This is a genomic window from Rhizobium sp. H4 (assembly GCF_003013335.1).
Lineage (GTDB): Bacteria > Pseudomonadota > Alphaproteobacteria > Rhizobiales > Rhizobiaceae > Rhizobium > Rhizobium sophoriradicis.
Genome location: NZ_PSOW01000029.1, coordinates 1 through 51453, shown reverse-complemented (window position 1 = coordinate 51453; position 51453 = coordinate 1). Strand labels below are relative to the sequence as shown.

Annotated in this window: 38 protein-coding genes and 14 pseudogenes; 28 read left to right on the top strand and 24 right to left on the bottom strand. The window is 58.3% G+C overall.

Features of this window, described 5'->3' with window-relative positions:
* Positions 1-275: pseudogene (locus C4N04_RS30230) on the bottom strand (DDE-type integrase/transposase/recombinase); the annotation flags it as partial.
* A gap of 31 nt (positions 276-306) precedes the next feature.
* A pseudogene (locus C4N04_RS30225) lies at positions 307-995 on the bottom strand (transposase).
* Between the two features lie 1462 nt (positions 996-2457).
* Between C4N04_RS30225 and C4N04_RS32390 the strand changes: the two are divergent.
* Positions 2458-2889, top strand: coding sequence for a hypothetical protein (locus tag C4N04_RS32390; RefSeq protein WP_245423971.1), 432 nt, complete (start codon positions 2458-2460; stop codon positions 2887-2889).
* 31 nt (positions 2890-2920) lie between these two features.
* On the opposite strand, the pseudogene C4N04_RS30215 reads toward C4N04_RS32390, so the two are convergent.
* Positions 2921-4099 (bottom strand): annotated as a pseudogene (locus C4N04_RS30215) (IS256 family transposase).
* 114 nt (positions 4100-4213) lie between these two features.
* Here C4N04_RS30215 and speD point away from each other — a divergent pair.
* From speD to C4N04_RS30205, 3 genes and pseudogenes are all read left to right on the top strand, one after another.
* Entirely contained in the window at positions 4214-4639 is a 426-nt protein-coding gene (gene speD / locus C4N04_RS30210; protein ID WP_097603409.1) for an adenosylmethionine decarboxylase, read from the top strand.
* Between the two features lie 31 nt (positions 4640-4670).
* Positions 4671-4937 (top strand): hypothetical protein, encoded by a 267-nt coding sequence (locus tag C4N04_RS31980; RefSeq protein ID WP_164736476.1) that lies wholly within the window; start codon positions 4671-4673, stop codon positions 4935-4937.
* A gap of 111 nt (positions 4938-5048) precedes the next feature.
* Positions 5049-5330, top strand: a pseudogene (locus tag C4N04_RS30205) (reverse transcriptase domain-containing protein); the annotation flags it as partial.
* Between the two features lie 160 nt (positions 5331-5490).
* Here C4N04_RS30205 and C4N04_RS30200 read toward each other — a convergent pair.
* The 3 genes from C4N04_RS30200 to C4N04_RS30190 all read right to left on the bottom strand — a co-directional run bounded on the left by C4N04_RS30200 (position 5491) and on the right by C4N04_RS30190 (position 7702).
* Entirely contained in the window at positions 5491-6081 is a 591-nt protein-coding gene (locus tag C4N04_RS30200; RefSeq protein ID WP_011053426.1) for a nuclear transport factor 2 family protein, read from the bottom strand.
* A 167-nt stretch (positions 6082-6248) separates the two neighbouring features.
* Positions 6249-6503, bottom strand: coding sequence for a ferredoxin (locus C4N04_RS30195; protein WP_004678571.1), 255 nt, complete (start codon positions 6501-6503; stop codon positions 6249-6251).
* Between the two features lie 20 nt (positions 6504-6523).
* On the bottom strand, positions 6524-7702 hold the full coding sequence (locus C4N04_RS30190) for a cytochrome P450 (RefSeq protein WP_042120111.1): 1179 nt from the start codon (positions 7700-7702) through the stop codon (positions 6524-6526).
* Between the two features lie 306 nt (positions 7703-8008).
* Here C4N04_RS30190 and C4N04_RS31680 point away from each other — a divergent pair, with 306 nt between their 5' ends.
* Together C4N04_RS31680 and C4N04_RS30185 are read left to right on the top strand one after the other, a co-directional pair.
* Positions 8009-8182, top strand: coding sequence for a hypothetical protein (locus tag C4N04_RS31680; protein ID WP_010009909.1), 174 nt, complete (start codon positions 8009-8011; stop codon positions 8180-8182).
* Positions 8183-8778: 596 nt separating this feature from the next.
* The gene (locus C4N04_RS30185) at positions 8779-9495 is read left to right on the top strand and encodes a Crp/Fnr family transcriptional regulator (RefSeq protein ID WP_097667774.1); all 717 of its coding nucleotides are present in this window, start codon (positions 8779-8781) and stop codon (positions 9493-9495) included.
* Here the strand turns inward: C4N04_RS30185 and C4N04_RS31675 are convergent.
* A pseudogene (locus C4N04_RS31675) lies at positions 9485-9574 on the bottom strand (L,D-transpeptidase); the annotation flags it as partial. The gene C4N04_RS30185 and the pseudogene C4N04_RS31675 overlap by 11 nt on opposite strands.
* Positions 9575-9631: 57 nt before the next feature.
* Positions 9632-9850, bottom strand: a pseudogene (locus tag C4N04_RS32385) (cobyrinic acid a,c-diamide synthase); the annotation flags it as partial.
* A gap of 527 nt (positions 9851-10377) precedes the next feature.
* Here C4N04_RS32385 and C4N04_RS30180 point away from each other — a divergent pair.
* The 15 genes from C4N04_RS30180 to C4N04_RS30105 all read left to right on the top strand — a co-directional run bounded on the left by C4N04_RS30180 (position 10378) and on the right by C4N04_RS30105 (position 25368).
* Positions 10378-10917, top strand: coding sequence for a peroxiredoxin (locus C4N04_RS30180; protein ID WP_004678566.1), 540 nt, complete (start codon positions 10378-10380; stop codon positions 10915-10917).
* Between the two features lie 75 nt (positions 10918-10992).
* The gene (gene rpoN / locus C4N04_RS30175) at positions 10993-12444 is read left to right on the top strand and encodes an RNA polymerase factor sigma-54 (protein WP_011053429.1); all 1452 of its coding nucleotides are present in this window, start codon (positions 10993-10995) and stop codon (positions 12442-12444) included.
* Between the two features lie 528 nt (positions 12445-12972).
* Positions 12973-13290 carry an iron-sulfur cluster assembly accessory protein gene (locus C4N04_RS30170; protein ID WP_004678546.1) on the top strand — a complete coding sequence of 106 codons (318 nt, stop codon included), beginning with the start codon at positions 12973-12975 and terminating at the stop codon, positions 13288-13290.
* A 969-nt stretch (positions 13291-14259) separates the two neighbouring features.
* Complete coding sequence (gene nifS, locus C4N04_RS30160) at positions 14260-15456, top strand: cysteine desulfurase NifS (protein ID WP_106797715.1); 1197 nt, start codon at positions 14260-14262, stop codon at positions 15454-15456.
* A 339-nt stretch (positions 15457-15795) separates the two neighbouring features.
* A complete protein-coding gene (gene nifW, locus C4N04_RS30155) occupies positions 15796-16179 on the top strand; it encodes a nitrogenase stabilizing/protective protein NifW (protein ID WP_004678534.1) in 384 nt (127 codons plus the stop codon).
* 176 nt (positions 16180-16355) lie between these two features.
* Entirely contained in the window at positions 16356-17204 is an 849-nt protein-coding gene (locus C4N04_RS30150) for an electron transfer flavoprotein subunit beta/FixA family protein (protein WP_004678528.1), read from the top strand.
* A 15-nt stretch (positions 17205-17219) separates the two neighbouring features.
* Positions 17220-18329 carry an electron transfer flavoprotein subunit alpha/FixB family protein gene (locus tag C4N04_RS30145; protein ID WP_008536549.1) on the top strand — a complete coding sequence of 370 codons (1110 nt, stop codon included), beginning with the start codon at positions 17220-17222 and terminating at the stop codon, positions 18327-18329.
* A gap of 9 nt (positions 18330-18338) precedes the next feature.
* Positions 18339-19646: an FAD-binding protein gene (locus tag C4N04_RS30140; RefSeq protein ID WP_008536548.1), complete on the top strand. Its 1308-nt coding sequence runs from the start codon at positions 18339-18341 to the stop codon at positions 19644-19646.
* Positions 19647-19658: 12 nt separating this feature from the next.
* The gene (locus C4N04_RS30135) at positions 19659-19958 is read left to right on the top strand and encodes a ferredoxin family protein (protein WP_004678523.1); all 300 of its coding nucleotides are present in this window, start codon (positions 19659-19661) and stop codon (positions 19956-19958) included.
* Positions 19959-20178: 220 nt separating this feature from the next.
* Entirely contained in the window at positions 20179-21867 is a 1689-nt protein-coding gene (nifA, locus tag C4N04_RS30130; RefSeq protein ID WP_011053431.1) for a nif-specific transcriptional activator NifA, read from the top strand.
* A 213-nt stretch (positions 21868-22080) separates the two neighbouring features.
* Positions 22081-23559 carry a nitrogenase cofactor biosynthesis protein NifB gene (gene nifB, locus C4N04_RS30125; RefSeq protein ID WP_011053432.1) on the top strand — a complete coding sequence of 493 codons (1479 nt, stop codon included), beginning with the start codon at positions 22081-22083 and terminating at the stop codon, positions 23557-23559.
* A gap of 34 nt (positions 23560-23593) precedes the next feature.
* Positions 23594-23800 (top strand): 4Fe-4S binding protein, encoded by a 207-nt coding sequence (locus tag C4N04_RS30120; RefSeq protein ID WP_008536545.1) that lies wholly within the window; start codon positions 23594-23596, stop codon positions 23798-23800.
* Positions 23801-23864: 64 nt separating this feature from the next.
* On the top strand, positions 23865-24182 hold the full coding sequence (locus tag C4N04_RS30115; RefSeq protein ID WP_008536544.1) for a nitrogen fixation protein NifZ: 318 nt from the start codon (positions 23865-23867) through the stop codon (positions 24180-24182).
* 4 nt (positions 24183-24186) lie between these two features.
* The gene (gene nifT, locus C4N04_RS30110; protein WP_004678514.1) at positions 24187-24399 is read left to right on the top strand and encodes a putative nitrogen fixation protein NifT; all 213 of its coding nucleotides are present in this window, start codon (positions 24187-24189) and stop codon (positions 24397-24399) included.
* A 30-nt stretch (positions 24400-24429) separates the two neighbouring features.
* The gene (locus C4N04_RS30105) at positions 24430-25368 is read left to right on the top strand and encodes an SIR2 family protein (RefSeq protein ID WP_008536543.1); all 939 of its coding nucleotides are present in this window, start codon (positions 24430-24432) and stop codon (positions 25366-25368) included.
* Between the two features lie 444 nt (positions 25369-25812).
* Here C4N04_RS30105 and hisC read toward each other — a convergent pair whose 3' ends face one another.
* The 4 genes and pseudogenes from hisC to C4N04_RS30090 form a co-directional block, all read right to left on the bottom strand.
* On the bottom strand, positions 25813-26916 hold the full coding sequence (hisC, locus tag C4N04_RS30100) for a histidinol-phosphate transaminase (RefSeq protein ID WP_008536542.1): 1104 nt from the start codon (positions 26914-26916) through the stop codon (positions 25813-25815).
* Between the two features lie 158 nt (positions 26917-27074).
* Positions 27075-27619 (bottom strand): annotated as a pseudogene (locus tag C4N04_RS30095) (adenylyl-sulfate kinase); the annotation flags it as partial.
* Positions 27620-27658: 39 nt separating this feature from the next.
* Positions 27659-27757, bottom strand: a pseudogene (locus C4N04_RS32380) (adenylyl-sulfate kinase); the annotation flags it as partial.
* 476 nt (positions 27758-28233) lie between these two features.
* Positions 28234-28740, bottom strand: coding sequence for a helix-turn-helix transcriptional regulator (locus tag C4N04_RS30090; protein WP_004671987.1), 507 nt, complete (start codon positions 28738-28740; stop codon positions 28234-28236).
* 442 nt (positions 28741-29182) lie between these two features.
* Here C4N04_RS30090 and C4N04_RS30085 point away from each other — a divergent pair.
* Positions 29183-30126 (top strand): annotated as a pseudogene (locus C4N04_RS30085) (IS481 family transposase).
* Positions 30127-30643: 517 nt separating this feature from the next.
* On the opposite strand, the gene C4N04_RS30080 reads toward C4N04_RS30085, so the two are convergent.
* From C4N04_RS30080 to C4N04_RS30070, 3 genes and pseudogenes are all read right to left on the bottom strand, one after another.
* Positions 30644-31147: a helix-turn-helix transcriptional regulator gene (locus C4N04_RS30080; protein WP_010069248.1), complete on the bottom strand. Its 504-nt coding sequence runs from the start codon at positions 31145-31147 to the stop codon at positions 30644-30646.
* A 405-nt stretch (positions 31148-31552) separates the two neighbouring features.
* Positions 31553-31853: pseudogene (locus C4N04_RS30075) on the bottom strand (hypothetical protein).
* A pseudogene (locus C4N04_RS30070) lies at positions 31853-32083 on the bottom strand (transposase domain-containing protein); the annotation flags it as partial. The pseudogenes C4N04_RS30075 and C4N04_RS30070, both read right to left, overlap by 1 nt.
* On the opposite strand from C4N04_RS30070, the gene C4N04_RS30065 reads away from it, so the two are divergent.
* Positions 32056-32463 (top strand): hypothetical protein, encoded by a 408-nt coding sequence (locus tag C4N04_RS30065; protein ID WP_011053436.1) that lies wholly within the window; start codon positions 32056-32058, stop codon positions 32461-32463. The pseudogene C4N04_RS30070 and the gene C4N04_RS30065 sit on opposite strands and share 28 nt — an antisense overlap.
* A pseudogene (locus tag C4N04_RS30060) lies at positions 32460-33371 on the top strand (recombinase family protein); the annotation flags it as partial. The gene C4N04_RS30065 and the pseudogene C4N04_RS30060, both read left to right, overlap by 4 nt.
* A gap of 395 nt (positions 33372-33766) precedes the next feature.
* Here C4N04_RS30060 and C4N04_RS32375 read toward each other — a convergent pair.
* Positions 33767-33976: pseudogene (locus C4N04_RS32375) on the bottom strand (IS6 family transposase); the annotation flags it as partial.
* A gap of 251 nt (positions 33977-34227) precedes the next feature.
* Between C4N04_RS32375 and C4N04_RS30055 the strand changes: the two are divergent.
* The gene (locus tag C4N04_RS30055) at positions 34228-35157 is read left to right on the top strand and encodes a polyprenyl synthetase family protein (protein ID WP_008536525.1); all 930 of its coding nucleotides are present in this window, start codon (positions 34228-34230) and stop codon (positions 35155-35157) included.
* Positions 35158-35345: 188 nt separating this feature from the next.
* Here the strand turns inward: C4N04_RS30055 and fni are convergent, their stop codons facing one another.
* The 8 genes from fni to C4N04_RS30010 all read right to left on the bottom strand — a co-directional run bounded on the left by fni (position 35346) and on the right by C4N04_RS30010 (position 45032).
* Positions 35346-36479, bottom strand: coding sequence for a type 2 isopentenyl-diphosphate Delta-isomerase (gene fni / locus C4N04_RS30050; protein ID WP_012489558.1), 1134 nt, complete (start codon positions 36477-36479; stop codon positions 35346-35348).
* A 19-nt stretch (positions 36480-36498) separates the two neighbouring features.
* Complete coding sequence (locus C4N04_RS30045) at positions 36499-37401, bottom strand: hypothetical protein (RefSeq protein ID WP_008536520.1); 903 nt, start codon at positions 37399-37401, stop codon at positions 36499-36501.
* Positions 37398-38951, bottom strand: coding sequence for a hypothetical protein (locus tag C4N04_RS30040; RefSeq protein WP_011053441.1), 1554 nt, complete (start codon positions 38949-38951; stop codon positions 37398-37400). Before C4N04_RS30040 ends, C4N04_RS30045 begins: the two co-directional genes overlap by 4 nt.
* A gap of 773 nt (positions 38952-39724) precedes the next feature.
* The gene (locus C4N04_RS30030) at positions 39725-41068 is read right to left on the bottom strand and encodes a cytochrome P450 (protein WP_011053442.1); all 1344 of its coding nucleotides are present in this window, start codon (positions 41066-41068) and stop codon (positions 39725-39727) included.
* Complete coding sequence (locus C4N04_RS30025) at positions 41068-41910, bottom strand: SDR family oxidoreductase (protein ID WP_008536513.1); 843 nt, start codon at positions 41908-41910, stop codon at positions 41068-41070. The genes C4N04_RS30030 and C4N04_RS30025 overlap by 1 nt, the downstream gene beginning before the upstream one ends.
* Positions 41897-43498, bottom strand: a complete 1602-nt coding sequence (locus tag C4N04_RS30020) for a cytochrome P450 (RefSeq protein WP_011053444.1) — start codon at positions 43496-43498, stop codon at positions 41897-41899. The genes C4N04_RS30025 and C4N04_RS30020 overlap by 14 nt, the downstream gene beginning before the upstream one ends.
* A gap of 5 nt (positions 43499-43503) precedes the next feature.
* On the bottom strand, positions 43504-44784 hold the full coding sequence (locus C4N04_RS30015; protein ID WP_011053445.1) for a cytochrome P450: 1281 nt from the start codon (positions 44782-44784) through the stop codon (positions 43504-43506).
* Between the two features lie 68 nt (positions 44785-44852).
* Positions 44853-45032, bottom strand: a complete 180-nt coding sequence (locus tag C4N04_RS30010; RefSeq protein ID WP_008536508.1) for a cytochrome P450 — start codon at positions 45030-45032, stop codon at positions 44853-44855.
* A gap of 1224 nt (positions 45033-46256) precedes the next feature.
* Between C4N04_RS30010 and C4N04_RS30005 the strand changes: the two are divergent.
* The 3 genes and pseudogenes from C4N04_RS30005 (at position 46257) to C4N04_RS29985 (ending at position 50536) form a co-directional block, all read left to right on the top strand.
* Positions 46257-47446, top strand: a pseudogene (locus C4N04_RS30005) (IS3 family transposase).
* Positions 47447-48711: 1265 nt separating this feature from the next.
* Positions 48712-49308 carry a hypothetical protein gene (locus tag C4N04_RS29995; RefSeq protein ID WP_011053448.1) on the top strand — a complete coding sequence of 199 codons (597 nt, stop codon included), beginning with the start codon at positions 48712-48714 and terminating at the stop codon, positions 49306-49308.
* A gap of 517 nt (positions 49309-49825) precedes the next feature.
* The gene (locus C4N04_RS29985) at positions 49826-50536 is read left to right on the top strand and encodes a nitrogen fixation protein NifQ (RefSeq protein WP_008536495.1); all 711 of its coding nucleotides are present in this window, start codon (positions 49826-49828) and stop codon (positions 50534-50536) included.
* The last annotated feature ends 917 nt before the right edge of the window (positions 50537-51453 follow it).

Genomic DNA, 51453 nt, shown 5'->3' with positions numbered 1-51453 from the left:
CTATGACGTGGATCAAGCACCGGCACGTAGCGCGAGAAGGTGTCGACCACCGTCAGCACGCGCAGTTTCTTACCCGTTGCGAGTTGGTCGTGAACGAAGTCCATCGCCCAGACGTCGTTGGGTCCGATGGCCATGTGCCGATCCTCGCGAAGCTTGGCGGTGTCTTGTTCCGCAACTGTAGCCCCAAGTCCCTGTAAATGCGGTAGGTTCGCGCCCCAACCCTCGCGTTCCAACAGCACATGCACGCGGCGATAGCCGTAGCGCACCCGCGTCTCAGAGCCCGATTCAAAAGTTCATTCGTATATCCTATCTTGCGATGCGCCTTGTGAGCATTCTGATTGAAGCGATTTGCGCCCATGCGGTTGCGCTTTCGATCGATTTCTCCCAATCCTTGGCGAGACGGCGGCAGCGTCCAAGCCAGGCGAAAGTTCTTTCCACCACCCATCTCTTGGGCAGGACGACGAAGCCCTTGGCGTGATCCGAACGCTTGACCATTTCGATCGTCCAGTCACCATGGCCGCACATTGCTCGCCTCAACTTGGCTCCGGCGTAGCCACCATCGGCGAAGATGTGGCGCAGCCACGGAAAACGGCGGCGGATCGCCTTGAGGACATGGGGTGCGCCGTCGCTACGCTTTGGCTGTCGATAATCCCTGCCGTCGGTTGCGCCTCCCGTCCCTCGATTTCCCGCGCCGCCATCACCAGAAGCTGGTTGATGCTCTGCCACAGTCCGATCGCGCGCCAAGCATAAAAATAACCGCGCACTGTCGAAACCGGCGGAAAATCGCCCGGCAGCATGCGCCATTGGCAGCCGCTCGAGGCGATATAGAGGATCGCCTCCACGACCGAGCGCATATTCGTCGTCCGACGCCGCCCGCAACGACGCGCTGGCGGGATCAGCGGTTTGATCAACGCCCATTCCCGGTCCTTCAAATCACTTGGAAAACGAAGCACGTCTCGGTTATGCTCACGGCGAGCGATAGCAGTCCAGCTCATCGAAACCCCATTTGATTTAGCACCAATAGGGAATCACAACTGACTGTTATCGCTCAACTTCTTTTAAATCGGGCTCTTAGGCAATTTCCGCGGAGGACGGATTATCAAATATACCGGGCATTACCACTTGGTGTATTCTGCGTGCTTCGCGGTTATACGAGCCCTATTTGTTGTATCAATACTTATGCCATCGGATACGACCGAGTCTAATACCGGAGAAAAGATCGCTTAACCGCCCGAATCATTTCAAAAAATATTACAGATAGTGGAGGAAGCCCGTGGGCTTACGTGTAATCGCGTGTTCTGCTCCCCAGTTTTCTCACGGCGAGGCGGGCGAAATGGCATTATCAAGCGCCGATCCGGCAAGCCTCTACAATGCCTGCAGATATGCTGCGTCACTGGCATCCAAGGCGGAAGGTGCATGGGGCGAAAGCAATTGGCGCGGCACCAGGAGTGACAGGCGACAATCAACGCTTCTGCTATCTGACAGGGACGATGTGCAGCGAAGGCTAACGCCGCTATTAGTCCGGGTCCGGCCCAATTTAGTTCTCATAGGAGCGATGTCGATATGCTTCCGTGGTGCGATTGAGACAGCGAAATACATCAGAGAGTTTCTAGGCGATGACGTTTGTATCGTTCTTGGCGGTCGCCACGCCACCGAAACAATATATCGGGATGACGAAAATCGTGTAAGACATCATCTAGCGTCCCCTCTGCGGCTAATTGCTGACGGAAAAGTTTCCAGCTGTTTCGACATCGCGCTCTCCGGAGATGGTGAACACTTTATCGCGGAAATTGGGTGCGTCGTAGCTTCCTTGGAAGCAAGAGGTTTTTCGCCAAGGGAGGCGAAATTCTCATTGGGCCACCTGACGACCACCCCGGGGCACTGGATCGCCGGCACAATCATGGACGATCAGGTCCACACTGTGTGCTCTTCGGGCATGCCGCTCGATTATAATGGGATGCCATCCCCAGCCGAAATGTTCGGAGTTACAACTAGCTTTGACGTGTTTGGTGGCGCGCCTACCGCGCACGTCTTCAGCGACATCGGGCGTGGATGTATCTATGATTGTATCTTCTGCAGTGAGAGGATCAGCGTTGGCGGGCCTCCTCGACAGTTCAAGATAAGCCCCCACCGGTTATGCGGCCAACTCGCAGCAGCCCGCCGCGTAGTCAAGGCAGATTACGGCGAAAACTTTCCTGTCTCGGCGTTCATTGAAGACTCAACTCTTCTTGGATGGAATTCGGCCCTCGTAGCCCAGTTTGAAAAGGTATTCGACCCACTCGAAAATCCTGTGCGGCTTGGCGGACAAGCGACCATTGACCAAATTGTCAATAACCCAGCCCTTGCACGAAGACTAGGCCGCATGGGCCTGGATATCTTTTCATCGGGGTCGAGACACCGCGCCCAGAACTTGTTGGAGGTCTTCACAAGAACATCGCCACCAAGAAGGGTTCGTGGATGGAACGCGCGGACAAAGCAGTTGAGATCTTGTCCGAAGCCGGAATCAAGGTTGGGGTATCCCTCCTATTTGGTATGGGCGAGGGAGCTGCTGAAAGGCAGCAATTGTTTTCGGCCTTAGAATGCTGGCGGAAAACGGGCTCTCTGATCACAATCAGCATGAACTGGGCCGTCCAACAGCCTTTGAGAAACACGGTTCAGGGGAATGAATATACCTATTTGGATTGGGCGGTGTCGCCCGGTCCCATGCTGTCGTTGTTAAGGAATTTTGGCGAATCCTCTGAGATCTATCCAATTGCCGGCGGTACAAGCCCAGACGAAGCCTCCGTAAAGGATATTCTCCAAGCCACCAAGGAGATCATGGCTATGCCGCCTGCACACCCAATGCAAAAGCAAGAAGCGGATCATGTCCCAGGACGTGGTGTAGCTTAGACGACCACGGCTCATCCCAGCCGGATGAGTGTCAGCTTGCTGCTGGCAGGCTGATGAGGGGATCATCGCTCATTGTGGCGATTGTCTCAAGTGTCATGTAGCGGGATCGCTGGACGGCCCATTCATCGTTCTGTTCGAGCAGCAGCGCACCGACCAGGCGCACGATGGCGTCGTCGTTGGGGAAGATGCCGACGACCTCTGTCCGCCGCTTGATCTCGCCGTTCAATCGCTCAATCGGGTTGGTCGAGTGAAGTTTGGCCCAATGCTGCTTGGGACATGTAGGCGAGCACGTCTTGCTCGGCGCTGTCCATAAGACTGGTGAGCTTCGGTACCTTTGGCCTGATCTGGTCGGCGACGTTGCGCCACTGAGTGCTTGCCGCCTCCGGCGTGTCCTGAGCGAAGGCCGTGGCAATGAAGGCGGAGAAAACTCGGCGTCCGCTCTTTCCAGCATGGGCCAAGGCATTGCGCATGAAGTGGACCCTGCAGCGCTGCCAGGTGGCGGAGAGCACCTTCGATACTGCGGCCTTGATGCCCTCATGCGCATCGGAGACAACGAGCTTCACGCCACGCAGACCCCGCCTGGTCAGCTTCGAAGAAACTCCGTCCAGGTCGCCTCGGCCTCGGACGTGCCGAGCACCTCGCGTCGACCGTCGGTGTTGACGCCGACGGCGATGATTACGGCGACGGAGACAATACGACCACCGCGCCGAACCTTGAGGGAGGTCGCATCGATCCACAGGTAGGGCCATTCTCCTTCGATGGGCCTGTCGAGGAAGACCTTCACCTTCTCATCGATTTCTTCGCACAGCCGGGATACCTGGCTTTTGGAGATGCCGCTCATGCCCATGGCCTTGACGAGGTCATCGACGGATCGGGTCGAAACGCCATGGATATAGGCTTCTTCGATGACCGCCGTCAGGGCCTTCTCGGCCATCCGGCGTGGTTCGAGAAAGCTCGGGAAATAGCTGCCTGTGCGAAGCTTGGGAATGCGCAGCTCGACGGTGCCCGCCCGTGTCTCCCAATCCCGGTCGCGATAGCCGTTACGCTGGGCCAGTCGGAAGCCATTCTTCTCGCCATAGCCCGCGCCGGTCTTCGTGCCGACCTCCAGCGCCATCAGCTTCTCGGCAGTAAAGCCGATCATCTCGCGCAGCAAATCGGCATCGGCGCTCTTCTCAACGAGTGAGCGCAGGTTCATCATGTCGTCGGTCATCGGTGGTGTCCCTCAGGTTGGCTCTAAGCAACCCGACCCTACCGGAAATCACCGATGGCTAGGAAATCCAGCTACACCACTCCATTGGACACGATCAAGAAGCGGAGCATATATATGCTGAACGGAGCGCCTAAAGGCGGAATAAATTACCCTAGCTCAGACCGAGTATGCGCCGGAACCCATCTCTTTATCGATATGTGGGATGCAGAAAATACGGGAAATGCTGAAGCGATTGAGGCGGCGGTAGCGCAAGCCGTTCATGACTGCCGCGCAACGATGTTGGAATCGAGTTATAGAAAATATAGCGAAGATGGGGGCGTCACGGGCTTCGCAATTCTCGCTGAATCGCACATTTGCGTAAATACCTGGCACGAAGAACGCATGGTCGCGATAGACGTATTTTTTTGTGGTTCGCTAGACCCGTACGCGAGTATCACCGCGTTGCGCGACGTATTTCGTCCATCCCGGATCCATATTAGCGAGCACAAGCGTCTTCTTGGAACAAGAATAACGCATCCAAATATTGTGGAAGCGCTTTAACCGAAAGTATTCTCCGAAATCGAGGCGGAACATGTCTAGACAAATCGTTTTCGTGCGCGAAAAATACCCTTCTGAATTCCGCACTATGATCGTGCCGAATGAAGTGCCGTACTACACAGAAAAGGGCTTTGAGGTATTCGTCGAGCTTGGTATCGGCGAAAAAATTGGCTTTGCGGAACCAGCCGGATGTCCTAAAGCGCCGGCGTGTCTGGTTCGACGGCCAACTGATCTCGATCCAGAACAGCTGATCTTCATCGACGAAAGTGTGCTGCAGAGGCACGGAAGGAGTTCAGTATGAGCTAACCCCGTAACGTGAAGCTGCGTGAATGATGGAGGATGGCCCTCCGGGATCGGCTTTCAGGAGCGGGTCTCAAACCAGTCCGAACTGCTGCGATAAAGAGCCGTGGTGGCTGGGGCTTACTTTCCGCCGCCGGTGCGCGTCGTCTCCATTCCAAAGAAGACCGGAGGCGAAAGGGTTTTGGGTGTGCCGACGGTCAGTGATCGGATCGCGCAGATGGTGGTCAAGCAGATGATTGAGCCGGATTTAGGGCCGCTCTTCTTGCGAGACTCCTATGGCTACAGGCCGATGAAGTCGGCTTTGGATGCCGTTGGGGTAACGCGTCAGCGGTGCTGGAAGTACGATTGGGTTCTGGAATTCGACATCAAAGGGCTGTTCGACAATCTTCCGCATGGGCAATTTCGTCTGGACGCGCCACGCGACCCATTGGCACCCGGCTGCGCACCGCGGTGAGGTCTATCTTGCCCGCGCGTTCAAGTTCCGAAACCATCGGCATGCGCACGTAAAAGTTCCCTGACCAACGTTGACGATCTCGAGGCTGAATCCTGATCGATCAAGTCTCACTTTCATCCTCTTGAAGGAATGCAGTCTTCCTAAATGCGTAGACGGGGTCATCGGGACATGATGCTCCGATCGGCTGCCGGTGGCCGAACTGCTCAGTCTCGGATGCCGCGGCCAAGATCTGCTCCTCGACTAGATCATAGACCACCGTCCGTTCGGCAATTCTCCAATCCCCTCCCTTTTTCAGGAACAGATCGCAATAGCGGCCGCAGATCAGGGCCTGACTTAGCGTTCCGGCCTTGTCCGGTGCGCGTTGCAGTGCGGCGAAGTAACTTTCGACGGCGGCTTTTTCCGGGCTGCTGAACTCAATCAGAATGTTCGTGATTTGATGGATGTTGCGCGGTCCCGTCTTGAAGACACCAAGGGCGAACTCGATGAAGCCCTCGGCCGAACCGGGATAGGTCCCGTGATTGTCACGTGCATCGGGCCAGTAGGAACTGCGCAGCGCCCTTTCATCGGCGCGGTCTATCCCGCGGCAATACCGATAGAGGCAGTCGCGGAGCGCCTCGCGGTCGAGCAATTCGGTAATTTTTTTTTGTGTTTCATCGCTTGTCGCACATCTGATATCGGGGCGCTTACCCATCCAGTGACGCAGCCAGCTTTCAACTGCTCGGCTGACGTAAGGAAAAACCCTCCCTCTGCTTAGGCATGCATGTAAACAACTGCCCTTAGAAGTAGACACCAATGGGAGAGCTGCGGGTAAGGTGTTTGGACAGCGACGGCGCCGTCATGCACCAGTTGCGTTGCGTTTCAACCCCCACAATGTTGGTTGAACAAAAGGCGATCGAGCAACGCATCCGAAACGCAATCTATCTCCAGCGCACGTTCAGGGCAGGATCGAGCGCCTCGCGACGCGAACAGTTCGTCCCTCTCCTCGACATCGATTGCACCGGGCAGTATGTATCCCTCGTCGTCAAGATTGAATATTTCGGGCGCTTGGGCCCAGCATCTTGCATGACCTTGGCATTTGGAAGTGTGCACTATGACGCGCATACGGTACTCCATGTCTTTCCTCCTCTCAATTATCAGGACCAGTCCAGGATCAGATTCTCCATTCCAAACACGTGGCCCCCATAGGTGATGGGCGCCGTACCATCCTTGATACGGAAGTCAGGGATGCGCGACAGCCACTCCTCCAGGCCGATGATGATCTCTCGCCGGGCAAGGTGTGATCCAAGACAGCGATGGGGACCGTACGCAAAAGCGGTGTGGCGATTGTCTTCTCGTGCCAAATCGATCGTGTTCGGATTTTCGAATTCCACCGGATCACGATTGGCAATCATCGTGGCGCAGGAAATGTAGTCACCCTTACGGATCGGCGCGCCTTCGAAATTGATATCTTTCGTCGCCACACGGATCATCTGCACGGTCGAATAGGCGCGAAGCAGTTCTTCGGCTGCGAGCACAATTCGATCCGGTTTGCTCCGCAGCAATTCCTGTTCTGTCGGATTGCGCGCGAGATAGGCCAGGTCAAAGCCGATCGCCGTTGCCACGGTGTCCAGTCCCGCGACGAATAGAAGCACGCCTATTCCATGGATTTCCTGGTCTCTCAACAGGCGGCCGTCGACCTTTGCCTGCACGACGAAGGTCATGAAATCGTCGGCCGGTTCTTTGCGGCGCATCGCTGCAAGTTCATCGATGAACGCCAAAATTGTTCGGGCGGCTGCGGTTCGTCTGATGCCGTCGCCGTGGAGCAGGTCCTTCCCCCAGCCCACGAATGTATTGAGGCGCTCATCGGATAAGCCGAGCAAACGGAGGAAGATACTAACCGCAAAAGGAAAGGCGAAGTCCGTCAAGATGTCGCAGCTTGTGCTCGACGCGGAAATCTTGGAAATCAACGCAATCGCCCGATCACGGACCGCCGGTTCAAGCTCCATTATCCGCCTGGGCGAAAGCAGCGGATTGAGAAGTGAGCGAAACACGCTGTGAGCCGGGGGGTCGAGTTCAAGCGGGATCAGCGGCCAGTTTTCGCCAAGCGCCGAGGCGAAAAGGCTCCGATGGCTGGAAAAGGTTCCGGTGTCCTGCAGCAATTTGCGTTGGTCCTGAGCGCGAACGATGACCCAGGTACCTCGGCCATCGCGCGTATTGCAGGGAGAATAAAAGATTCTCGGTCCATTATGGAGGCAAGCGACAGCTGCGTGCGGATCCCCATTTGGCATGCGCTCCATGCCGGGCGACGTGAACAGGCTGAAGTCCTTCACCATTTCGGGAGGGACATGTTCTGGAACCCTAATGGTAGCCACTGCTTTTCTCCTGTCATCAAAGCCCCTTCGCCGAGAACGAATTCTCCTCGGAGAGGGAGCGAGCAAAATCGTTGAGCGCCAGATTTCCAATCTCAGCAGCGCGAGGCGCCAATGACATGCGATGCAGCGATCAGATCGCCGTGCGGCTCGAAATCCACGCTGCTTTGTTGGCCGAAGTCGAAATTTCTTGGATGCCTCGCCCGCCCTTCCGGTCGACATCGGATTTTCACGGGTACCTCTCTTCCGGTAAATGCGTTCTGAGCACAGATGCATTTTGATTTCCTCCGCTCCATGGCGGTCACCAAAGAAACCGGCCGACAGTCCTTGCCGCCCCGCAAGAAGAACTTCAAAGTTCATGCCAATTTGATTGATTTGGCCGGAAAGAAATTTTTCAATTGCCTTTCAGCGCTTTGGCTCAAGGCAGAACTAAAGATTGGCTGATCAAGGCCGTGTCGCGTATCTAACAAAACCCGACATCAGGTGCCGGATGCCATCTATTCAGGTGCGACTTTTTTCCAGCCACCACAGCCGGGGGCCAGAGACAGCGCGACGAGTAACGAATGTCCTGATGTACTGCGATGCAGTGGGATAGCTTGAGGGTGGGTAGCTTTGAATTGTGGCATCGAGCTAGCGGCGGAATTCCGGGAACAGCTCGAAGCGTGCTACTCCTTTGTCCTGAATGTCAGTTCTACCAGCCCGACGACACCACCCTAAGAGTCGGCGGCAATCTGCCGATTGGGTGTTGCCTGACAGCAATGGGTATGGTGGCCTACCGTCCGCCGAGACGGAAGGCGATGGCCGCAGAAAGCCCGCTCAAGCGGCGGGCCGAAAATGCCGTCCGAAACAAATCCACAAACTGCCCTGCCTGGCACGGCAAGAGCGTGGGTACGGAGATTTGATCTGGATCAAATCGCAATCCCGATGAAATTGATAGCCATCAAAGACGCGCTGGAAGAAATAGGGATAGCCGAAGTCGCAACGGCCGCGTGGTCGTCTCGGGCATGTCCGGCATAGGCGGTTTTCGAAGGGATCAGGACATGGACGTCGCACGCAGTGAGGTTCTCGTGATTGGCACTTCCGTCGCTTGCCGTTCCTGCCAGGCGCGGCACGGCGTCGTTTGCGGCGCCTTGTCGGCTGGCCAGCTTAGCGAACTTGGCCGCCACTCGCTGCGCCGCAAGGTCGACGCAGGCTGCGAGATCATTGCACAAGGATCGGAAAACTCTTTCTATTCGAACATCACGCGCGGCGTGGTGAAGCTCTGCAAGGTGATGTCGGACGGGCGCCAGCAGATCGTTGGCCTGCAATTCGCCCCCGATTTCGTCGGCCGCCCCTTCGTGCGCGAAAGCACGCTGTCGGCCGAGGCCGCGACCGATGCGGAGATCTGCGTGTTCCCCCGCAATTTGCTCGAACGCATGATATTGGAGACTAGGGAATTGCAGCGTAGCCTGCACGCTCAGGCGCTGAACGAGCTGGATGCCGCGCGCGAATGGATGCTGACGCTCGGCCGGCGGACCGCCGAGGAGAAGGTCGCAAGCCTGCTCCACCTCATTGCCGCCCACGCCGAGACGGCGACGAGCACTGCCTTCGATCTGCCGCTATCGCGTGCCGAGATTGCCGACTTTCTCGGGCTGACGATCGAAACCGTCAGCCGCCAGTTGACCCGGCTTCGCAAAGAGGGCGTCATCCGCATCGAGAACATCCGGCATATCACCGTGCCCGACTTGGATGCGCTCGCAAAGAAAATCAGCGGGTAATTACCACCCGCGTATTGGAAAGGCCAGCCTGGCGCGCCAGCGTAAAGAACTAGGCGGCATTGTCGGGATGCAGACGGACGTGCCGGGCGCTACCACATCGAGCATTCCGGGCGAGAAAACTTCTAGTCCCGGAGCCGCCGGCTTGCAGCTCGGGATAGCCGCCGGGCAGGTGGGTGGCGTCGCCATCGGCGCCGGGCGCCCAGCAGGTCGCCAGCGAGCTGAGCGGTGAGCGGTGAGAGGAACAAAATATCAGCTCCGCGGCGACGTCAGCCGAGCAACAAATGCTCGTAGGCCAAAGGCTACATAGCGCGACCCGGGTACCGGTCGGCATCAGCCGATCGATATTGGCGGCTGCGAGCTCTTCACGCCCCCAACCTGCGGATATCCGCCATCGTCGTCTTCTGTGACGAAATTATCGGAGCCGTTTGCGTTTCACCATTTTTCGATGCGCGGTCCGAGCCTGGCGCCCCCTTTTTGTCGGACCTCAAACTTTCTTGTGCAGTTTCAAACAAGAAAACGTGCGCGGGTAGACATACGCACGAGCAGAACCTCAAACCCCGTGACCCGCGCCTTCCCGCCGCGACCGGACTGGCGGGCAGTATGCTAAGGTTCTAAAAGGCGGCAGAGAAACCTTGATCGAGATGCGGTCGGAAGTAGCCGAAACAGCGCCCGGCCGTCAGCGCGGCACAACGGCTTCACAATTCGCTCGCCCGCACGAGCAGCGCACGAGTGCGGCGACGAAGGCCCTGTGCTGACCGCAAGTCCATCTCCTTCAGGCCAAATGGCATGACGCTTGCTTGCCCTGGCGTGTGGGCCGAGGTCGGATTCGTGTTAGCCGTGACTGAGAGGCCGCAAATAAATTTTCCTAGAGGAGCTTCATTGATGACCATGGAAAAGCAGGTCCCTATTGTCACCTTTCGCACGCGGGTTCGCGACGAGTCTATATCCGGTCCCAACCCCTACCGCTGGGAAGACAAGACGACCGACGACTATTTCAGCGGTAAGCGGGTAATCCTTTTTTCGCTGCCGGGCGCCTTCACGCCAATCTGCTCCACCTTCCAACTGCCTGATTTCGAAAGTCTTTATGTCGAGTTTAAGAAGAATGGCATTGACGACATCTACTGTCTCTCCGTCAACGATGCCTTCGTCATGAATGCTTGGGGCAAGTCTCAGGGGTTGAAAAATGTCAAGCTTATCCCGGACGGTTCGGGAGAATTCACTCGGAAAATGGGTATGCTCGTCGCCAAGGACAATCTCGGTTTCGGTCTGCGCTCCTGGCGCTACGCTGCCGTGATCAATAATGGCGTCGTGGAGGGGTGGTTCGAGGAAGAAGGCTTTGGCGACAACTGCGCAACCGATCCGTATGGCGTTTCTTCGCCGCAAAACATTTTGAAATGCCTTAAGGCCCCAGCCTTCGTATGAGCATTGAAGCCAACGACCAGCAGCTACGACTTGTCGTGCACACCTGCGCCGAACGATAGGAGTTTTGCTCGAACCATGAAGTCCTTTACAAGCCTTCATCAGCGTCAGCAGCAATCGCTGGTTATTACGCCCCAGCTCATCGCGTCTATTCGCTTGCTGCAGCTGGCGCACACCGAACTGAATCAGTTCGTGGAACAGGAAATCGAGAAGAACCCATTTCTCGACCTGGCGTCGAATGACGGCGGGGCTTCTGGCGTATCGCCAACTGCGGCGGATGATCCAAATATCAGCGCACGCGAAGACCACGTTGATGGACCGGCCAGGACGGACATGCCTGAGCTGTCTAGTCCCTGGAAATCAATCCGTGACACAGGCAACCTTTCGCCGGGGGAAAGGCCTTCCCTGGATGAGTTCGCCGCCTCAACTGAGACATTGCACGAACATGTCGCCCATCAGATCGCCCTCACTGCCTTCACACCCCAGGAGCGGCTGATTGCTGGCGCGCTTGCCGACCATCTGGATGACACTGGGTATCTGCAAGTGAACCTTCTGGAGCTAGCAGAGAGGCTAAATAGCCCTGAGGCTGGAGTGAAGCGGGTTCTTGAGGCTTTGCAGCTATTTGACCCGCCGGGCATATTTGCGCGAAGTCTGGGCGAATGCCTCGAGATTCAGTTGCGCCAACGAGACCGGTTCGACCCGGCCATGGCAGCTCTGGTCGCAAATCTCGAGTTGCTTGCGCGACGCGATTTTCGAGCACTGAAGCGACGTTGCCGGGTCGATGAAGACGACCTTCTCGATATGTTGAACGAAATTCGTGCACTTGACCCAAAGCCTGGAAACCAGTTCCAGTCCGCAAGGTCGGAATCCATCATACCCGACGTCTTCGTCCTACCCTCGCCGGGAGGCGGATGGCACGTCGAGCTTAATCGGGAGATTTTGCCCAAGGTACTGATCAACCAAACCTATTTTGCGCAAGTTACTCGCCTAACCGCCCAAAGCTCGAAAGATCAGTCATTCCTCAACGAATGCTTCCAGAGCGCGAGCTGGTTGGTTCGGAGTCTCGATCAGCGCGCCACGACGATCCTTAAGGTGGCGACCGAAATCGTGCGCCACCAGGATGTCTTTTTGGAAGATGGCATTGCTCATCTTCGCCCTCTCAATCTTAAGACCATCGCTGACGCGATCGACATGCACGAGTCCACTGTAAGTCGGGTAACGTCGAACAAATACATTCTCACGCCCCGCGGCGTGTTCGAGCTCAAGTATTTTTTCACCGTCGCGATCCCGTCCTCACAAGGCGGTGACGCGCACTCGGCCGAAGCTGTGCGCCATCAGATAAGGGCACTTATTGCCGCAGAGACGCTCCATGATGTGCTGTCCGACGATGGCATCGTTGCCAAGCTCAAGGAAACAGGCGTCGACATTGCTCGCCGCACAGTCGCCAAATATCGCGAGGCGATGAACATCCCCTCGTCCGCGCAACGCCGGCGGGAGAAACGGTTTGTACTGGCGGCCGCGGAGGGATAAGTCCTTTGTACCGTAGGTGATGCCCTTTTCCCAAAAACCGCGGAACTGAGGCACATGTGACATTGTGCTTAGTCCTCTCCATGGAGGATCGACTTCATATGGGCTGGCGACCGCAGCCTCGTCACGGGAGCTTCAAAAGTTGTTCCGGCCGCTTAAGCTAACGTTCTAGAAAAGATTAGATGTCTGTTCCATAGCCCAAGCGCTTAGGGGCTAAGCGGTTAATCACGAAACTCGTGCAGAATTTTTATGTCGCGCAAGCGACAAATCTAGAAGCAGTTGTCGCCTCCCATTCATTTTCGCCGAACCGCTGGGATTTCGGTGCGGCGGCAACGAGAGCCTCAACCGAAAATGATAGACGGAGATACGCGGGCAGACGTTCTGGAGTTGGCGCGCTTTCGAGATCTCCGATGTTCGACGACGCAGGAATACAACACGCGGGCTGATCGAACTCTTGGCCTTCCTTACCGCTTGGCACGACGCATGCACGGTAATCCGAAAATGCGCCATCGAACAAAAAGGAATCATCCCATGATCAAGCTCACAGAGAATGCCGCCGCCATCATGAACGTAACGCTTTCCCGAGCCGAGCAGGCGGAAGGCTTTCGCATCGCGGTCGAGGCAGGTGGATGCGCCGGCTACAAATACCTGGTGGGGCTAGAAAGCGTCCAGGGCGAGGGCGACGCGGTGATCGAAACAAATGGGGTCAAGGTGTTCGTTGACGCAGACTCCCAAGCACACATCAACGGCATGACGATCGACTTCGTGACGGGACCAGAAACCTCCGGTTTTGTCTTCGACAATCCCAATGCGCACCAGAACTGCACTTGCGGCAAATCCTTCGGCTGATCACCGAGAAAGCGAGAGAGCCATGCGGAATTATTGCGAAAAGGTCATGGTTTCCTTTTTCAATCCGAAGAACGACGGCGTGCAGGAAAATCCCCTCAGCGAGACCGCGGCAGTTTCCTACGGTAGAGGGCCTGAATTGATAATTGCAGTCGATCCAACGGTGGAAGCGTTTCTGGTGACGCCGTCGTCCTTGCGTTCCAACCCAGCGACCGCCTTCTCGCCAGCGCTGGCCGAACTCATAACCCTAAAGCCCGCCGAAGCGCCTCAAACCGTCCGTCAGGAGACAGCAGGCTTTTTAAGCGGTTTGCTGCCGGAGAAAAAGGTCTGCTCATCAACGGATTATCCTGAGGCAGCAAAATTTTTTGGCGGGCATCCGGGCCAGGATTCCAAAGGAGACGCTCCCTCTGCAAGCAGTTCCGCGCCGAGGAAAGGTGAGCGAAGACGCGTGCGTGTCAAGAGGCTTGATTTCATGACCAAGTCGCTCACTTCGCTAGATCTGGCAGTAGACGGACGACACTCGTTCAAGCCGTCGAAGACGTGTCAGCGGTTTATACAGTACTGGTCGTCGAAAGCCTCGCTCCGGCAGAGGAGGACGATCAGACCGTCACAACAGAAATCTGAGGCCTGGAGAAATTGGCAGGGTCGAAATCGATGTTGTAGCCGGCAATCGCGTAGGACAGGGTCTAAAAATCGCCGCAGCCTGCAACAGTTCAGTTCTCAGCGACAAGCTAAGCTGGCGACCCATCTAGTTAAGCAGCCGCGGCGAATCCAACCGTTGGAAAAGGCGCGAGCGCACAACGTTCTTCCCTTCCTACTGATGGCGGCGATGCGACGTTATCGATGCCAACAAGATCGCGTGACGCGCCATCGCACGACTCCACCCCGCGCTGCTTGCCCGAGGTTAGCAAACAACAGCATGTGCAAGACGCCGCAGCATTGTCACCGCTTCCCCTCAGTCGAGATCCACCCATGAGAGCGATCTATCTCGACAATAATGCAACGACCAGAGTCGATCCTGAAGTGGTTGAAGCCATGCTGCCGTTCTTTGCGGATCAGTTTGGAAACCCTTCGTCGACGCACGCTTTTGGCTCCTCCATCCGCGAGGCGGTGAGGAAGGCGCGCCGGCAATTGCAAGCGCTGATCGGCGCCGAGTTCGATCATGAGATCGTGTTCACCTCGGGGGGGACGGAAAGCGACAATGCGGCGATCCTTTCGGCGCTGGAGGTGATGCCTGAGCGCACAGAGATCGTGACTTCCGCAGTCGAGCATTCAGCGGTGCTGACACTCTGCGGCCATCTGGAGAAGACGCGTGGCATTAAGGTACACAGGATCCCAGTGGATCGACATGGACGTCTCGATCTTGACGCCTATGAGACCGCCCTCACTCATCGTGTAGCGATTGCTTCGATCATGTGGGCGAACAACGAGACGGGAACCATTTTCCCGGTCGCTAAGCTTGCCGAGATGGCCAAGAGAATCGGTGCACTTTTCCACACCGACGCGGTCCAGGCGGTCGGCAAGGTTCCAATGGACCTCCAACCTACTGCAATCGACATGCTTTCGTTGTCCGGACACAAATTCCATGGACCAAAAGGCATTGGTGCACTCTATCTCAGGCGGGGCTTATCTTTCTCCTCACTGATCAAGGGAGGTCATCAGGAGCGCGACCGACGCGCAGGGACAGAAAATACGGCCGGGATTGTCGGTTTAGGCAAGGCTGCCGAACTCGCCCTGAAATCAATAGACGACGAGAGCACCCGATTAAAGTCGCTCCGAGATCGATTGGAGAACGGCATTGTCCAGCGTGTTCCAGGCGCCTTCGTAACCGGCGATAGGCTTAAGAGGTTGCCGAACACGGCGAACATCGCCTTTCAACGTGTCGAAGGAGACAGTATGCTCCTTCTTCTCAACCGCTATGGCATCGCCTGCTCTTCCGGCTCTGCTTGCTCCTCCGGTTCGCTGGAGCCGAGCCATGTCTTGAGGGCAATGGATATCCCTCATGCTATGGCGCACGGAACAATCCGCTTCTCGTTCTCGCGCGAGAACTGTGACGAGGATGTCGACCGGGTGCTCGAAGTTTTACCGGGCATCGTTGAAAGGCTCCGGAGCCAATCCCGTTCCGGCCACGTGGCCGACACGAGCAGCCGGGTTCGTTCAGGGGAGTAGGAGCAGGCACGCTCATGAAACGGCAATTCCTTTTCACCGATACGACCTGCATGACGGCACCGGCATCGTATGAACGATCAGGTAAAAGCCGGGGCTCTCAGTCACATAGATCGCCGGTTCACCGCCCATGCGTGTTCATGGAGGGGGCCCAGCGCCATATCATCTTAATCAATCTCTCGACACCATCGGTGGATCGCATCCGACCACCAGCCTATGCCGACTCCAGTTGCAACGCGACTGCCTTGCGCCTAGCCGCGTCGAACCACGCATTCCGTACGTTGCAGCTTAAGCTACGGGAGAACGATCTCGCGATCACCGCTCACGACCAGGGGGAATCTTATGTGCCGTTGCTCCGCTGACAGCAGTCCCGTCGATGTCAAAGACATCCTCAATCGGCTGAAATCTCTCTCGGCTGCGGAGGAGTTCTTCGAAGCCCTAGGGGTCCCCTATGACCCGAAGGTTCTCGATGTCTCACGACTCCATATCATGAAGCGTATGGGCCAATACCTCGCGGCAGAGGACTTCTCCCATCTCCCAGACCGGGTAATCGCTGCTCGTGCCCGTGCCATACTGGAAAGGGCCTACTGTGATTTCGCGACCTCCGCGCCGCTCTCGCACCGGGTCTTCAAGGTGCTCAAGGACCACAATCCGAACAGACCTGTCACACCCGGCCGCACCGTTGTCCCGTTAGACTCTTTCCTGAAGCCGTTCGAAAAGAAGTGAGCACGGTTGCGACACGACAATGTCGGGAAGCTTACAATTCAGTCATATGCTAGCAACGTCGGAATCGAAGCCATTTCAATGTGATAGAGAACGCCAAACGGTTGGCACGAATGATGCACGCAAGCATGTGTACTGACAAGCCCGCCACCCATAGAGGGAGGGAGTAAGAAACCGCCATGCACATAGTTATCTGTATCAAACAGGTACCGGACTCCGCACAAATACGAGTGCATCCGGTGACGAACACAATCATGCGTCAGGGAGTGCCAACCATCATCAACCCCTATGATCTGTTCGCCCTTGAAGAGGCGCTCCAGTTGCGCGACCGCCATGGCGGCGAGGTGACCGTGCTCACCATGGGGCCGCCCATGGCAGAGGACGCGTTGCGCAAGGCGCTCACCTACGGCGCCGACCGCGCCGTACTCTTGACCGACCGTCATTTTGCCGGCTCCGACACTCTGGCGACCTCGTTTGCTCTTTCGCGAGCCATCGCGAAGATCGGAGAGGCCTTCGGTACGCCCGATATCGTCTTTACGGGCAAACAGACCATCGACGGCGATACCGCCCAGGTTGGGCCTGGCATCGCCAAGCGCCTCGACCTCCTGCAGCTCACCTACGTTGCCAAAATCGTCTCTGTCGACATCAATGGGCGCGAGATTACGGTGGAGCGCCGCTCGGAAGGGGGCACGCAGACGCTGATGAGCAAGCTCCCTTGCCTAATTACAATGCTCGAAGGCACAAACGAAATCCGCCGCGGCTCGCTCGATGACGCGCTACGGGCCGCGCGCAGCCAGATCGTGAAGTGGAATGCGGCCGACGCTGGCATAGAGGACCTCACCAAGTGCGGCCTGCGTGGCTCGCCAACCGTCGTTAAGAGGGTCTTTGCCCCTCCTGAGCGGGCGGAAAAGGCGGAGCAGATCGACACCGCGGAAAAAACACCGCGCGATCTCGCGGAGGAGTTGATCGCTGGGATCTTTTTGCGCCAGCCGGCGCTCGAAAGCGAACTCGCCTTTGACGGCGAATGAAGGCAAGGAGCGACGATGTTGAGCACGAATCGAGAGAGCCCTCCTCCAGCCGCTGGCCGTGCCGCCATGAAGAAAGAGCTGCCCGATCAGTTTAAGGACCATCGGCACGTTTGGGTCTTCATGGAGCTGGAGCGCGATCAGGTGCATCCCGTCTCCTTCGAGCTGCTCGGCGAAGGCCGCAAGCTCGCCGACAAGCTGGGCGTCCAGCTTGCCGGCGTCGTTCTCGGACCACCGGGAGAGGCCACGTGGTTTGCCATCGCCGAGGCTTTTGCTTATGGCGCCGACCTGGCCTACCTCGTCGAGGCCCCACTGCTCGCCGACTACCGAAATGAGCCTTTCACCAAAGCATTGACGGATCTGGTTACTAACTACAAACCGGAAATCCTTCTTTTAGGGGCAACGACGCTCGGGCGCGACCTTGCCGGTTCCGTGGCGACGACCTTGTTGACAGGGCTCACGGCGGATTGCACCGAACTTGATGTGGATGCGGACGGCTCGCTTGCGGCGACCCGGCCGACTTTCGGCGGCTCCTTGCTTTGCACGATCTACACGCTCAACTGCCGGCCGCAGATGGCAACGGTCCGGCCGAGGGTCATGGCCATGCCTCCGCGCGGGAATAATAAGATCGGACGCGTCATTCAACACAAAGTGTCGATGATCGAGGAAGAGATCGTCACTAAGGTCCTCGGTTTCTTGTCCGATGGCCAGTCGGCGACGGCGAATCTCGCCTATGCGGACGTCGTGGTTGCTGGAGGCCTCGGTCTCGGCGCGGTGGAGAACGTGAAGCTTATGAAGAAACTCGCGCGGACGATCGGGGCCGATTATGGCTGTTCGCGCCCCCTCGTCCAAAAGGGCTGGATGCCTGCTGATCGGCAGATCGGCCAAACTGGCAAAACTATCCGGCCGAAGCTTTACATAGCAGCCGGCATTTCCGGCGCCATCCAGCATCGCGTTGGCGTCGAGGGAGCTGATCTTATTTTAGCCATTAACACCGATCCTAACGCGCCGATTTTTGATTTCGCCCACCTCGGCGTCGTCACCGATGCGATCCGTTTACTGCCGTCATTAACGGAACTCTTCACCCATCGACTGTCGCCGCACAGTCGCGATAAGCTTGCAAACTGAGGGCGCCCCATGACTGAGGAAAACTTCGACGCCATAGTTATCGGGGCCGGCATGGCCGGAAACGCAGCTGCTTACACGATGTCGAACCGCGGCATGAAGGTGCTGCAGTTGGAGCGTGGCGAGTATCCGGGCTCCAAGAATGTGCAGGGCGCCATCATGTACGCGGACATGCTGGAGAAAATCCTGCCGGATTTCCGGGATGATGCGCCTCTGGAGCGGCACTTAGTCGAGCAGCGCTTCTGGATGATGGACGACTCGTCCCACATCGGTATGCAATACCGGTCGGACGACTTCAACGAGTCGAGACACAATCGCTACACGGTCATTCGCGCCCAATTCGACAAATGGTTTTCACGCAAGGTGCGCGAGGCCGGAGCGACGCTTCTATGCGAGACGACCGTGACGGAACTCGTTCGTGATCCAAAGGGCAAGGTGATTGGCGTTCGCACCGACCGCGCCGGCGACGTGATTCTTGCTGACGTGGTCGTTCTCGCAGAGGGCGTCAATGGGCTGCTCGGCACGCGTGCTGGATTGCGTGACACGCCAAAACCGGAAACTGTCGCGCTCGCCGTCAAGGAAATGCATTTCCTGGCCGAAGAGGTAATTGACCAGCGGTTCGGCCTCCAGGCCAATGAAGGCTGCGTCATCGAGGCAGTTGGCACGATCTCTCGCAACATGGCCGGGCTTGCCTTCCTCTACACCAACAAAGAATCGATCTCGATCGGCATTGGCTGCCTTGTCTCCGAATTCGCGGCAACAATGGAAAGTCCTTATGATCTGCTCGAAAAATTCAAAAGCCATCCGTCGGTAAAGCCGCTGATCGCAGGAGCGGAAGTCAAGGAATATGCGGCGCATCTCATTCCAGAAGGTGGTTACAAGGCAATTCCGCAGCTTTTTGGTGACGGCTGGGTCGTCGTCGGCGACGCGGCACAACTTAATAATGCGGTGCACCGCGAGGGGTCCAACCTCGCCATGACGTCGGGGCGCATCGCCGGCGAAGCAATCGTCCAGATCAAGAATCGCAAAAAGCCGATGGTCAAGGAGAACCTCTCCCTTTACAAGTCGATGCTTGAAAAGTCGTTCGTTATCAAAGACTTGCGGAAATACAAGGACATGCCTGCCCTGCTGCACACCAATTCCCGCAATTTCTTCACGACTTATCCAAGGTTGCTGTCGCAGGCCGCACAGAACTTTGTGCGAGTCGATGGCACCCCGAAGATCGACAAGGAACGGGCGACCACGGGCACCTTCATCAAGGCACGCTCCCGCTGGGGGCTGTTTGGTGACGCGGTTCGCTTGGCGCGCGCGTGGCGATAAAGGAGAGATGAGATGACGGTTGCAGTGACGAACATACGCGTAGAGGACAAGCTTTACCAAAATCGATACGTGGTCGATGCCGGACGCCCGCATATTAGGGTGCGTCCACACGATTGGCCAAGCGTAAATCTGTATGCCCTCACAAGTGTCTGTCCGGCCAAGTGCTACGAATTGAATGACCAGGGCCAAGTGGAGGTTATCGCCGACGGGTGCATGGAGTGCGGCACGTGCCGCGTACTCTGCGAGGCAAGTGGAGATATCGAGTGGAACTATCCGAGAGGCGGTTTCGGCGTTCTCTTCAAGTTCGGATAAAGGTTTGCAACTCCACGATTCAGAACCAACTTGGGTTTGCAGACGGGCGCATCGGAAACTTGCAGAGGTGCGCGTTGCAGATTGGTATTAGAAATTACTATATATACATGCAAGCAAGGGTGATAAGAAACGTTAGACAACCCAAGGCCATATAATGACCCACATGCCCGCCCGACCGGTCGATGGAGCGGAACCCCTATCTGCGCTACCTGCTGGACCTATGCGCCAAGCGGGCACGCAGCGCAGCGGAATCTACGAGATATCAAAGGTACTGACTGCCCCCGCCCGGCTAGAGATTACGCTTGCCAACGTCGTGAACGTCCTCTCTTCCTTTCTGCAGATTCGATGCGGAGCAATCGTTGTTCTAGACGCTGAAGGTCAGCCCGAGATTGCCGCAACTGGCGACATCCCCCCATCCTCTCAATCAGCCGCTCGAGGCGTTATACCTAAGGCCGTAATCGACCATATCGCGACGACCGGTATGCCCTTAATCGTAAAGGATGTCAGCAAGTCCGAATTATTTCAGGCTGAGCCGCAACCGCCTTGGAGCAGCGGCACCGTCCCAATTTCTTTTATTGGCGTTCCGGTAAAAGCCGATAATAAAATACTTGGCACAATATCGATCGATCGCGTCAGGAACGACGCCGCCCCCTTCCCCGCCGACGAGGACGTTCGCTTTCTGACCATGGTCGCCAATCTGGTCAGTCGGACGATCAGGCTTCATCGTTTCCTGAACCTGGAGGGTCGGCGACCTATCGGCGAACAAGAGAGACCGGAGAAGCCGATCATCGCGCAAAGGGGCGCGCCGGGCCGACATCCACCCGTCAAAATCGACGGGATTATCGGGGATAGCCCGGCTCTCCAGCAGGTGGTTGAAACCGTCTCGGTGGTGGCGAGGACGAATTCCACCGTGCTTCTGCGGGGCGAAAGCGGCACCGGCAAGGAATTTTTTGCACAGGCGATCCATGAACTTTCCCCTCGTAAAAACAAGCCGTTCGTCAAATTGAACTGCGCCGCGCTGCCCGAAGGCGTCCTGGAATCGGAGCTGTTTGGGCATGAAAAAGGGGCTTTCACCGGGGCCATCGCGCAGCGCGCCGGACGCTTCGAACTGGCAAATGGCGGAACGCTTCTGCTTGACGAGATTGGCGAGATTTCGCCCGCCTTTCAAGCCAAACTGCTGCGCGTCCTGCAGGAAGGCGAACTGGAGAGGGTGGGCGGAACCAAGACGCTTGCGGTCGACGTCCGGCTCATATGCGCCACGAATAAGAACCTCGAGATGGCTGTTGCAAACGCCGAATTCAGGGCCGACCTGTATTACCGCATCAGCGTAGTTCCAATTGTCCTGCCGCCGCTTCGAGAGCGACCCGGCGATATTCCACGCCTTGCGAACGCTCTTCTTGACCGATTCAACAAGGAGAACCAACGCGAGCTGACGTTTTCGTCGTCGGCGATCGAGGTGATGTCGCAATGCTATTTCCCAGGTAACGTCCGGGAACTCGAAAACTGCGTGCGAAGGACTGCCACCCTTGCGCGTTCAAGCTCGATCGTTTCGTCTGATTTTGCCTGCAAGAACAGCCAGTGCCTTTCGTCGCTCCTCTGGAAAACCGACGGGTCGCCCGGCGGCATCACCGTCGATGGGCATGCCCGGAGCAATGTGATGCCGACTTCATCGCCGCGCTCGGGCGGGAGCATCGGTGCGTCGGACGAGGTATCTTCCGTTAAGGCTTGTGATCCGCACGGTTCCGGTTGTCCCGCAATGGAGTCGCGCCTCACGCAACGGGACCGGTTGATCGAGGCGATGGAAAAGGCTGGATGGGTTCAGGCCAAAGCGGCTCGTATTCTCGGCCTTACGCCTCGTCAGGTCGGCTATGCTCTACGCCAGCATCGCATCGAGGTGAAAAAGCTTTAAGCGCCTGGGTGATGTTGGACCTTCTCGATCTCCAATGCCTGGTTTGGTGGCTTACGGACAACTCTTTTGTCGACTGTCGGAAGCTTGACAAGTCTGTGTCCGAACACGGTCGGAATCGGGCAATAAATGCAAATTCTTAAAGCAAATCCCGTCCTTGGGATGGCATGGCTTTTGCGTTTTGAAAGGCGACGTCAACTAGCAACGGAGCACTCAATGTCCGCACCGATGATTTCGCTTGAAAGTGCGACCAGCACGACATCCTTGGATCAATTGCTGGCGACCGCGAAACCGAGTGGCTGCACATCCTCGTCATGTGGCGTGTCCACAAAACCGGCCGACGTGGACCAGGCTATCTGGGCGAAGATCAAAAACCACCCCTGCTATTCAGAAGAGGCTCACCATTATTTCGCGCGCATGCATGTCGCGGTCGCACCAGCCTGCAATATCCAGTGCAACTATTGCAATCGTAAATATGACTGCGCCAACGAAAGCCGCCCTGGGGTCGTCTCGGAAAAGTTGACGCCAGACCAGGCGCTGCGCAAGGTCATTGCCGTCGCCAACGAAGTGCCGCAGCTTTCCGTGCTGGGTGTCGCCGGACCGGGCGATGCCTGTTACGACTGGAAGAAGACAAAGGAAACGTTCGAACGAGTTGCGGGGGAGATCCACGACATCAAGCTGTGCATCTCCACCAACGGGCTTGCGCTGCCGGATCACGTCGCCGAACTTGTCGACATGAATGTCGATCACGTGACAATTACGATCAACATGGTTGACCCTGAAATCGGCGCAAAGATCTATCCCTGGATCTTTTACCGCAACCGTCGTTACACCGGCATCGAAGCTGCGAGAATTCTGCACGAGCGGCAAATGGTGGGCCTGGAGATGCTGACCGCGTGCGGCATCATCACCAAAGTCAATTCGGTGATGATTCCTGGTGTCAACGACGAACACCTGGTCGAGGTAAATAAATGGGTCAAGGAGCGGGGGGCGTTCCTGCACAACGTCATGCCGCTTATTTCCGATCCGGCCCATGGCACCTACTACGGCTTGACCGGACAGCGCGGCCCGCGGGCGCTCGAATTGAAGGCGCTCCAGGATCGTCTCGAAGGCGGCGCAAAGCTAATGCGCCATTGCCGGCAGTGTAGGGCCGATGCCGTCGGCCTGCTTGGGGATGATCGGGGCCAGGAGTTCGCACTCGACCAGCTTCCCGGAGAGATCACCTATGACGCCCGTAAGCGCGAGGCCTATCGGGAAGTGATCGCCCGCGAACGCGGCGATCACGCGACCGCCAAGAGCGAGGCAATCGAGACAGTCAAAGCAGCCGGCGATGGGTCCCTCCACGTCGCGGTCGCGACAAAGGGTGGCGGTCGCATCAACGAGCACTTCGGCCATGCGAAGGAGTTCCAAGTATACGAAGCTTCGTCGAGAGGCATCACCTACGTGGGGCATCGCAAGATCGAACAGTATTGCCTCGGAGGCAGGGGCGAGGAAGCCACCCTCGACGGCATCATAACTGCGCTGGTCGGTATTGACGTCGTGCTATGCGCCAAGATCGGGGAGTGCCCTAAGACTAAGCTCATGGAGGCCGGGGTTCGGGCAACGGATGCTTATTGCTATGACTACATCGAGACCGCCATCGGCACCCTCTACGCCGCCAAGTTTGGCGTCGAACCACAAGCGGCGACGGCGTGAGCGCTCTTAATCCGACATCTTCAGGAGTTTAAAAATGGCCTTCAGGATCATAGCGTCCCAATGCACCCAGTGCGGTGCCTGCGAGTTCGAATGCCCCTCCGGTGCGATCAGGTTCAAAGGTGAGATCTACGTTATCGACCCGGAAAAATGCACCGAATGCAAGGGTACCTTCGAAACGCAGCAATGCGCGGAGGTTTGCCCCGTGCCGAAGACCTGCGTCCCCGCCGCACCTGCGATTTGACCTTCAGCATGGTCGGGGCTCCTGCGGAGAAGCCTTCAATGACATCCTGCAAGGAGGAATGCCCATGGGCCTTGGACGTGAACAGGAGGTCGAAATTCACAGGCCTCCACGATTTACACCCGGCGAGCGGGTGCGGGCCAGACTTCACGTAAAGAATGACGGCACCTATGCTGGCAAAAAAATTGGCGAAAATTTGGTGCGGAAGGGCGACGAAGGCTATGTGCGCGACATCGGCACCTTTCTCCAGCAGTTTTACATCTATGCCGTCGAATGGGTCGAACGTGGCACTATCGTCGGCATGCGTGCCCGTGAACTGACGAGTCTAGACAACGCCGCTGCTTGCGGCCCTGCTGAAATCGCGGGGCCCCCAACGAAGGAATAGCGACATGAAGATAATGATTCGCAGAACGAGCGCCGGCTTGTCGGCTTACGTACCAAAGAAAGATCTCGAAGAGCCGATCGTAGATGTCGAGGCTGATGACATGTGGGGCGGCACGATCACTCTCAGGAACGGCTGGAGACTCGTCTTGCCCAAGCTATCGCGGGATACGCCTCTGCCGATCACCGTCCACGCAAGGAAGATTCCTGACGAGGACTGATGCTGCAAACGAGAGGTAAGAGAAACCAGCATGAACAAAATTTTAACCTCGGACCGTCTCCTGATCATTCGCAACGGTGACGCCGAAAAAAGACTTAGGCTGCTCCAGGAAGCGCTCGCTGCGGATCGGATCGTTCCCTATCTCGGTCCAGATCTCCTTCGGCTGCAATCCACGGAACCACCTGTACCGGACACCCCGGAAGCCGTCTCCGCGGCACTCAACGAACGCACACCTGCCCCTTCCAGGATACGCAGCAATATGTGGTCAGTCGCGCAGTTTATTGAACAGCGACGGCATCGCCGGACGCTTCAGGCCTGGATGGCAGAAATATTTGGAGCACCCGTGGCGCCGACCGCCCTCCACGACTGGCTCGCAACGCTGCCGCTCTCCCTTATCGTCGACGGCTGGTACGACGGGACAATGCGTGCGGCTTTCGCGAAGACCGGTCGAACGGATGTCGTCGAGATTCAGGGCGTCACGCGTGCAAACGGCGGCGGCGACATTTGGACAAAAACTTACGATCTGTCCGGGAGAGACGTCGAATGCGTCTCAGCGCCAAAGACGGTCCTCTATGCGCCGTACGGCAGTGTTATACCAGCTTCGAACTTTCTGGTGTCCGATTCCGATTACGTGGAAGTCCTAACCGAAATCGATATCCAGACGCCAATACCTGGAATGGTGAAAGAACGGCGTATAGATCGCGGTTTTCTTTTCATTGGCTGCCGCTTCAACGATCAGATGCTCCGGATCTACGCTCGACAGATCATCAAGCGCTCTCACGGCCCCCACTTTGCAGTACTTGATGCGGAAGGCCTTACCAAAAACGAGCGCCGTTTCCTTGCAGCAAGCGGAATCACGGTGGTCGACCTGCCGATCGGCGAAGCCGCGGCTCTGCTTGTACCATTTGGTAGCAAGGCGGATGGTGACCATGGCCGCACGGCTTCCGCTTCGAATCTCTGTAGCGGCTAGAGTGCCGCAGATTGAAAACGTTCTGTTTCTGCCAAGTTCGAATGCCATACTGCCCACGTTTGCTGGCGTGGGGGATTGCGGGTGGGATCAATGGCGATGAGCGAGCGTGATCTTTAGCGGATCGAGGTTCTGTCGCAGGTGATCGACGGAAGATCGGCGACGACCGCAGATTACTGTTCACTCAATGTCAATCGAAGGACCGATTATGAAGAAACCTAAACCATTCCCAATACAGCGGCAGAGCCGCGGCCGGAATCGCCAGAAATAAGCCTCGCATCGGCCACCGGGTGCTCCACTCGTGCGCCAATAACACGCGTAATCAACGGGATCGAGACGGCACACGCTTTACGGTCTTGCGCTTATTTGTGATCTTTATCCCACAATATGGACTTCGATACTTGGTGTTTCCAAGTGACAAGCAGTGTGGCCAATAATTCTAACCGCCTAGCTCTGCGTCTTCATACTTCCAGAAATGATGTCCCTGGCGGCTGAAAGGAACGCGTCCATTTGGGTTCTGGTGCCGATGCTGACGCGGATAAAATTTTCCAAACCGGCATCGGGAAAGACGGCTACAAGTATGTTCTGCCTATCCAAAGACGCTTGCCACCATTTGCCATCTCGTCCGGGTGGCACCCGAGCTAGCAAAAAGTTTGTGTGGGAGGGAATGACAGAAAAGCCCAATTGAGACAAGGCAGTGGTCGTTCTGTGTCTTTCATGTTTAATATATCTGTGGTTCTCGTCGTAGTCGGCGCGGTGCGAAAGGATACTAATGCCCACCGCATGGCCGATCACGTTCATGTTAAAGACATTTTGCAGGTTGCGTAGCCTCCCAATAAGTTCGGGATGACCAAAGCCGAAACCGACGCGAATTCCCGCGGCTGCAAATCCTTTCGAAAGTGTTCTCAATACTAGAAGGTTTGGATGACGATCGACTAGGCGCAGGGCATCATCGGGTGCAAAGTCGACATACGCTTCATCCACCACTATCAACTGGTCCGATTGCGCGACGAGGCGGTCGATTTCAGCCACCGGAACGAATGTTCCCGTTGGATTGTTCGGATTGGCCAGCAGTATGAATTTTGCATCTTTTGCTGGACCAAGAAGCAGCTGCTCGATTGGCAGAGAATAAGACTCGCCCCATTCGATTTCGAGAAATCTGGCACCCTGCAACTTGGCCAGTTTGCGGTTAAAGGAAAAACCTGGCGATATCATCGCAACGCTATCTCCCGGGTCGAGGAATGCTCTGTAGATGAGCCCAAGCAGCTCCGACGAGCCGTTCCCGGCGACCACCTGATCCTGGGAGAGGCCATACGCGCTGGCGGCTGCGTCGCGCAAGCTCAGATTGTCATCTTCGGGATACAGATAATGCCGTTCGAGGGCCGCCAGCGCACTTTGCAACACCATCATCGGCAACGGAAACGGATTCTCATTCGTGTTTAGTTTAACGCAGTTCGCATCTCGCCCCGGTTGATTGGAGGGTAGCGCATTTAGCTGTCTCGCCATCGGCGAAAGAGCCGAAAGCACGGCTTGCAGCTTTGCATCAGCCACATCTTTTCTCCGTTTCAGTAAGCCGAGTCGTGAGCGCGTGATCGACCGTCTCCTGTTGAAGCCACATCGGACGTTGGCGCGGGCCGCCTGCGGGCTGCTACGGTCGCCGCGTAGTTAATAGGCCAAGGACCGCCGCGGCCGCTTCAAGCCGCCAATGGTCAAGCCTCCCCACTCTCACACTCATGCGTCACTTGCTCCATTCGCCTTTCGAGGAACTGTTCGATCTCAAACGCCAACGCCGCAGGGTCGTGGCCAACCGTTTCGAGGTGTAATTCAGCGCCCTCAGGGATTTCGTACGGCGAGGAAACGCCGGTGAAATTGGCGATCTTGCCGGCGAGCGCCTTCCGATAAAGCCCCTTCGGATCGCGTCGCGCGCATTCCTCAAGCGGCGTGTCGACGAGGATTTCAATAAGCTCCCCTCCTCCATCAGCTCGGCGACCTCGGCAACGCGGCGGATGTTCTCGACGCGATCGGGTTGATTGAAGCCAGGTCGCGATTGAGCCCGTGGCGCACGTTGTCGCCGTCGAGGATGTAGGTGTGCTTCCCGTGGGCATGCAGCAGCCGGTCGAGCGCATTGGCGATTGTCGACTTGCCGGAGCCGGAAAGTCCAGTGAACAAAAGGACGGCTGGCTGCTGACTCTTCATCGCCACGCGCGCCCTTGTCAGCGTCGGTCGCCTGCCAATGCAGGTTGTCGGCGCGCCTTGCCCAGCTTTGGCTGCCACTGAAATTGAAGACCCCGGTCGGCCCTTGGGCTTTGCGAAAGAGCTCGGGAGGATCGACGTGGTCGATGAGTTCCAGCTCGTTTTCCCAGCACAGCTTCCACCGCACCTCAGAACGCATGCAAAGACCTCCTTTGGTATTTCCTGCTGCTGTTTTTGAAGCCCGCACTGTGCGATCGAAGCAGTGGCCGCCCCGATGCATGTCGGCGCCGTTGCTCGGGTTCGCGCTATAGCCAGTCCGGATCGTCAAATGTTTCGCCGTCACTCGCGTCTGAGATCATTCCTAGTGCATCATCACGGGAGATTGGTAAAATGGATTGTATGAATGGAATTATCGATGCTTTGTATGTCGAATATACGGGTTTCTTAGACTTTGACGTGACCTCCCTGGCACTCGCGGCGTAAAGACGACCGCGCGTCCCCTCCAGCGGCCGAAAGCAGGGATGCGTTGGACCAGTTGACCCAACTGCGCCCTCCCCGGTTTACCCACCTATGTCCCGGAGTGGCGATGAACGGTCGCCAGCTAGTCCTTCGCGGTTTCTGATGGAACTTCATCAGGGACGCACGTTCTGTTTATTGAAGCTAGCGATCTACGTCCTATTCGCGATCGTCTGCAGTGGCGCTGGTAGACGCGACTTTCATGGCACGATCGCCGCTATCGCTACCGGTCTCGTCTATGCGGCTTAGTAAGCTGAAAATATCTTGCAAGATCTCTTCATCGAAAGTCCGCAACTTCACGATAGTAGCCAGCAGCAGAACCGCTTTGGTTTCAGTTTCGCCCCAAAGATAAGGTGCCGCCGGGGCGATAATCTCTTCCGGAGTGGCATCCAAAACCTCACACAGATGAATCAGTCGGCTCACGGTCAAGCGGGATACTCCATTTTCGTACCGGCCGTAGACCTGCTTAGTGATGCCAAGCAAGGGCGCCAGTTTCGAGCGCGGGAGTTTTCGCTTATCGCGGGCTTCGCGAAGGCTGATGCTGATCAAGTTTTCGAGTTCGGCGCTAAGTGCAATCCGTCCGTCAAAAGGTTTTCGATAGACCGGCTTGTCTATGCCTGGATCATCGACTTGTTGCAAACCGAGTTCATTAATCCATTGCTTCAATGGTGGTCCTGACATTGCTCCGACTGAGGTAAATGCGCCAAAGCTCTTTATACGGAAAGTGATGTGCTTGGAACCACCAATGTTTCGTTTCGATCTAATTTGGCGCATTTTGGGCCACGCGGACCTCACCCGATAGCTATCGTTCACCAAAATATATAAGTGATCGCAAGTACATAGACATAGATCATACCGAAATCGCTTCACGCAAGGATTATCCACTTGCGCCAAATTGGCTATGACCCTCAGTGATTTTGGTGATAACGGTCGCTTCATTTCCTCGTCTAGCTCCCGGGACGTCGTGTGCGGGCATGGTGGCCTTTTGTCCTGCACGTGGAGCTCTCGGTTCACGGCAGACCAATCACGGCTCCGCGCGCTGGCTGCTCTGGTGTTTGGTTCCGGCATTTGATGGTGCAATATTTTCCTTGGCATGGAGGGAAGCACTATGGGCCAGGTTCTACACGGGAGCGCCACGACGACAGAGGCAATCCGTCGAGCAATAGTGAAGAGAGCCTGAAAACGCTTTCGAAGCGATACGGGATCAACCAGAAAACCGTGGCGAAATGGAAGAAGCGGACATCGTTGGTCGACCTTCCTACAGGCCCAAAGGACCCGCACTCGACGACCCTTTCCCTCGAAGAAGAGGCCGCTATCGTCGCCTTCCGCCGGCACACGTTGCTGCCGCTCGATGATTGCCTCTACGCTCTTCAGCCGACCATTTCACATCTGACGCGTTCGTCGTTGCACAGGTGTTTGCAGCGCCACGGCATTTCACGTCTGCCGGAGGTCAGAGGCGACAAGGAGCCGAAGAAGAAGTTCAAAAGCTATCCGATCGCTTACTTCCACATCGATATTGACGAGGTGCAGACGGCTGAGGGCAAGCTCTATCTCTTTGTCGCAATTGACCGAACATCCAAGTTCGCGTTCGCGGAACTCTACACCAAAGCCGGCAAGATGAATGCCGCTCAGTTCTTGCGCAATCTGATCGCGGCAGTGCCCTACACCATTCACACCGTTTTGACCGACAATGGCATTCAGTTCACCAACCGAGCTTGTGATCGAAATGCCTTCCAGCACATCTTCGATTGGGTCTGCGACGATCACAGCATCGAGCATCGCCTGACCAAGGTGAAGCATCCCTGGACCAACGGACAGGTCGAACGGATGAACCGAACGATCAAGGAGGCGACCGTCAAGCGCTTCCACTACGACGATCATGCGCAGTTGAAAAAACATCTGGCCGACTTTATCGACGCCTACAATTTCGGGCGCCGGCTCAAGACGTTAAAGGGCCTTACGCCTTACGAGTTCATCTGTAGACGATGGACTTTGGAGCCGGATCGATTCATCATCGACCCCATCCATCAAATGCCGGGACTAAACACCTAGGCGATGCCCTTACCTCTGAACGGCGACAGCCATGAACAGCGTTTCCAGTCTCAGCGACTCGACCCCGTTTTCGCGGAACCTGATCGTGATGTCAAAAGGCTGTTTCCGAGCCGAATGGCAAAAAGGATCGGCGCGATGGAACGGAGGCGCGGAGAGGACGGGCTTAGATTCAGCAATCGAAATCAAAGCATGCGCGCCGGCAGCTCGAATACCCACATGGCATTGAGCGGGAAAACCCAACGAGGGAGTTTAACACAGACCCTACTGTCGAAGCAAAGCGCATGCAAATAGACTTGGCGTCGCTCGCCGACGAATCGCTCGAGCATCGAGCGAGATCAACGCCAACCAAAGATCGAAAAATTGCGCAATCGGCGCGTATTGTTGATCAGACGGAAATTCGAGTGAAAAACTAAGTTGTGAGATTGCGGGTGTCTGCACACCGACGACAGCGCGTCGGCTGCGACAGCTATCACCAATACTGCTAACTACTGGTCGGGGCGTCATAGACAAACCCAGCTCACTTCACGGGCTCCGCTACATCACTGATACCTCTGTCGCTCTCGTCGTCATCGGGGATCATTCGCTGCAGGAGCCGAATAAGATCGCGCGTCGTGCCGTTCGGAAGTCTCCTAAGAATCCTCGCCAGTGTGAGACAATCCTCGGCCTCCTCCGATGTGCGGCCCCAAAGATGTGGCGCAGCTTCAAAGATCATATCGATAGGCATGAAGCCAAGAATCTCACACAGATGGATCATCCGAGTAACAGTCATTTTGGAAAATGCCCGCTCGTAGCGTCCGTATACAGGGATGGACAGACCAAGCATTGGAGCAACGTCTGCGCGAGACAGGCCCTGCGCTTCGCGTGTCTTTTTCAGGAACGCGCTGATCAATTCCTCCATGTGACCCAACGATGTAATTTCGCCGCCGAAACCTGGCTTTCGATAGATCGCCTTGTCAACCTCCGGATCGGCGGTGCTGACGAGGCCTCTCGAACTTCTGTAGCTTGCTAGATCTTCCGTCACCGCACGTCCCTGTTTTCCTGCCACTCGTTGTAGGCTTGAGCCAACCTGAACCGATTTGAACCACTTGTCATCGCCACACTACAACCGTTTTAAATACCCATTTTGGGCATTTTTTGCGTTATAGCAAATATTTGAGAGTTTAGCCAAATTGCTTCATGAATGCATTCAAAACAGTCTCGCTAGACCGGTGGCCCAGTTCCATGAAAGATGAGTCGGCTATGGCCGCACCCGCCACTGAAACATCTAGGTTGCGTCGAATTTGAGCGAAAATTCACATTCAATGCTCAACATCTTCTCATGGCAATCTGGGAGGAATCACGGCCGCCAAGGGCATGGCGGCGCTCCATCTGAGCCGCAAGGTCAACGTCCAGTACAAGAGTATCCATCCGGCGAAGGCCGCGGCACTTATGATTTCGGCTCGTCTGCCATGATGCGTTCGAATCTTGTCGCGATCGCATTGCTCGTCGACAAGGAACTGCCGAACACCTCCTTCCCAGGTGCGGATATCGGCGAGGAACTCCTTCAAGCTTTCGATGCCCCGGTCGGTGAAGGTCGTGATGCCCTCTTCGCTGCCGTCATGGGCATGGATCATCTCACCATAGTCGATGTTGTCGGAGTTGCTGGCGACCTCCTGGATGAGTTCGAGGTTCTCGCCAATCAGCGTGGCGACGTAGTTGATCGTGTAGACATGCGTCGGGCGCGCCATCAGGCCGCCATCTGCCGGGCGCTTCCGGCGGGCCAGTTCCACGGCAGCAGTTCCGGCAGCCGTGATACGGGAATGCCAGGCATGCGGGCGAGCACGTCCGCCAACCAGGCCTGCGGATCGATATCGTTCGTCTTTGCCGTGACGATTAGGGAATACATGAAGGCAGCACGCTCGCCTCCGCGCTGGGAACCGGCGAATAGCCATGCCTTTCTTCCGAGAGCAATGCCCCGTTCATTCTGCCCATGTCGGCGATGAAGTCGAGGTTCACTATCGCTGGCATCCATATTTTGGCCAGAAGGTTTCCATTCGTCGCGTCGAAGAACGAGCGACAGGCCGGTTTTTGAAGGTTCTGGGGCCGACAGGTGTCGTCATCGCGATCTCAGGGTGGATGATCGATCCCGTGGTCTGCCGCGGCATGACCATGGGAACGCCACGCGTCGATCTTGCGACGCTAATCGAATTGAACAGGCTGGTCTCTGGCGGCAGCAAAGCGGCACCCTTCCGAAGTGGACGTAGAATCACTCAGGAGGACCATGATGAGATCCCGCAATACGCTGGTGCCGGCGTCGGGCCGGCAGCTCGACCTGATATTCGAGGAGCTCAACGATGACCATCACTGATTTGATTCCGACAGCGCTGCTCGCGCGCAAGGCCGTCGTTTATGTGCGGCAATCCACTCAGTCGCAGGTTATAACCAATCTGGAAAGCCAGCGACGGCAGTATGATCTTGTTGACATTGCGCGACACCACGGCTTCAGCCACGTCGAGGTGATCGACGACGACCTCGGGCGCTCTGCCAGCGGAACCGTCGCCCGTCCGGGCTTCGATCGTCTCGTCGCCCTACTGTGCGCCGGCAAAGTTGGTGCCGTTTTCTGCTTCGATGCTTCACGGCTTGCGCGCAACGGTCGGGACTGGCATCACCTGCTCGAACTGTGCGGCCTGGTCGAAGCCCGCGTCATTGACCATGACGGCGTCTACAATCCATGTCGACCCAACGATCGGCTGCTGCTGGGAATGAAGGGCAGTATCAGCGAGTTCGAACTGGGCGTGCTGAGAGCCCGGATGCTCGATGCCGCCAGGTCGAAGGCGCGCCGTGGCGAACTGCGACTTTCTGTTCCGTTCGGCTACATTTGGCATCGGGAGGCCGGGCTTGGGCTCGATCCTGATCTGCGTCTGCAAGAGGTAATTCGATCCATCTTCGCCCGCTTCCACGACCTTGGAAGCGCGCGTCAGGTGCTGCTGTCGATGACGAAAGATCACATTCACTTCCCTCGGCCGTCGGATGAAGGGCGCATGACCAACTTCGTATGGATGCCAGTACGTTATCGCAATGTGATCGGCATCCTCAAAAACCCCTTCTACGCCGGCGTTTACGTCTATGGGAAGAGCGAGAAGCGGACTGCCATCGTCGATGGATGGGCTCGGCGCAGTTACGGGCACGGCAAGCCCGTCGGTACCTGGGAGGTGATGATCCGGGACCATCACGAAGGTTACATTAGTTGGGGCGAATACGAGCGTATCGGCAGCGTAACCTCGTGAAACGTCAAAAGCATCGGTTCGATCGTAATTGACGCAAAGCTGACAGTCGTGTGCGATCGCGCACATTGACAGGCTGGCATGATGCAAGCGCCGACGTGCATTGTGACCTCAACCCAAATCACTCCAATGCTGGGTTGGCCTTCGGACGGATCGCTCGCAAGGTTGACGCTGTTCAAATACTAGGCGGAGTGGCACAATCCGCGACTCCCGACACACGGTGAGCACCGGAAGACGCCTTCTGTCGCCATTGAAACATTCACTAACAATGATCTGGTGGCACACCAATTGCTTGTAGGAGCCCAGATCTCTGCCAGCAATGGTTCCGGTCCAAGCTCCAGTGGCTACTATCGACGATGACCAACACCTTTAGATGTAAGGCCCATCTTCGCCCATGTCGTACCGTACGAACGGAGCTCGTCAGCGATCATCACGCGCGGCGGCGTGCAGCCGATCCAAAGAGCTTTGTCACCAGCCACTGCTCAGCGCGGGAGCCTCTTCAGCTTTGGACCAAGACGTTGAGAGCGATGCCATTCTGGCCGACAGCGCCGCCGGAGCCAATGTTCTTCGCGCGCGATCGAAGTAACCGACGTTCAGATGTCAGGTCGCCACGAATGAGACTGCTTCAAGGGATTCCAGTGGGAGATCGCCTTGCCGAGTTAAGGCTCCCACTGGCACACGGTTTCATTGGTCACGCCGGTGCCGCATGTTGGCCGCCGCAATCCGCTAAACTTAACGGTGCCTTAGAACCTGAAGAGACACAGCGAAATCGGCCTTTTGTTTGGCACCGGTTGGACTAGGCCCGTTTTCGTTTTCGTCTCAAAAGTGGAGATGCGATATGATTTCGAATCACCAAGCCGACGTGGTTGGCGATAGCGACAAGCTCATCGAGCAAGCGCTGCGAGCTGCCATGGATACTGCTCTAAGTCCGGCTGCGCCGGCTCACCTGCGTGGAGCGCTGGACGCGGCAGTGTTTCCAGGGGGCTCCCGGATGCGCCCCAAGCTCTGCTTGAAAGTCTCCTATGTGTGCGGCGAAAAAGATCCTGAGCTGGCGACAAGAGCCGCGGCAGCAATTGAATTGCTGCACTGTGCCTCGTTGGTGCATGACGACTTGCCTTGCTTCGATAACGCGGCGCTACGCCGCGGCAGACCAACGGTGCACCGGCTTTTCGGAGAGCCTATCGCCGTTTTGACCGGCGATGCCTTGATTGTGATGGCTTTCAAATACCTCAGCTTGCAGGCTGCGCTAACACCTGAGTTGGGCGCGCGCATGATCGAGGTGGTTGCGGAGGCGGTCGGCCCCAGTCACGGACTGATCGCCGGACAGTCGATGGAGGCAATGACGCACGTCCCAATCGACCGCTATCACCATTACAAGACCGGCTCCCTCTTTGTCGCGGCGGCCACTTGCGGTGCCCTGGCAAGTGGTGCAGATCCGGCCCCATGGTCTAAGGTGGGGGAATTGCTCGGGCACGCGTATCAGATCGCCGACGACATCGCAGATACAGTCGGCCGCGCAGAAGTGCTTGGCAAATTGCCTGCCGTGGACACGCAGCTGAATCGACCCAGTATCGTTCGCGGCCAAGGATTGGACAGCGCAGCCGCCAGATTTTATGCGTATCTCGAACAGATAGGTGACACCATTCCTGCCAGCCCTCAAAAACGGTCCTTCGTTGACTGGCTTAATCATGCACTTTGCAAAGGCGTGGCTGGACCGGGAAAAGCCGGTCTGATTCAACAAACGGCGCTGGATTGCGCGCCTTTGTAAGCCCGAGTTACGGTACGCATAACCTAGCCGGCGGCATCATTACCGCTTCATCGTCAACAGCTGCTTCATGAACATTTCGTTCCCTGCATCGAACCGCTGGGCCAAGGTGGATTAGAGGTCTAGCTTTAGCGTTAACGGTTTTTGCAGCCAGCTTGGAGGGCCGGCCGACAGAGCGGGCGACGCCGGCATCATCCGACTGGCGGATGCGCGGAGGGCAACAAGTGCGCGGAGGGCAACAAGCGCGCCTGGCGCAACGTCGCCAGATCAGGTGAGCCGGTGCAAAAGCAGGCGACGGCCAACTGGCGGATGACGACCTCGAAATGCGCAACGACCGCTTCGGTCGATACCGTAGCCGCCGGCAGCACGCCGGCTGCCTGCCCGGCAATGTCCGCACCCAGGCGAATGGCCTTGGCCACGTCGACGCCGTCGCGGATCCCGCCGGACGCGATAAGCTTCACCGTTGGCAGTGCCCGACGGACCGCCTGCAAGCTGGCCGGTGTCGGGATCCCCCAATCGGCAAACGCCATCGCCACTGCACGGCCGGCGGCATCGCGGGCGCGCTCGCCCTCCACCGCGGCCCAACTGGTGCCGCCGGCTCCGGCGACATCAATCACCTCAACACCCGCCTCGACGAGCGCGCAGGCCACCGAGGCGGACAGGCCCCACCCGACTTCTTTGGCCACGATAGGCACGCCCACGCTACGCGCGGCGCGAGCCACCTGCGCCAGTACGCCGTGCCAGTCGCGGTCGCCATCCGGCTGTAGCACTTCCTGCAGCGGATTGAGATGGACGATCAGCCCATCAGCCTCCAGCGCATCGACAGCCCGGCGCGCCAGATCAAGGCCGTCGGCCTCGCGCAGTTGCGCAGCGCCGATATTGGCCAGCAAGGGAATGTCAGGCGCCAGGCGGCGTAGGGCGCGCGTCAGCCCCTGGGAATTGCGCGATTGGAGGCTCACGCGCTGCGAACCGACGCACATGGCGATCCCCAAGGCTTGCGCCGCCTCGCTCAGGTGCCGATTGATGGCCTTTGCGCGTGGCATTCCGCCGGTCATGGAACTGATCAGCAGCGGCGCACGTATGGGCTTGCCTAACAGCGATGTGCGCAGTTCGATCTGCGTCAGGTCCAGCTCGGGCAGTGCGCAGTGTTCGAACCGGATTTGCTCCCAGCCGGCAGCGACCGTGGCTGGCGCCGTTCGCCGATCCAGCACGAGGTCCAGATGGTCGTCCTTGCGCCGGGTCAGGGCGTCGTCGCACCCGCTCGCTCGATCCGCCGTATTGGGCGTTGGCGTTGCGTCGGATCGGACCGAGGGCGCCGCGCGCACGCCGCCGCCTCCCGCGCGTTCACGCCGGCGCACGCTGGCCTCCCCCCGCCGCATCGTTGCCGTAGCGGCTGATCGAGGTCTGGTAGTACTTCGCGCGAATGACCGCCATGGCCTCGATTAACGGTCCCCATGGTGCAGGAAAGCGTTCTTTCACCATCACTCGGTGCAGCATGCGCGCATGGCCGACCAGCTCGTCGTTGAGGAAATCCTCCACAGGCATAGCCGGATAACGCTGCAGGAGCAGGATGGCAGCGTTGTCGGCTTCTCCCGCCGCCCTATCCTTGGCGCATCCATGCAGATCGTTCTGCAGGCGCCCTATCGTGGAGATGAGCCGCAGCACCTGGCGAAACGCCGGACGCGCGCGCAGGGTCGCCATGTCCAGCCCCCATAGCAACGACAGGCAACAGAACACGTTCGCGTAGGCGATCGAATCGATGGAATTGTGCAAGTATTCGGCGTACGACCAGCGTTCAGCCCCCGCCGCCTGCGCGGGTCCGGCGCGCAGCGCCGCGCAGTAGCACCGGGTATCGTTTAGAAGCTCAGTATAGTCGCGCCTATCGTAGGCGAGCGCGGCCAGGGAAGCGCGCAGCACAGCGCAGCCCTCGAAACCGGGGACCGCGCATGGCACGCCCTGCCCCAGCGCCTGCTCCACCGCGGCCAGCTGCTCCGGCGCGATCAGGCCAAGGTCGTTGCAATCGTCGAGCCAAAACAGTAGCGCCAACTCGCGATAAAACGCCACGATCAGCTTTTCGTCCTGCGGATCTCGGCCGGTGCGGGCGCTGATATCGTGCAAGCTCGGTTGGATACACTGCAGGATGTACTGTCCGCCCCTAACTGCTTCTACGGCATGCTCGTCGGCGAATCCGGTCAGGGAACGCCCCCACTCCAGTACTTGCTGCAGCGCGCTTTCCGTCGGGATCATTGCGCCATTCCTCCTGCTCCCTCGGTCGGGATGCGCCGCCCCCAACGAAGAGCCAGCCACAAGCCGGCGAGTTCGATCACGCGCACGACCCGGGTCGGGCAATACAATTCCTTGCCGATCCACAGCGGCGTCTGCGGCAATTCATGCGCCTCATGGCGAGCGAGCATCCACTCCAGCGCGTGCGCGACCGCCAGCGCGATGCGGGCGCGCCCTGTCGGCTCTTCGCGCCCATCCATCACGTGCAACGCGAACAGCGCATAGGCGGTTTCCTCAAATGTTGACGCGCGACCCGCGCCCCAGCCGCCGTCGTCGCGCTGCGCCTGCAACAGCGCCGCCAGCGCGCGCTCGTCGCGCCACTGGGGCGCGCCTTGCGCGAGCGCAGCGATTGCATGCGCGGTGGGATACAGCCACGAAACATGCCATTTGTCATTGTCCCATAGACCGTCCGCGTTGCGATTGGCCTCAAGGTAAGCGCTGGTACCGGCGGTGGGCTTTCCCAACAGTCTGAACGCATGCAGGGCGTGGATGTTGGTCGACACCGAGGCATTGCGCTCGCCGGGGAAGGTAACGAACAGCCCGCCGATTTCGAAGTGGCGCAACGCGTTGGCAGCCGGGTTGCGTCCTGCTAGGTGCAGGATGCACAACGCAACAGCAGTGTCGTCCGCATCGGCCGCGAAGTGCAAGGCCGGACCCAGACCGCGCACGCCCAGACAGGCATCGAGCTGCGCGACGATCACGCGCACCGCCTCGGCGAGCGCGGGATGCGAAAACAACCCGGCCAGATGCAGAGTGTACAGCGACCAGCATGGCTCGAACACGTTGATCGGCCAGACGCTGGGAACGACACCTTCGATGCCGCTGCGCGCCGCGCGCGATGCGGCCTGAAGATACCTGTCGGCACGCTCGACCTGTGGCGCGCTCGCCTGTGTGAGGGCGTGCGCACGCCACGCGGCGGTTGCCGCCGGGCTGATGCCGATGCTGCCGTCGTCGTCCAGGCATGCCGTGGTCGGCGACGTCCCCCAGGCTTCCCAGGAGTGCAACAACGGATGGCCGCTCGGCAGCGGTCCCACCGTCCCCAACTTAACCAGGCACGCTTGCCGCAACGGCAACAGCGCCGGGTAGCGCGGAAACACCACGTCGCCCACCAAGGATGTGGCCTCGCCGGAGATCTGCGGCAGGATCAGCTCCGCGCCTACCGGCGCGTCTTCCGGCACCGCATCCGCGTAGGGATCCGGCTGGCGCTCGAGGAACCGCGTTGCAGCCTGAACTGCGTCCGCAGCGCCGGGAAGAGGATCGGCACGCCGCAATGCAAGCAACGCCGCCCACGTGGGTACATGGCGGAACAGTGGGAAGTCAGCACTTCCCCACCCGCCATCGGCCTGTTGCTGCGCCATGAGCCACGCGTATCCGTTCTGCCGACCGGTGACGTTGCCGCTGAACTGCAAAACGCGCGCCGTGTCGTAAACGGACGGACTCACGCTGCCGCCATCGCGCGTCTCGTTCAGCAAGTGGCGCAATTCAGAAAGGATCTGTTCGGACAGCGCACTCATGCGGGATGTTCCCTCTGCAGGCAGTTGACGAGAAGCGCGGCGAAGCGCACCTATGCTGGCGGCGGTCCGCGGTGGGCAACCGCTCCGATCTGCGCCGTGGAATCGAACACAATGTAGCATCTAGCGGTGCCGCCGGCCGATCGCAGCGGTACGGCGGCGCCTCCGTGCGGACCGGCGCCAATGCGCACGGCGCGTGCTTGAACAGATACCCTTTTGGCCCGCTGCACGGCCTGCGCCAACCGCTCCGCACGCGGGCGCAGCGAGGTGATGGCTTCCTCGGCCTCTGGCCATAGGCCCGGCACTGACTGGGGCGCTGCATGCAGCTTCGTGATCGGCACGCCGGTTGCTTTCTTCTCCGCCGCATGCTTGCCGGGGGCTTGCCCAGCGTCGCTTCATCCGCTGGCGTGTCATCCTCGACCACCTACAATACAAGGCCGAAACAGGCGCGATAGCGATCCAGTGCGCGGTACAGAGTAAAGCGCGGCATCCTCCGCGACGGCGCATAGCGCGCCAATGCCTATGGACGCGCGCACCGGCAATCCGCCGCACGCCTGCGCGCCCGATCCGCCGAACGGGGAAACGCCAGTTCGGTCGTCGTTTAGCGTGGAACCCTTCTGCATGTTGTTCATCTCCTTCTACCTGACAGAGAATGCCGCGGCGAGCGGCGAGCCGCCGCGGTGCTGCCGGCGTCGCACCGCGCGCGCGCGCCGAGTGCAGCAATGCCGCCCATCGTCGTCGCCGCTGCCTCTTGACACGGGGCAGAGGATCCCAGCTCATGAGAATCCGATGCGGACTGTCATGGACGGATGTGCGGTCGGGTAATAGCGCCGGCCTTTTTCGACGCCGCTCATCAATCGCGGCCGCACCCCGGCCTCCTGCATGGTCAATGCCAAGGCGATGCTGAACTGCACCAGCTCCAGCCATACAAGGTGATAGCCCATGCAGACGTGTGGGCCGGCACCGAACTGCAGCATGTCCACCGGCCGGATCGGCTCCGTGCGTTGCAGCCACCGCCCCAGACGGAACTGATCGGGCGCTTCGTGCAGCAGCGGCGAGGTCGAGAAATGCAGTAGTGGGATGCACAAATGAGTGCCCGAAGGAATGCGCCGCTGGCCGAGTTGTAATTCCTGCATCGCGCGACGCGGTACGAGCGAGGAAGCCGGATGCATTCGTAGCGTCTCCCGAAACAGCGCCTCTGCGACCGGACATTGCGCCAGGTCCTCGTGCCCGGTCGGCACCGCGCCCACGCGTTGCGCCTCTTCGACCAGGGCGTCCCACAGCTCTGGATGCTGCGCCAGCTCGATCACCATCCAGGCTATCGTCGAGGCGGAGGTCTCGTGGCCGGCAAGCAGCAGCAAGCGGATATTGGCGACCAGGACGTCATCGGAGAGCGCGCCATCGCTGCAATCGAAGGCGCTCACCATGTCGTTGATCAACCCGGTGCGCGCGGCGCGCGCGCGCGCGTCCCGGATGAACTGGCGCGACTGCGCGTCGATCCAATCGCGGGCGGCGCGGCCGCGTCGCAAGGGCATCCCCGGCAGGTCGATCGGGGGCGCGACCATCAATTGTAGCAGTTGCCGATACTTGCGATGCCACTCCGACAGGTCTTGGGCGGGGATGCCCATGAGACTGAAGGTGAGTTTGAGCATCAGGTTGCGGGTGTCTGGCAGGATAGCGACTTCACCGCGGTCGCGCCACGCCTTGACCTGAGCCCTAATAATTGGTTCGAACAGCTCGCCAATGCCGGCCTCGGTCAGACCCCTCGGCAGAAACGCCGCTTTTATCCCATCGCGCGCCTGCCGGTGCGCGCTACCGTCCAAAGTGACCAACGTTCCGCCAAGGATGTCGGGCGCCATCTCTTCGATCAGTGCCGAGGACACTTCCTTGTGCCGGAGCAATGCGAGCGCATCTGGATCCAGGCATGTCATCAGGTGTCCGGCCGGGCCGAAGTCCAGCCAGAAGTGGCTGCCTAGGGTCCTTTCCGCGCGCCGCAGCAGGCGCGGCAGATCGCAGACGATGGCGGGAAGATGCCCGACCAGGGGGAAAGCGCCAGGCATGACCGGGATGTCGTCCCGTAGCCGGCGCCAGCGGTTCAGCGGGTTGAGCAGCATGTCCATCACCAATGCGACGCTGCGGCTGCTTCGGCGGCGTCACCGGCCGGCCGAGCCGCGCTGTTGCCACCGTCGGCGTAGGTTGGAACATGCGCCAACATGCCGCCGTCGATGCACACCACCTGGCCGGTGATGAACGCAGCCTCCTCCGAGAGCAGGAACGCGACCAGCGCGGCTACGTCCTCGGGGCGGCCGACGTGCGGCAGGAGCTGGTGCCGGTGTAGATGCCGTTGCATGCACTCGTCCAGCTTGGCGAAGAGACGTTCGGTCATGACAAGACCTGGCGCAACCGCGTTGCAGCGGATCTTCGCGTGTCCGTATTGGGTGGCAAGCGAGGCCGACAGCATGTTCATTGCGGCCTTCGACGCGGCGTATGACGTCAGTGCGGTGTCGCCGCTGAGCCCTTGGCACGATGACATGTTCACGATCGCGCCACCACCACGGCCGATCATTTGTGGGATGGCCTGCCGGCAGCAAAGGAGCGTGCCGCGCAAATTGGTCGCCATGGTCTGGTCCCAGACCGCCACGTCCAGGTCGAGGATCGCGCGGTCGTGCGGAGTCAAATGCATGGCGCTCGCATTGTTCACAAGCACGTCGACCCCACCGAAGCGCCGCTTCGCCGTTTTGAACAGCTCTGCCACCGCCTGCGCATCTGCGATGTCCATGGCCACGGCCAGCGCTTGGCCCGCTTCGGCTGCGATCTGTGCGGTGCAGGCGATGGCAGCGGGGCCATCAATGTCGGCCACCACCACTCTGCCGCCCTCGCGCGCGATGGCGAGGGCGCATGCCTTGCCGATCCCGGCGCCGGCGCCGGTCACCACGGCCACCTTGCCTTTAAATCGTTCCATCATGTTCTCCTGGATTGCGTAGGTCTTTCGCTGCATGTCGCTCAGCGTCTGCCGGAGAGGGCGTAGGGCCGGGGTTGGTGCAATGGTCATCGCCGGCTTCGCTTTCGATCACCCGAATGGCCGCGACCGGGCACTGGCTGGCTGCTAGGCGCACGGCGGCGTGCAGCGCCTGCGGGACCGTCGCCATGCACACTTCCGCCACGCCGTCCGGCTCGCGCTGACGAAAGGTGCCCGGCAGCGTCAACACGCACTGACCAGTGGTTCCGCACAGGTCCTGGTCGACCACGACGCGAACCTCAGCCGCCGCCTGCGCGTGCAGCCGCACCGGCAGCGCGCGGAACGTCCTAAGGAACGCTGAGGGCTCCCGGGTCGGCTGCTCGGCCAAGGCCAACGTGGGGAAGCGAGCCTGGATCTGCGGCAGGCTCTCGGCCAGTTGCACCCTGGCGAGTTGAGCACCTAGGCAGAAGTGGATGCCGTGGCCGAAGCTCAGCATAATCTTTCCGTCGCTCGACATGCCAGGCCTGGTGCCGTAGAACCGCACCGGATCGAAGCGGTCGGGATCAGCGAAAGCGTCCGGGTCGCGATTGCCGGCCGCGATCAGCACGCGCACGTCCGCGTCCTTCGGGATCACCACGCCATGCAGTTCGATGTCGCGCTGGGCGATACGCGGAATGGAGCTGAACATGGCGGGCGCCTCGCAGCGCAGTACTTCTTCTACAAATGCCTCCACCCCTGCGGCGTCTCCCTGCAGCCAGTGCCGCTCCTCGGGGTAGGCCAGCATCGCCAGCACCGCATGGTCGATAGTCGCAGCAGTGGTGGCGAAGCCGCCCAGCAACATGCCCCACAGCATGCTGATCAACTCCGCGTCCGAGAGCGTATCGGCGTCGTCGGTGTGTGCGCCGACCAGTGTCGACACGATGTCGCGGCGGGGATCGGCGCGCTTGCGCAGTATGAGGTCGCCGAAATAGGCCTTCACCCTGGCGCTGGCCACGTCCGCCGCGGCGAGCTGTGGATCGCTGGCGTGCGGGCTCAGGCCTTCTAGAATGGCGCTGACGATCGCTGAGAGCTCGAAAACGTCGTCTTGGGGCATGCCGAACAATTCAGCGAAGACAAGCATGGGCAAGGCCAGTGCGAATTCCCGATGCAGGTCCACCGCCTCTCCTCGCTCCAGTGCGGGCGCCATGCCATCCAGGCGAGCTGCGACGATGCGCGCGATGCTCGGCCGCAGGTTGTCGATCTGGCCCACGGTGAAATCGCGCGAAATCAGCCGGCGCAGACGCGTATGCGTCGGTGGTTCCTTCATGGCTAGCGTAGACGCCAGCAGATTGAGCGACAGGCTGCTCGCCGCACGCGGGAAATAGCGCGCCAGTTCGGATGGCGCCGGCCCCCGAAACGCATCGCCCGTAGCCTTGAACGCCCAGTAGATGTCGGCGTGGCGGCTCAACAGAAAGAGGCCCGACGCCGCGCGGTGCACCGGATCGTGCTCTCGCAACCACCGCATGAACGGGTACGGGTCTTGGATGCATGCTGGCGACGCCAGCTCGGCGAAGGCGTCGTGGCATGCTGCCGTGGTGTCTTGCACGTCCATCTTGATTACCTGTCGAGTGGCTGATCTGACCGGTGCGCGCCAGGCGCCGCCAAATGAGAAGATTGCGATGCCGGGGGGCGTCCGCACCAGAGCACCGGCATCTCCTCGAACCCGCCGGTGATGATCTCCTTGCGCAACTTCAGTTCTTCGGGCGCCACGGCCAGGCGCAACGCGGGAAAGCGCTGGAAGATCGAACCGAATATGGCCTTCAGTTCCAGCCTCGCCAGCGCCGCCCCGATGCAATTGTGCTGCCCGTAGGAGAACGCCAGGTGGGGATTTGCGTCGCGTCCGATGTCGAAGACTTCCGGGTCTTTGAAATGGCACGGATCAAACGAGGTCGCCGGCAGGCCGACCAGTACTTTGCTCTCCGCGGGTATATGCACGCCCGCGATGGTAACGTCGGTCCGGGGATAGCGCATGATGCCGTCCCACCCCGCGCCAGGCGAATACATGCGCAGTATTTCTTCCACCGCCTTGTCAACCAGGGAAGGATCGCGGACCAGGCGTTCGCGCTGTTGCGGATGGCGAAACATGGCCAGCAGGCCGAATTCGATCTGCGCGACGGTGCTCTCGTGCCCCGCCACCAGCACGCCCGCCGCGAGGCCGATCGCCTCTTCCTCGGTCGCTTTGCCCTGGTCGACCGCGGCTAGCAGATCCGTCAGCAGGTTATCGCCCGGATCCTGTCGCTTGCCCCGTATTTTGCCGTGGATGTAGGCGCGGAGCTCTTCCCAGGCCAGGCCGGACGCGCTGCGCGGGCCGCTTTCATGCTGGTGCGTCATCACCTCGTCGGAGAGCCCTGCGAAAAAGGCGTGTTCCTCGAAGGGCACGCCCATCAGCGCGCTGATTACCTTGGCCGGAAGCGGAAAGGAGAGATGGCGTCGCAAGTCTGCGGGCTGGGGCTGAACCGCCAGCGTATCGAACAACTGCACGGTGATCGCCTCGACCTGCTGCGTAAGCAGCTTCACCCTGCTGTTGCTGAAGGCCGGCGCCACGATCGTGCGTAACCGAGCATGCTCGTCCCCTTCGTGCGAGACCAGCCATCCCGGCGAACCGAGAATGACCGAATCGGGGGTGAAATCCGCCGGAGGCATTCCCGCGGGCAGGAATGCCGCGTCAGACAGCACCGCCTTGGCCTCGTCATAGCCTGTCACCCACCAGCATTCGTGCCCGGACGGAAGGCGCACGCGGTGGATCGGACCTTTGGCGCGTAGCGCTAACATCTCGGGCGAGGGCTCGATGTGATCGACCCGCCACATCGGCAGCGTCGGCAAGGATTGTTCGGACATGGTGACGCTTCACTCTTTAAGCCCGGAAGGGGCGGAAGATGATGGGCAGACTGCGGGCAGCAAATGAGTTAAGGCAACGTGTAGACCACGCCCTCTGCGGCGATTGCCAGCGCCAGATCCTCCGGCCGCACGAACGGCGGGGGGAAGACACTTCCCAATTCCAGGCGCGCCAGCGCAGCGCCCAGGCACAGATGCGGCCCCTGGCCGAGCGGCAGGTGCGGGTTTTGCAGCCGGTTGAAATCGAACATGTCGGTATCGCCATAGGTCGGCCGACCGTAGGAATTGGCGCAGCAGGTTCGACCGCACCCGCCCACCGACCCGTCCGCAAACAGAACTTCCAGTCCAGTCCCACACCCCCGGCTTCCCGCCTGGCTCAAGGTCTGCCGCTTTGGCTGTACCGCTCGCGACGTGGGCGATTGTTGTGGGTCGCAAACGAAGAACTCTAGATCGCATCTAACACTCCTCACATTTTCCCGGCACACACAACCGAGCCACTATCATTGCCCAGCAAACCATCGGAACTCACGAGACGCGAACAGCGATGCGCCGCCCGAAGACCATCGCGCTGCGATTGGCGACATACCGTGACCAGAGCAAATCGCGTGCCGAAGTGAATTCGTGGGTTCAGCAGGCATTTCGTAGCAGCGCGTAGTGTCAAGCTCCCGCCATTCAGTCTCAATGCCGACAACCGCGGAGTACATGTCTGACAAAAGACTGCTCTAAGCCGGTCTGCGTCCGATAGTCGGCGACCTGCATGGGATGCCCTCGCGGCGGGCTTTCGTGCAACAATCCGCGCCATCTTCGACGTCGAAGTTGCCCCGCCAGTTTTCGTCCGATGGGCGGGAACGTCGTCGACTGCGCCGAGGCCGCCGCGTTAAAAGCGCCGGCTCTGGGCAAATCAGACTGGACCCGCCTCGACCCTCCGGTAGTAAAGTTTGCGGAGCTTATTTCCGCCAAATGCAAGTTCTGAGCTTGTAGTCATCTCGTTGACGTTGTTCTTAATGTTTCCACCCCCGCGCTTACCGAGACGGTCGAGCTTCTCGATCGGCGTAGGTAGAAAAGGCAACGGGAAACGCTCAAATTTCGAAGCATGTTCTCTTCCGGAAACATGTCATCTAATCAGGAGCGGCGGTCGGCAACAGTCGCCTGAGTCGGAGGTGCTTTCTAAACCAGACGATGCCCAATCCAGAAGCCTCCTGCCGAAGATGAAGCAATCGGGAGACCAATGCAGCATCTCATGGACCGCCGCACCGTGGTGAAGAAAGCGGTCCTCGGTTGCTGGAGGTTGTTGAGTAGTTCCATGACATCGAATTGAGCTTTAGCCTGATGAATTGGGTCAATACCTACACCGCTAACTAAGGGGTGCGCCGTTTACGCCTTAGGTCAAGCTGGGGGACGTTGGACTGCTCTGACCTGCCCCTGCGAATTTCCTCCAGAATTGATTAGAGTCCGGCCCATCAAAGGACGGACGAATGAAGAAGCAGAGATTTACCGAAGAGCAGATAATTGCGGTGCTGAAGGAGCAGGAGGCTGGTGCGAAGGCGGCCGACCTTTGCCGCAAGCACGGATTTCAGAAGCGACGTTTTACAACTGGAAAGCCAAATACGGCGGCCTGGAAGTCTCCGAGGCCAAGCGGCTGAAGGCGCTTGAAGATGAGAATGCCAGGCTGAAGAAGCTGCTCGCCGAGCAGATGTTGGACGCAGCAGCACTCCGCGAGCTTCTTTCAAAAAAATGGTAGGGCCTGTCGCGAAGCGTGACGCCGTCACGCATCTGAAGACCGTCATGGGTCTTTCGGAACGGCGGGCCTGCCAGATCATATCCGCCGACCGCAAGACGATCCGCTATCAGTCGAACCGACCGCCGGAAACCGAGTTGCGAGCGAAGCTGCGCGACCTCGCCAATGAGCGGCGGCGTTTCGGCTACCGGCGACTGTTCGTCCTGCTTCGGCGGGAGGGAGAACCGTCCGGGGTCAATCGCATCTATCGCCTTTATCGGGAGGAGGGTCTCTCTGTCCGCAAGCGCAAAGCCAGACGCCGTGCTGTCCGCACGCGTGCTCCGATTTCTGGTCGAAGCTAAGGCCAATGCCCGATGGTCGCTAGACTTCGTGCACGACCAGTTCGCTTGCGGAAGGAGGTTTCGCGTGCTCAACATCGTCGATGACGTAACGCGCGAATGCCTGGCGGCGATCCCGGACACGTCGATCTCCGGCCGCCGTGTCGCCAGAGAACTGACGACGCTGATCGAACGACGCGGCAAGCCGGGGATGATCGTCTCCGACAACGGCACTGAACTCACCTCGAATGCGATCCTCGCGTGGTCGAAGGATCACAAAGTCGACTGGCACTACATCGCGCCGGGAAAGCCGATGCAGAACGGCTATGCCGAGAGCTTCAATGGTCGGATGCGCGACGAACTGCTCAACGAAAGCCTGTTCTTTGGCCTCAATCATGCCCGAAGCGCCATTGCCGAATGGGCGGACGATCACAATAATTTCCGGCCGCACTAATCGCTCGGATATCAGACCCCGGCAGATTATGCCGGGACCATCGCCGCAACCGGCTCCAACGCTGCGCAAGATGAAGGCTTCGCGTTTCCGCCGGTTGCTCACACCGCGCCACTTGGCGTATTCAAAACCGCCGAGGCTCTAATCGCCGCCGGATGAAAATTCAGTGGCAGGTCAGCTCAGTTTCATCGCGATCATGTTTTTGTGGCTGGTTTGCCTGCCGAGTTCCTGAATGTATCGACCTGTCGCTCTCGCGCGTGGGCCGGAAGGACATAAATAGCAGGCTCAAGAAATAAACGACCTGAAGGAAAACCGAAGCCGCTAGTGTTACGGCGAACGCTTTGAAGATGGAAAGCGACGCGGCGTAGGCCGAAACAGCGCTGGTGCACGTGACCAGTAGCAGAATGCAAAAAAAAGTTCTAAAGGACAAGGCCTTGCTCCCGTTCGTTCGTCCAATACTTGAACTGCGTCGACGCTGACCTTTCGCCCGATTCGTCCACGCTATGAACGTGCATGACTTCGCCGTGAGTGCCATAGGTTGCCAAAAGTTGGGTCAGCGCGAATACGCCAAAGTGACGACTTCTTCTTTCGCGGCTTCCGACTCGGCAAATCCTGTTCGCCAGACTCCGAAGGCCGCCGCCATAGCGAGCAACAAGGCGGCGCCAGTATCTCTCCGGGATACGCAATAAAATCTGCCGCTTCCTATCTATTGCATTTTTGTACGTTCTCCGCTGAGGTCGCGATCGGCTTGTTTGGTGAGACACCTTGGTCATGCACCAAGGTCGCTAATCAGGCAAAATAGATTGATTGGATGCCATCATCCGCGTTTTGAATAACGCTAAAAACGCGGCACCGAAAACGCCTGGGGACCGAGCGCGAACTCGCGACCGCGGCTTTCAGCACACTTTAAGTCAGCCAACAGTGAGCGCGGCTGTTGCCCCGGTTGCGCTAGCCAAATGTCGTGATGCTCGGATGGAACTCGCCGATTGCAAATTTTCTTTCTGCTTTATACGTCGTAAGGGGTGCCTTGATAGAAGCTCCACTCGTTAGCTTCGAGTTCAGGCTCTCGCGTCTGCAGCATGGGAAATGATTTCTAATTCTGCCGGGTATTCGTACAACGTACAGATCTCGTCAAACTTGGAACACGCACCCGTTTGCATAGTTTGCCCAAGGTCGGGATCCCGTTCCGCAAATTTGGGACAAATTCGAGCCATACGTGCGGCGACGCCGATGGCCGCCGCGTTCGATTGCTGAACCCGCTTAGTCGACTCGCGGCTGCCGGTATGGTCTAACATCGTCGCGTTCATGTTTGGCCCGGAGTTGGTATGGGGGCTGGCCGGAATAAAAACACGCCCATTAAAATATCTCAATAGAATCAACTGGCTGGGCGACATCGGAGCGACGCGTCCGGAGCCTGGCTTGAATTGAACCGAACCGAATTGGCGCAGGACCATTTACACAGCACGCTGAAATCTGCATATTGCCGCGCGTTGTCGCTATCCCAAGTTGATGCACGAGTCGCTTTCGCTCCCGTCAAAAGCAGCTGGGCACGAGCTCTTTTCAAGAATTTAGAAGGCAAGGATATGGAAAATTTTGTGTATCTGTTGGAGCCAGAAAGTGCGATCTTTCGCGCCGCTGAGCTCCCTGATCGCAACAGCATTGCATCGATCGCCGGTTTAATTGGCAGTGATCTTATTCAGATGATCCGCTTCGACGACATGCACTCGCTATTTGTTGGCGAAGAAGCTTTGCGAGTTGGGTTAACCGCCTTTACGATCTTTGACGGGTACCCGATCCCTCTTGCCGGGCAGATAGCGCTTTTGGGAGGCGATGGTAGTAAACCTTATCGTTCGCCGTCAATAACGATGACGGAAGCCGCGCGACGTTTTGAATGTTGCCGGCCGGTGCTTGATCCTGTGTTTGTTCCGATGGACCGAGTGGCGAACAAGGGCCTCATCGTTGCGGGCGCACTGGAAGGCCTGCAAGTGCGTATTGATCGCCGCTCCCCGGTGCTCCTATGAGCGCAATGACGAATGATAGGATCCAGGAGAATGAACTCTATCGCGCCGATTCGCTGAGAGTCCGCGAGCGTGGCGACATTGGCTCGAGAAACGGAAAGCTGACGCCTCAAAGCGGCGTTTACTACGTTGCCGAAGGCCTCCCGTTCAACTGGACAAAGGTCAACACTGAAGGTCGGAAGACGTTCAGTGCCGGTCTCCAACTACTCTGAGGACTATCGAAGAGACATATGATAACTCTATCGGCGGCTAACACGTCGTTGCGCAGCAATTGATCTTTGATCTTCCCTCAGATTGCTACACTCAGACTGCTCGATCGGCGCCGCAGATTGAAAGCCTGCGTTTGTCCGTTTGGCGATAACTGGGAGGCGGGATCGCCTCCCCGCTGCACGGGCGATCGAGTGATTGAAAAGCCGGCTTCAACTGTCACTTGCTCAAGCTGGCACAACCTTTGAATGCTCGCCTTGCGGGGATCAAAGCAGCCAACTGAATTCGATTATTGGAGAAAGCGACGAAGCGCATGCCAAATGTGCATCACATCGGGGTCTCGACGGTGGCGGTGCCAGCTGCGGACGCCGCACGTCAAACCGGCATAGCCGTCGACCACTGCGACGATTGCCAAACACGCTATTTCAGCCGACCATGCCAGATGGGTCTCAAGTTATATTTTGATGACTATGTGCTCTTCCGCGTTTTTTCGCGCGCACTTGAAGAAATTGAGATGGGGATTGCCACCGCGACCGAGGCAACCGGCCTTTCGCTTAGGGAGCTGCGGGATATACCAGCCCGCAGTTTCCCGGCAAGGCTTATCCGCGCTTTTGCCCTGCAAGAGGCGAGTGATTGCGTGCCTGATGCGGAGGAGCAACTGTTGCGCGATATGCTCCTAGGGCATGTGCGGCCAGGCGACCCTGAGGGCGTGCGTTTTGCTAAGATCATTGCGCGACGTTCCATGCGCGAAGACCACCTCTGGCGGGATCTCGGCTTGCTTGACAAAGCCGAACTTAGGAGATTGCTGTTCGCGCATTTTCCGGCGCTGGTGGCAGGCAACACCAACAACATGAGGTGGAAGAAGTATTTTTACCGCAAGATTTGCGAAGCTGAAGGCTTTTCCCTTTGTAGCGCTCCCAGCTGCAAGGAATGCGGCGATTTTAATGAATGCTTTCTCCCTGAGGAAAGCGGAAGTCTTTCTGGAGCGGCAGAGTTCGTCGGGCGCGAGATCTTGAAAACGTGAAGGCCACAGATGCAACTTGGCGGGCTTGTCCGGCGACGTTGAACCGATACGGGGGATTATTGCTCCCGATATTACGACTGTGCGGGCACGCGCAAATGCCACTTTCCTAAAGATGAGCGGTGATGTCGTCGTCGGATAATGATCATCGGTCAATTCTGATAGCACCTACTAAAATTGCCTTAAGCTCTTCGCCGTATTCGACTACGCGATCCACAATTTGTCGGAGCTGAGCGTATGGCCGGAAAAAAGCGTCCGCGACTAGCGCTTTAACTTGATAGCTTGCTCACGATCTTTGCTGTAGCCTTCGAGCATTTCCTCAGAATCTGGCCCGCTGACGATCGAAACCGGCTCCGTTGTCAATCTCAGCCAATGGCGAAACAATCCGGGCCTGCAAGACTGCAGCTGCCAAGCTGTCGGCATTCCCCCTATTTGTTCATGGAGACAGCATAACAGCGAGTTTGTTGTAAGCGACAATCTCTACTGTGCCTTCATATGCGTTCTGCTGATCATCCGGCCTTGATTCGACGCGTGGTGCGAAGCCGATCGGCCGTCAAGACGGTACCGATCTGCTTGGCTCTACGACTTGCCACACTACTTCTGTCCCTCGCCTGAGATGTAAGGATACGGACGAGATTTGTTGATCTTTGACGCAAGCGATTTCCAACCGACAAGACCTCGCAGCCGCTTCGTCCAGTTTGGCGGTTTCGAGACAAGAGTTTGTCGATCCCGCCTTCGAAAGTTCGGAACTAAATAGCTGAAGATCAGCAAAACAGCTGTTTTATATGCTGCTGCCCACATGGCACGGGTTTTGAAGATTGCCATGCGAGGCGGCGCGAGCTGCCTGCCTTTTACTCAGCGATGGATGGAACGAAAGAAGGAAGGCGATATGTCAGATTTGCGTCAAATCGCATTTTACG

Excerpts from the sequence above, each read along its gene's own strand:
- C4N04_RS32390 (WP_245423971.1), top strand. The coding sequence starts at position 2,458 with ATGGAACGCGCGGACAAAGCAGTTGAGATCTTGTCCGAAGCCGGAATC.
- speD (WP_097603409.1), top strand. The coding sequence starts at position 4,214 with ATGCTGAACGGAGCGCCTAAAGGCGGAATAAATTACCCTAGCTCAGAC.
- C4N04_RS31980 (WP_164736476.1), top strand. The coding sequence starts at position 4,671 with ATGTCTAGACAAATCGTTTTCGTGCGCGAAAAATACCCTTCTGAATTC.
- C4N04_RS30200 (WP_011053426.1), bottom strand. The coding sequence starts at position 6,081 with ATGGGTAAGCGCCCCGATATCAGATGTGCGACAAGCGATGAAACACAA.
- C4N04_RS30195 (WP_004678571.1), bottom strand. The coding sequence starts at position 6,503 with ATGGAGTACCGTATGCGCGTCATAGTGCACACTTCCAAATGCCAAGGT.
- C4N04_RS30190 (WP_042120111.1), bottom strand. The coding sequence starts at position 7,702 with ATGGTGAAGGACTTCAGCCTGTTCACGTCGCCCGGCATGGAGCGCATG.
- C4N04_RS31680 (WP_010009909.1), top strand. The coding sequence starts at position 8,009 with ATGCATTTTGATTTCCTCCGCTCCATGGCGGTCACCAAAGAAACCGGC.
- C4N04_RS30185 (WP_097667774.1), top strand. The coding sequence starts at position 8,779 with ATGGACGTCGCACGCAGTGAGGTTCTCGTGATTGGCACTTCCGTCGCT.
- C4N04_RS30180 (WP_004678566.1), top strand. The coding sequence starts at position 10,378 with ATGACCATGGAAAAGCAGGTCCCTATTGTCACCTTTCGCACGCGGGTT.
- rpoN (WP_011053429.1), top strand. The coding sequence starts at position 10,993 with ATGAAGTCCTTTACAAGCCTTCATCAGCGTCAGCAGCAATCGCTGGTT.
- C4N04_RS30170 (WP_004678546.1), top strand. The coding sequence starts at position 12,973 with ATGATCAAGCTCACAGAGAATGCCGCCGCCATCATGAACGTAACGCTT.
- nifS (WP_106797715.1), top strand. The coding sequence starts at position 14,260 with ATGAGAGCGATCTATCTCGACAATAATGCAACGACCAGAGTCGATCCT.
- nifW (WP_004678534.1), top strand. The coding sequence starts at position 15,796 with ATGTGCCGTTGCTCCGCTGACAGCAGTCCCGTCGATGTCAAAGACATC.
- C4N04_RS30150 (WP_004678528.1), top strand. The coding sequence starts at position 16,356 with ATGCACATAGTTATCTGTATCAAACAGGTACCGGACTCCGCACAAATA.
- C4N04_RS30145 (WP_008536549.1), top strand. The coding sequence starts at position 17,220 with ATGTTGAGCACGAATCGAGAGAGCCCTCCTCCAGCCGCTGGCCGTGCC.
- C4N04_RS30140 (WP_008536548.1), top strand. The coding sequence starts at position 18,339 with ATGACTGAGGAAAACTTCGACGCCATAGTTATCGGGGCCGGCATGGCC.
- C4N04_RS30135 (WP_004678523.1), top strand. The coding sequence starts at position 19,659 with ATGACGGTTGCAGTGACGAACATACGCGTAGAGGACAAGCTTTACCAA.
- nifA (WP_011053431.1), top strand. The coding sequence starts at position 20,179 with ATGCGCCAAGCGGGCACGCAGCGCAGCGGAATCTACGAGATATCAAAG.
- nifB (WP_011053432.1), top strand. The coding sequence starts at position 22,081 with ATGTCCGCACCGATGATTTCGCTTGAAAGTGCGACCAGCACGACATCC.
- C4N04_RS30120 (WP_008536545.1), top strand. The coding sequence starts at position 23,594 with ATGGCCTTCAGGATCATAGCGTCCCAATGCACCCAGTGCGGTGCCTGC.
- C4N04_RS30115 (WP_008536544.1), top strand. The coding sequence starts at position 23,865 with ATGGGCCTTGGACGTGAACAGGAGGTCGAAATTCACAGGCCTCCACGA.
- nifT (WP_004678514.1), top strand. The coding sequence starts at position 24,187 with ATGAAGATAATGATTCGCAGAACGAGCGCCGGCTTGTCGGCTTACGTA.
- C4N04_RS30105 (WP_008536543.1), top strand. The coding sequence starts at position 24,430 with ATGAACAAAATTTTAACCTCGGACCGTCTCCTGATCATTCGCAACGGT.
- C4N04_RS30065 (WP_011053436.1), top strand. The coding sequence starts at position 32,056 with ATGCCTTTCTTCCGAGAGCAATGCCCCGTTCATTCTGCCCATGTCGGC.
- C4N04_RS30055 (WP_008536525.1), top strand. The coding sequence starts at position 34,228 with ATGATTTCGAATCACCAAGCCGACGTGGTTGGCGATAGCGACAAGCTC.
- C4N04_RS30045 (WP_008536520.1), bottom strand. The coding sequence starts at position 37,401 with ATGATCCCGACGGAAAGCGCGCTGCAGCAAGTACTGGAGTGGGGGCGT.
- C4N04_RS30040 (WP_011053441.1), bottom strand. The coding sequence starts at position 38,951 with ATGAGTGCGCTGTCCGAACAGATCCTTTCTGAATTGCGCCACTTGCTG.
- C4N04_RS30030 (WP_011053442.1), bottom strand. The coding sequence starts at position 41,068 with ATGGACATGCTGCTCAACCCGCTGAACCGCTGGCGCCGGCTACGGGAC.
- C4N04_RS30025 (WP_008536513.1), bottom strand. The coding sequence starts at position 41,910 with ATGGAACGATTTAAAGGCAAGGTGGCCGTGGTGACCGGCGCCGGCGCC.
- C4N04_RS30020 (WP_011053444.1), bottom strand. The coding sequence starts at position 43,498 with ATGGACGTGCAAGACACCACGGCAGCATGCCACGACGCCTTCGCCGAG.
- C4N04_RS30015 (WP_011053445.1), bottom strand. The coding sequence starts at position 44,784 with ATGTCCGAACAATCCTTGCCGACGCTGCCGATGTGGCGGGTCGATCAC.
- C4N04_RS30010 (WP_008536508.1), bottom strand. The coding sequence starts at position 45,032 with ATGTTCGATTTCAACCGGCTGCAAAACCCGCACCTGCCGCTCGGCCAG.
- C4N04_RS29985 (WP_008536495.1), top strand. The coding sequence starts at position 49,826 with ATGCCAAATGTGCATCACATCGGGGTCTCGACGGTGGCGGTGCCAGCT.